The 55,079-nt window shown below is 68.0% G+C and carries 56 protein-coding genes (2 of these 56 only partly in view); 30 read left to right on the top strand and 26 right to left on the bottom strand.

Translation table 11 applies throughout. The features are described 5' to 3' along the window. On the top strand, positions 1-36 hold the 3' portion of the coding sequence (gene holA, locus ACW178_RS02730) for a DNA polymerase III subunit delta (protein WP_287105461.1). The gene continues 1,017 nt to the left of window position 1, outside the view; 36 of the gene's 1,053 nt are visible here — the last part of the coding sequence; the start codon falls outside the window, past its left edge; it ends in the stop codon at positions 34-36. A 16-nt stretch (positions 37-52) separates the two neighbouring features. Here holA and ACW178_RS02725 read toward each other — a convergent pair whose 3' ends face one another. The 11 genes from ACW178_RS02725 to hemE all read right to left on the bottom strand — a co-directional run bounded on the left by ACW178_RS02725 (position 53) and on the right by hemE (position 10,470). Continuing rightward, a complete protein-coding gene (locus ACW178_RS02725) occupies positions 53-256 on the bottom strand; it encodes a hypothetical protein (RefSeq protein ID WP_152949262.1) in 204 nt (67 codons plus the stop codon). 26 nt (positions 257-282) lie between these two features. After that, positions 283-1,164, bottom strand: coding sequence for a ParB/RepB/Spo0J family partition protein (locus tag ACW178_RS02720; RefSeq protein ID WP_287105463.1), 882 nt, complete (start codon positions 1,162-1,164; stop codon positions 283-285). Positions 1,165-1,208: 44 nt separating this feature from the next. After that, positions 1,209-2,006 (bottom strand): ParA family protein, encoded by a 798-nt coding sequence (locus ACW178_RS02715; RefSeq protein WP_054766787.1) that lies wholly within the window; start codon positions 2,004-2,006, stop codon positions 1,209-1,211. A gap of 4 nt (positions 2,007-2,010) precedes the next feature. Further along, the gene (gene rsmG, locus ACW178_RS02710) at positions 2,011-2,628 is read right to left on the bottom strand and encodes a 16S rRNA (guanine(527)-N(7))-methyltransferase RsmG (protein ID WP_492024833.1); all 618 of its coding nucleotides are present in this window, start codon (positions 2,626-2,628) and stop codon (positions 2,011-2,013) included. A 14-nt stretch (positions 2,629-2,642) separates the two neighbouring features. Further along, the gene (gene mnmG / locus ACW178_RS02705; protein WP_492024832.1) at positions 2,643-4,523 is read right to left on the bottom strand and encodes a tRNA uridine-5-carboxymethylaminomethyl(34) synthesis enzyme MnmG; all 1,881 of its coding nucleotides are present in this window, start codon (positions 4,521-4,523) and stop codon (positions 2,643-2,645) included. A 114-nt stretch (positions 4,524-4,637) separates the two neighbouring features. Beyond that, on the bottom strand, positions 4,638-5,951 hold the full coding sequence (mnmE, locus tag ACW178_RS02700; protein ID WP_492024831.1) for a tRNA uridine-5-carboxymethylaminomethyl(34) synthesis GTPase MnmE: 1,314 nt from the start codon (positions 5,949-5,951) through the stop codon (positions 4,638-4,640). Between the two features lie 39 nt (positions 5,952-5,990). Further along, positions 5,991-6,215, bottom strand: a complete 225-nt coding sequence (locus ACW178_RS02695; protein WP_152949258.1) for a DUF6489 family protein — start codon at positions 6,213-6,215, stop codon at positions 5,991-5,993. A 43-nt stretch (positions 6,216-6,258) separates the two neighbouring features. Further along, positions 6,259-7,677, bottom strand: a complete 1,419-nt coding sequence (gene rho, locus ACW178_RS02690; protein WP_054764413.1) for a transcription termination factor Rho — start codon at positions 7,675-7,677, stop codon at positions 6,259-6,261. A 200-nt stretch (positions 7,678-7,877) separates the two neighbouring features. Beyond that, positions 7,878-8,345 carry a CopD family protein gene (locus ACW178_RS02685; protein ID WP_054764412.1) on the bottom strand — a complete coding sequence of 156 codons (468 nt, stop codon included), beginning with the start codon at positions 8,343-8,345 and terminating at the stop codon, positions 7,878-7,880. Further along, a complete protein-coding gene (gene hemH / locus ACW178_RS02680; protein ID WP_054764411.1) occupies positions 8,342-9,403 on the bottom strand; it encodes a ferrochelatase in 1,062 nt (353 codons plus the stop codon). The genes ACW178_RS02685 and hemH overlap by 4 nt, the downstream gene beginning before the upstream one ends. Then, positions 9,400-10,470: a uroporphyrinogen decarboxylase gene (gene hemE / locus ACW178_RS02675; RefSeq protein ID WP_287103843.1), complete on the bottom strand. Its 1,071-nt coding sequence runs from the start codon at positions 10,468-10,470 to the stop codon at positions 9,400-9,402. The genes hemH and hemE overlap by 4 nt, the downstream gene beginning before the upstream one ends. A gap of 460 nt (positions 10,471-10,930) precedes the next feature. On the opposite strand from hemE, the gene ACW178_RS02670 reads away from it, so the two are divergent. From ACW178_RS02670 to dnaQ, 5 genes are read left to right on the top strand one after another with little or no spacing between them, the layout of a single operon-like run. Continuing rightward, complete coding sequence (locus tag ACW178_RS02670) at positions 10,931-11,815, top strand: pyruvate, water dikinase regulatory protein (protein ID WP_409613041.1); 885 nt, start codon at positions 10,931-10,933, stop codon at positions 11,813-11,815. Positions 11,816-11,862: 47 nt separating this feature from the next. After that, positions 11,863-12,408 (top strand): Maf family protein, encoded by a 546-nt coding sequence (locus ACW178_RS02665; RefSeq protein WP_492025042.1) that lies wholly within the window; start codon positions 11,863-11,865, stop codon positions 12,406-12,408. After that, positions 12,405-13,235, top strand: a complete 831-nt coding sequence (locus ACW178_RS02660) for a shikimate dehydrogenase family protein (protein ID WP_191558327.1) — start codon at positions 12,405-12,407, stop codon at positions 13,233-13,235. Before ACW178_RS02665 ends, ACW178_RS02660 begins: the two co-directional genes overlap by 4 nt. After that, entirely contained in the window at positions 13,232-13,882 is a 651-nt protein-coding gene (coaE, locus tag ACW178_RS02655) for a dephospho-CoA kinase (protein WP_182714506.1), read from the top strand. The genes ACW178_RS02660 and coaE overlap by 4 nt, the downstream gene beginning before the upstream one ends. 6 nt (positions 13,883-13,888) lie before the next feature. Further along, positions 13,889-14,617, top strand: coding sequence for a DNA polymerase III subunit epsilon (gene dnaQ, locus ACW178_RS02650; RefSeq protein WP_054764405.1), 729 nt, complete (start codon positions 13,889-13,891; stop codon positions 14,615-14,617). Positions 14,618-14,692: 75 nt separating this feature from the next. Here dnaQ and secB read toward each other — a convergent pair whose 3' ends face one another. Then, positions 14,693-15,205 carry a protein-export chaperone SecB gene (gene secB / locus ACW178_RS02645; RefSeq protein WP_152949250.1) on the bottom strand — a complete coding sequence of 171 codons (513 nt, stop codon included), beginning with the start codon at positions 15,203-15,205 and terminating at the stop codon, positions 14,693-14,695. 188 nt (positions 15,206-15,393) lie between these two features. Between secB and timA the strand changes: the two genes are divergently transcribed. Beyond that, complete coding sequence (gene timA, locus ACW178_RS02640) at positions 15,394-16,035, top strand: TIM44-related membrane protein TimA (protein WP_191558328.1); 642 nt, start codon at positions 15,394-15,396, stop codon at positions 16,033-16,035. Further along, positions 16,035-17,159 carry an MltA domain-containing protein gene (locus ACW178_RS02635; protein WP_191558329.1) on the top strand — a complete coding sequence of 375 codons (1,125 nt, stop codon included), beginning with the start codon at positions 16,035-16,037 and terminating at the stop codon, positions 17,157-17,159. Before timA ends, ACW178_RS02635 begins: the two co-directional genes overlap by 1 nt. Positions 17,160-17,675: 516 nt before the next feature. Here the strand turns inward: ACW178_RS02635 and ACW178_RS02630 are convergent. The 3 genes from ACW178_RS02630 to ACW178_RS02620 form a co-directional block, all read right to left on the bottom strand. Continuing rightward, positions 17,676-18,143 carry a universal stress protein gene (locus ACW178_RS02630; RefSeq protein ID WP_152949247.1) on the bottom strand — a complete coding sequence of 156 codons (468 nt, stop codon included), beginning with the start codon at positions 18,141-18,143 and terminating at the stop codon, positions 17,676-17,678. Between the two features lie 78 nt (positions 18,144-18,221). Next, entirely contained in the window at positions 18,222-23,078 is a 4,857-nt protein-coding gene (locus ACW178_RS02625) for an NAD-glutamate dehydrogenase (RefSeq protein ID WP_191558330.1), read from the bottom strand. Between the two features lie 354 nt (positions 23,079-23,432). Beyond that, positions 23,433-24,557, bottom strand: a complete 1,125-nt coding sequence (locus ACW178_RS02620; protein ID WP_054764399.1) for an AI-2E family transporter — start codon at positions 24,555-24,557, stop codon at positions 23,433-23,435. 110 nt (positions 24,558-24,667) lie between these two features. On the opposite strand from ACW178_RS02620, the gene ACW178_RS02615 reads away from it, so the two are divergent. The 12 genes from ACW178_RS02615 (at position 24,668) to ACW178_RS02560 (ending at position 34,744) form a co-directional block, all read left to right on the top strand. Continuing rightward, the gene (locus tag ACW178_RS02615; protein WP_492024830.1) at positions 24,668-26,197 is read left to right on the top strand and encodes a helicase HerA-like domain-containing protein; all 1,530 of its coding nucleotides are present in this window, start codon (positions 24,668-24,670) and stop codon (positions 26,195-26,197) included. 180 nt (positions 26,198-26,377) lie between these two features. After that, entirely contained in the window at positions 26,378-26,938 is a 561-nt protein-coding gene (locus ACW178_RS02610; protein WP_191558332.1) for a NifU family protein, read from the top strand. Between the two features lie 58 nt (positions 26,939-26,996). After that, positions 26,997-27,578 carry a helix-turn-helix domain-containing protein gene (locus tag ACW178_RS02605; RefSeq protein WP_191558333.1) on the top strand — a complete coding sequence of 194 codons (582 nt, stop codon included), beginning with the start codon at positions 26,997-26,999 and terminating at the stop codon, positions 27,576-27,578. A gap of 45 nt (positions 27,579-27,623) precedes the next feature. After that, complete coding sequence (locus ACW178_RS02600; RefSeq protein ID WP_054764395.1) at positions 27,624-28,031, top strand: helix-turn-helix domain-containing protein; 408 nt, start codon at positions 27,624-27,626, stop codon at positions 28,029-28,031. 82 nt (positions 28,032-28,113) lie between these two features. Continuing rightward, positions 28,114-28,794, top strand: a complete 681-nt coding sequence (tsaB, locus tag ACW178_RS02595; RefSeq protein WP_054764394.1) for a tRNA (adenosine(37)-N6)-threonylcarbamoyltransferase complex dimerization subunit type 1 TsaB — start codon at positions 28,114-28,116, stop codon at positions 28,792-28,794. Then, on the top strand, positions 28,791-29,234 hold the full coding sequence (gene rimI / locus ACW178_RS02590; RefSeq protein WP_191558334.1) for a ribosomal protein S18-alanine N-acetyltransferase: 444 nt from the start codon (positions 28,791-28,793) through the stop codon (positions 29,232-29,234). Before tsaB ends, rimI begins: the two co-directional genes overlap by 4 nt. A gap of 27 nt (positions 29,235-29,261) precedes the next feature. Further along, entirely contained in the window at positions 29,262-29,747 is a 486-nt protein-coding gene (locus ACW178_RS02585; protein WP_492024829.1) for a Fur family transcriptional regulator, read from the top strand. A gap of 44 nt (positions 29,748-29,791) precedes the next feature. Then, entirely contained in the window at positions 29,792-31,207 is a 1,416-nt protein-coding gene (miaB, locus tag ACW178_RS02580; RefSeq protein WP_191558335.1) for a tRNA (N6-isopentenyl adenosine(37)-C2)-methylthiotransferase MiaB, read from the top strand. After that, the gene (locus ACW178_RS02575) at positions 31,207-32,193 is read left to right on the top strand and encodes a PhoH family protein (protein ID WP_152949237.1); all 987 of its coding nucleotides are present in this window, start codon (positions 31,207-31,209) and stop codon (positions 32,191-32,193) included. The genes miaB and ACW178_RS02575 overlap by 1 nt, the downstream gene beginning before the upstream one ends. Then, on the top strand, positions 32,190-32,651 hold the full coding sequence (gene ybeY, locus ACW178_RS02570) for an rRNA maturation RNase YbeY (protein ID WP_191558336.1): 462 nt from the start codon (positions 32,190-32,192) through the stop codon (positions 32,649-32,651). The genes ACW178_RS02575 and ybeY overlap by 4 nt, the downstream gene beginning before the upstream one ends. Positions 32,652-32,655: 4 nt before the next feature. After that, positions 32,656-34,308, top strand: coding sequence for an apolipoprotein N-acyltransferase (gene lnt / locus ACW178_RS02565; RefSeq protein WP_287103610.1), 1,653 nt, complete (start codon positions 32,656-32,658; stop codon positions 34,306-34,308). A 22-nt stretch (positions 34,309-34,330) separates the two neighbouring features. Continuing rightward, the gene (locus ACW178_RS02560; protein ID WP_287103611.1) at positions 34,331-34,744 is read left to right on the top strand and encodes a helix-turn-helix domain-containing protein; all 414 of its coding nucleotides are present in this window, start codon (positions 34,331-34,333) and stop codon (positions 34,742-34,744) included. A 6-nt stretch (positions 34,745-34,750) separates the two neighbouring features. Here ACW178_RS02560 and greA read toward each other — a convergent pair whose 3' ends face one another. After that, entirely contained in the window at positions 34,751-35,230 is a 480-nt protein-coding gene (greA, locus tag ACW178_RS02555; RefSeq protein WP_287103612.1) for a transcription elongation factor GreA, read from the bottom strand. A gap of 63 nt (positions 35,231-35,293) precedes the next feature. On the opposite strand from greA, the gene ACW178_RS02550 reads away from it, so the two are divergent. Next, positions 35,294-36,520 (top strand): BaiN/RdsA family NAD(P)/FAD-dependent oxidoreductase, encoded by a 1,227-nt coding sequence (locus ACW178_RS02550; protein ID WP_287103614.1) that lies wholly within the window; start codon positions 35,294-35,296, stop codon positions 36,518-36,520. Between the two features lie 14 nt (positions 36,521-36,534). On the opposite strand, the gene ACW178_RS02545 is transcribed toward ACW178_RS02550, so the two are convergent. After that, the gene (locus ACW178_RS02545; protein WP_492024828.1) at positions 36,535-38,907 is read right to left on the bottom strand and encodes a sensor histidine kinase; all 2,373 of its coding nucleotides are present in this window, start codon (positions 38,905-38,907) and stop codon (positions 36,535-36,537) included. 128 nt (positions 38,908-39,035) lie between these two features. Between ACW178_RS02545 and ACW178_RS02540 the strand changes: the two genes are divergently transcribed. Continuing rightward, positions 39,036-39,446: a metallopeptidase family protein gene (locus ACW178_RS02540; RefSeq protein ID WP_152949231.1), complete on the top strand. Its 411-nt coding sequence runs from the start codon at positions 39,036-39,038 to the stop codon at positions 39,444-39,446. Positions 39,447-39,450: 4 nt separating this feature from the next. Here the strand turns inward: ACW178_RS02540 and ACW178_RS02535 are convergent, their stop codons facing one another. Then, positions 39,451-40,146 (bottom strand): MarC family protein, encoded by a 696-nt coding sequence (locus ACW178_RS02535; RefSeq protein ID WP_054766783.1) that lies wholly within the window; start codon positions 40,144-40,146, stop codon positions 39,451-39,453. Positions 40,147-40,234: 88 nt separating this feature from the next. Here ACW178_RS02535 and pyrF point away from each other — a divergent pair, with 88 nt between their 5' ends. Continuing rightward, positions 40,235-40,966, top strand: coding sequence for an orotidine-5'-phosphate decarboxylase (pyrF, locus tag ACW178_RS02530; protein WP_492024827.1), 732 nt, complete (start codon positions 40,235-40,237; stop codon positions 40,964-40,966). On the opposite strand, the gene ACW178_RS02525 is transcribed toward pyrF, so the two are convergent. Both ACW178_RS02525 and ACW178_RS02520 read right to left on the bottom strand, forming a co-directional pair. Then, on the bottom strand, positions 40,967-41,797 hold the full coding sequence (locus ACW178_RS02525; RefSeq protein WP_492024826.1) for a hypothetical protein: 831 nt from the start codon (positions 41,795-41,797) through the stop codon (positions 40,967-40,969). A gap of 60 nt (positions 41,798-41,857) precedes the next feature. Beyond that, positions 41,858-42,115, bottom strand: coding sequence for a DUF1674 domain-containing protein (locus tag ACW178_RS02520; RefSeq protein ID WP_353782133.1), 258 nt, complete (start codon positions 42,113-42,115; stop codon positions 41,858-41,860). A 93-nt stretch (positions 42,116-42,208) separates the two neighbouring features. On the opposite strand from ACW178_RS02520, the gene htpX reads away from it, so the two are divergent. After that, a complete protein-coding gene (gene htpX / locus ACW178_RS02515; RefSeq protein ID WP_182713781.1) occupies positions 42,209-43,195 on the top strand; it encodes a zinc metalloprotease HtpX in 987 nt (328 codons plus the stop codon). 79 nt (positions 43,196-43,274) lie between these two features. Continuing rightward, on the top strand, positions 43,275-44,879 hold the full coding sequence (locus ACW178_RS02510; protein WP_054764380.1) for a M20/M25/M40 family metallo-hydrolase: 1,605 nt from the start codon (positions 43,275-43,277) through the stop codon (positions 44,877-44,879). A 191-nt stretch (positions 44,880-45,070) separates the two neighbouring features. Here the strand turns inward: ACW178_RS02510 and ACW178_RS02505 are convergent, their stop codons facing one another. Continuing rightward, positions 45,071-46,246, bottom strand: coding sequence for an acetyl-CoA C-acetyltransferase (locus ACW178_RS02505; RefSeq protein WP_054764379.1), 1,176 nt, complete (start codon positions 46,244-46,246; stop codon positions 45,071-45,073). 157 nt (positions 46,247-46,403) lie between these two features. On the opposite strand from ACW178_RS02505, the gene trhA reads away from it, so the two are divergent. From trhA to ACW178_RS02490, 3 genes are all read left to right on the top strand, one after another. Further along, positions 46,404-47,117, top strand: coding sequence for a PAQR family membrane homeostasis protein TrhA (trhA, locus tag ACW178_RS02500; protein WP_287104028.1), 714 nt, complete (start codon positions 46,404-46,406; stop codon positions 47,115-47,117). A gap of 86 nt (positions 47,118-47,203) precedes the next feature. Beyond that, positions 47,204-47,821 carry a polyhydroxyalkanoate synthesis repressor PhaR gene (phaR, locus tag ACW178_RS02495; RefSeq protein ID WP_287104030.1) on the top strand — a complete coding sequence of 206 codons (618 nt, stop codon included), beginning with the start codon at positions 47,204-47,206 and terminating at the stop codon, positions 47,819-47,821. Beyond that, positions 47,818-48,180: a hypothetical protein gene (locus ACW178_RS02490; RefSeq protein WP_054764376.1), complete on the top strand. Its 363-nt coding sequence runs from the start codon at positions 47,818-47,820 to the stop codon at positions 48,178-48,180. The genes phaR and ACW178_RS02490 overlap by 4 nt, the downstream gene beginning before the upstream one ends. Positions 48,181-48,359: 179 nt before the next feature. Here the strand turns inward: ACW178_RS02490 and ACW178_RS02485 are convergent, their stop codons facing one another. The 3 genes from ACW178_RS02485 to ACW178_RS02475 all read right to left on the bottom strand — a co-directional run bounded on the left by ACW178_RS02485 (position 48,360) and on the right by ACW178_RS02475 (position 51,464). Continuing rightward, entirely contained in the window at positions 48,360-48,782 is a 423-nt protein-coding gene (locus tag ACW178_RS02485; protein WP_054764375.1) for a hypothetical protein, read from the bottom strand. Positions 48,783-48,849: 67 nt separating this feature from the next. Further along, positions 48,850-49,764, bottom strand: coding sequence for a hydroxymethylglutaryl-CoA lyase (locus ACW178_RS02480; protein WP_287104032.1), 915 nt, complete (start codon positions 49,762-49,764; stop codon positions 48,850-48,852). Then, positions 49,761-51,464, bottom strand: coding sequence for an ArnT family glycosyltransferase (locus ACW178_RS02475; protein ID WP_492024825.1), 1,704 nt, complete (start codon positions 51,462-51,464; stop codon positions 49,761-49,763). Before ACW178_RS02475 ends, ACW178_RS02480 begins: the two co-directional genes overlap by 4 nt. 75 nt (positions 51,465-51,539) lie before the next feature. On the opposite strand from ACW178_RS02475, the gene ACW178_RS02470 reads away from it, so the two are divergent. Continuing rightward, complete coding sequence (locus tag ACW178_RS02470; protein WP_054764372.1) at positions 51,540-52,280, top strand: glycosyltransferase family 2 protein; 741 nt, start codon at positions 51,540-51,542, stop codon at positions 52,278-52,280. 99 nt (positions 52,281-52,379) lie between these two features. Here ACW178_RS02470 and groL read toward each other — a convergent pair whose 3' ends face one another. Both groL and groES read right to left on the bottom strand, forming a co-directional pair. Continuing rightward, entirely contained in the window at positions 52,380-54,026 is a 1,647-nt protein-coding gene (gene groL / locus ACW178_RS02465; protein ID WP_054764371.1) for a chaperonin GroEL, read from the bottom strand. A gap of 137 nt (positions 54,027-54,163) precedes the next feature. Then, on the bottom strand, positions 54,164-54,451 hold the full coding sequence (gene groES, locus ACW178_RS02460) for a co-chaperone GroES (protein WP_152949225.1): 288 nt from the start codon (positions 54,449-54,451) through the stop codon (positions 54,164-54,166). 275 nt (positions 54,452-54,726) lie between these two features. On the opposite strand from groES, the gene ACW178_RS02455 reads away from it, so the two are divergent. After that, positions 54,727-55,079, top strand: partial view of a YMGG-like glycine zipper-containing protein gene (locus ACW178_RS02455; protein WP_152949224.1) — the 5' portion only. The gene runs 73 nt beyond the window's last position; the window shows 353 of its 426 coding nt (coding positions 1-353); it begins with the start codon at positions 54,727-54,729; the stop codon falls past the right edge of the window.

Here is a 55,079-nt window from a genome sequence, read left to right as displayed (position 1 = left end):
GAGATCGCCGGACGGGCTAAGCGTCTGGGGCTTTGAGCGGGGCTGCTGCGGCTCAGCCTCGCTTTGACGCCTTGCGGAAGGCGGGCTTGGCCAGGGCCATGTTGCGGGCGGCCACGCTGCGCTCGTCGCCGGCGGACGGAGCGCCGGCTGGACCGGCGAAACCCTGGCCCGCTCCGCCCTGCCGGCGCGCCTTTTTGGCGGCCAGCGCCTGTTTCAGATTTTCGGCGGCGGTTGGCGGCGGAACATTATCGGTCATTCCACCTGTCTAGCACATCGCGGGGCTCAGCCGCGCATCAATCGACGGCACAGGTCGTCGAGCTGTTCCAGGGAGCCGTAGCGAATGGTCAGCTCGCCCTTGCCTGCGCGGTCGTTCAACTGAACGGACAGGCCCAGGGCGTCGGCCAAATCCTGTTGCAGGGCGGCGACGTCGGCCGTTCCTTCCTCGCTGGGCGCAGGCTTGGCCTTAACCGGTTTGGGGGCCTCGGCGGCGCGGCGAGCCAGGGCCTCGACCTGGCGAACGTTCAGCCCCTCATTATAGGCCTGCTCGGCCAGGGCGCCGGCGTTGGGCGCCGTCACCAGGGCGCGGGCATGGCCGGCCGTCAACTTGCCGTTCCGTACGTACCACAGCACTTCTTCAGGCAGTTGCAGCAGACGCAGGGTGTTGGCCACATGGCTGCGGCTCTTGCCGACGATGCCGGCGACCTGATCCTGGGTGCGGCCGAACCGCTCCATCAGCATCCGATAGGCGTCGGCTTCTTCCAGCGGATTCAGATCGGCGCGCTGGACGTTCTCGATGATGGCGACTTCGTAAACCTCGACGTCATCCATTTCATGGACGACGATCGGCACCTCCGTCAGCCGGGCCGCCTGGGAAGCGCGCCAGCGGCGCTCACCGGCGATAATCTGCCAGACCCCCTCCTCCTTGGGATGGGTGCGGACCAGAATCGGCTGAAGCACCCCCTTGTCACGGATGGAGGCCGTCAATTCATCCAGCTGTTCCTGGGTGAAGATTTTCCGCGGCTGATCGGGATTGGGCTTCAAACTCTCGATCGGCACGCGCTGCACGCCCGAAGGCATGGCGGCGTTGGGCGCCGTCGGCGCCTCGATGTTCTCGCCCATCAGGGCCGACAGGCCGCGGCCCAGACCTCTTTGTCGTTCAGCCAAAATACTGTTCCGTTTCTTCTTCTAATCAGGCGTGTAGCGGCCGTTCAGGCGGCCAGCTTCTGGCGCTGGCGTTCGCGCTTCACCACTTCCTTGGCCAGGCGCAGATAGGCCTGACTGCCGGCGCATTTGAGATCATAGATCAGGGCGGGCTTTCCGAACGACGGCGCCTCGGCGACCCGAACATTTCTCGGGATGACGCTGTCGTAGACCTTGTCGCCAAAATGGGCGCGCACGTCATTGGCGACCTGGCCCGACAGGGCGCTCCGCCGATCGAACATCGTCAGCACCAGCCCCTGGATTTCGAGAGACGGGTTCAGGCTCTGTTTGACCATGTCGATGGTCCGCATCAGCTGGCTGAGGCCTTCAAGGGCGAAGAATTCGCATTGGAGCGGCACAAGAACCGCATCCGCTGCCGCCATGGCGTTCAGGGTCAGCAGGTTCAGCGACGGCGGACAGTCGATCAGCACATAGTCATACGCGGTAGGGCCGTCGTCATGCTGCCGAAGAGCGTCCCTCAAGCGATAGGATCGCCGATCCGCCTGGCTCAACTCGATCTCGACCCCAGACATGTCCGCATCGGCAGGGACGATCCAGAGCCCCGGAACAGTGGTTTGGACGGCGGCGTCTTCGATAGAGCGCTGATCCACCACCACATCATAGATGGTGACCCGTCGTGTTTCACGTGGAACGCCCAAACCGGTCGAGGCATTGCCCTGGGGGTCCATGTCGACGATCAGCACCCGCTTTCCGATAGCGGCCAGGGCGGTTCCCAGATTGATCGCCGTCGTGGTCTTGCCCACGCCGCCCTTCTGGTTGGAGACGGCGAGAACACGGGCAGGCAGTTTGTTAGTGCTTGGAACGGGCACGACGAACACTCCGGACGGTCACGATGCGGCCGCGCGGGTCGCTTTGCGACGGGGCCAGTTCAGCCTCGAAATGCCAGGATTTACGGGCCTCGATCAACTCGGATTCGACCCTTTCCCCCTTGAGGAACAGACCTTGTGCACCCCTTTCAAAGTAGGGCTGTGCATAACCCAGCAGCCGCTCCATCGGGGCCACGGCGCGAGCGGTCACCACGTCGCATTTTATGGTCTGATCCTCCGCCCGGCCGTTGATCACCGTGGCGGGCAAGGCGAGAGCATCGACCGCCTCCTGCAGAAACCGGCAGCGTTTTCCCAGGCTGTCGATCAACCAGACTCGGGCGTCCGATCGCCCCTTCAGCAAGATCGCCAGGACCACGCCGGGAAAACCCGCGCCGGCGCCGAGATCTGCCCAACTGCGCGCCGTAGGGGCCATTTGCAGCAGTTGCGCGCTGTCCCAGGCATGGCGGTTCCAAAAATCCGGCAGGCTGTCCGGCCCAACGAGATTCATCACCGCGTTCGCCTCGCCCAACCGCAGGCGAAAGGCCTCCAGATCGGCCATCTGCTCATCTGAAGCGCCGGCCTTGCTCTGGAAGGCAGCCATCTCCCCTTCCAGCATCAGGCGACCGCCTCGACCTTGGGCGACTTTTTGACATGGGCCAGCAGGGCCGTCAGGGCGCCCGGCGTCATGCCCTCGATACGCCCCGCCTGGCCGAGGGTGCGGGGCCTGATGCGGCTGAGCTTCTCGCGCACCTCATTGGACAGGCTGCCGACGCCGCCATAGTCGAGATCGGCTGGCAGGATCAGATCCTCCTCGGAGCGCAGGGCCTGGGCGTCGATCGCCTGGCGATCGAGATAGTTGGCGTATCCGGCGTCGATTTCGATCTGCTCGCGGACTTCAGGCTTCCAGTCCGCGATGGCCGGGATGGTCGGCATGAACTGTTGCAGGGTGACGCCCGGAAAGGCGAGCAGTTCACGCATGGAGCGGCGACGGCCGTCGGCGTTCACGGGAATGCCCAGGGCATTGGCCTCTTTCGGCGTGAAAAGCGTTTCACGTGAAACACGGCTCGCCAAGGCCAAGGCTCCGGCCTTGTCCGAAAAGCGCGCCGCCCTGTCGGAGCCGACGATCCCCAGCTTCATCGCCAGCGGCGTCAGCCGCTGATCCGCATTGTCGGCCCGCAGCGTCAGACGGTATTCGGCCCGGCTGGTGAACATTCGATAGGGTTCGGTGACGCCGCGCGTCACCAGGTCATCGACCATGACGCCGATATAGGCTTGGTCCCGACCCAGGATCACTGGATCTTGGCCCGCCGCCGCCCGAGCGGCGTTCAGCCCGGCCATCAAGCCCTGAGCCGCCGCCTCCTCATATCCGGTCGTCCCATTGATCTGGCCGGCCAGATAGAGACCGGGTCGTTTCTTGACCTCAAGAGCGGCCGTCAATTCGCGCGGATCGACATAGTCGTATTCAATCGCATAGCCGTAACGGAAGACCTCAACAGTCTCCAAACCGGGGATGGTCCGCAGGAAGGCCTTCTGGGTGGCTTCGGATACGGAGGTTGAAATCCCGTTGGGATAGACGGTCGGGTCATCCAGGCCTTCCGGTTCGAGGAAGATCTGATGGCTGGTCTTGTCGGCGAACCGCACGACCTTGTCCTCAATCGAGGGGCAGTAGCGGGGGCCGCGCCCGGACAGACGCCCTCCATAGACTGCGCTCTCACCCAGGTTCTCGGCGATCAGGCGATGGGTCTGTTCGGTCGTGTGGGTCACGCCACAGGCGATCTGGGGAACCGTGATCCGATCCGTCAGAAAGGAGAAGGCGCTGGGGATCTCGTCGGCCTCCTGCATCTCCAGCCGGTCCCAGGCGATTGTCCGCCCATCCAGCCGCGCCGGCGTGCCGGTCTTCAACCGGCCCATGGTCAGGCCGGCGGCGTGCAGATCAACGGCCAGACCCGTCGACGGCGCCTCGCCGTGCCGGCCTGCCGGAATACGCTCATCGCCCCGATGAATGACGCCGTTCAGGAAGGTGCCGGTCGTCAGGACGACAGCAGCGGCTCGAATCCTCTCCCCTGCCCCGGTAATCACGCCCGTGACGCGGTCGCCGTCCAAGATCAGCCGCTCCGCCGTGCCGGCCATCAGCGTCAGGTTCGCCGTCTGGGCCAGCTCCGCCTGCATGGCTTCCCGATACAGGCGTCGGTCGATCTGGCTGCGTGGTCCCCGAACGGCGGCGCCCTTGGACCGGTTCAGCAGTCGGAATTGGATGCCCGAGGCGTCCGCCAGACGGCCCATGATCCCGTCCATGGCGTCGATCTCACGCACGAGATGCCCCTTGCCCAGGCCGCCGATGGCGGGGTTGCAGGACATTTCACCGATGGTCTCCAACTTCTGGGTCAGAAGCAGGGTTCGGGCCCCCGCGCGTGCAGAGGCGGCGGCGGCTTCACAGCCGGCGTGGCCGCCGCCGATGACGACGACGTCGAACGAATTGTCGCTTGTGGGGATCATGGGCGCCACATAGGCCAAAAAGCCGGATTTCGCCAGAGGCGAGCGCGCGCAACGGCCACGACAGGGTTCGCTGAACGTAGTCCTACTTAAGGCGTTTCACGTGAAACATCGGTATTACTTGCCGATGCAGAAGGTCGAGAACACCTCGCCCAACACCTCTTCGACCCCGATCTCGCCGGTGACGCGTGAAAGGGCTTGAGCGGCGCGGCGCAGATCGTCGCCCGCCATTTCGGGAGAGACCTCCAGCGCCGCCAGGCCCGTCCGTACGTCCGCCAGAGCCTCGCTCAGCCGCAGCCGATGACGTTCGCGCGTGATCGCTGGGAAGTCCGCCCCCGACAGATCCCGCTCCAATCGCGCGGCGATCCAGTCATGAAGCTCACCCAGGCCTGCGCCGGTATGACTACTTACGGCGATCTGATCCCAGCCTTGGGAGCGGATATCGGCCGATCCCAGGTCGCTCTTATTGGCCACGATCAGATCACCCGGCCGAACATAGCCGGCGGCCACGCCTTCCACGTCGCCGGGCGCTCGAACCCATAGCCTCAGATCCGCCCCCTCTGCGCGCGCGCGCGCGCGCCGCACCCCTTCCGCCTCCACCGGGTCGTCGCTGTCTCTCAATCCGGCCGTGTCCGACAGGGTGACGGCATAGCCGCCGATCACCAGTTCGGCGTCCAGAACATCGCGCGTCGTTCCGGCGATCGGCGTGACGATCGCCGCCTCGCGCTGGATCAGGGCGTTGAACAGCGACGACTTACCGGCGTTGGTCTCACCAATCAGCACGATGCGATAGCCGTCCCGAACGCGCTCTCCTCGCGCCCCGTCCTCGACGGCGCGGTGCAGATCGCGCGCCAGCTGCTCGAGCACAGGCCCCGCCGTCCGCGCCAGATTGTCCGGCACCTCCTCGTCGGGAAAGTCGATCTCGGCCTCGACCAGGGCCAGGGCCTTCAGCAAGTCGCGACGGAAACCGGCGTAGGTCTCGCTGAGCTTCCCGTCCAGCTGACCCAGAGCCTGTCTCGCCTGGGCCGCCGTCTCAGCATCAATCAGATCGGCCACTGCCTCCGCCTGGGCCAAATCCATCCGGCCGTTCTGAAAGGCGCGGCGGGTGAACTCACCCGGCTCGGCGGGCCGCAGTCCCAAGGCGATCAGGGCGCGACTAGCCGCCTCGACCACCGCACGGCCGCCGTGCAGATGAAGCTCGGCAGCGTCCTCGCCCGTATAGGAATGGGGTGCGACGAACCGAAGGACCAGGGCCTGATCAATGGCGACGCCATCATGATTCAGCTCCCGGACCGAGGCCAGCCGCGGCTTCAGCCCCCCCGCGCCCAGGGCTTTCAGCGTCGGCGCGACGGTCGGCCCCGAAAGACGCAAGACGGCGATGGCGCCTCGGCCGGGCGGGGTGGCGAGGGCGAAGATAGTGTCCTGGGTCATGGTCTCAGGGGCTTCTCCAACTGCGGAGAAACCTGTGGCTCACTTCACCGCCGCTTCCATCAACCGCCGAAACTGATCCTGCGCCTGAAGGCCGAAACTGGTCCAGGTCTTCAGCAGTTCGTCCGGCTGCATGGCGGCGACATTGGCTTCCATCCGCTTGGTCATCTCGGCCACCATGGCCTCATTCAGCGGGGCGACGTCAGGCAGTCCCAGAAAGGCGCGCGCCTCCGCCGGAGTGCAATCGATCTCGATTTGAACCTTCATGCCGCCGTGCCTCCTGTTTCACGTGAAACCATCAGATGACGGATCAGGTGTTCATCGACTGGAAGAAGTCCGCGTTGTTCTTCGACTGACGCAGCTTGTCGAGCAGGAATTCGATCGCGTCCTGCGGACCCATCGGATTCAGGATGCGGCGCAGCACATAGGTCTTGGCCAGCTGGTCCTTCGGCGTGATCAGGTCTTCCTTGCGGGTGCCGGACTTCAACACGTCGATGGCGGGGAAGATGCGCTTGTCGGCCACCTTGCGGTCCAGCACGATTTCCGAGTTGCCGGTGCCCTTGAACTCTTCGAAGATCACCTCGTCCATCCGGCTGCCGGTGTCGATCAGGGCCGTAGCGATGATGGTCAGAGACCCGCCCTGCTCCACATTCCGCGCCGCGCCGAAGAAGCGCTTGGGCCGTTGCAGGGCGTTGGCGTCGACGCCGCCGGTCAGAACCTTGCCCGACGACGGGACGGTGGCGTTATAGGCCCGGCCCAGGCGGGTGATGGAGTCCAGCAGGATCACGACGTCCTTCTTGTGCTCGACCAGACGCTTGGCCTTTTCGATCACCATCTCGGCGACGGCGACGTGGCGCGTGGCCGGCTCGTCGAAGGTGGAGGCCACGACCTCGCCCTTGACGGTCCGCTGCATGTCCGTGACCTCTTCCGGCCGTTCGTCGATCAGCAGGACGATCAGGAAGACCTCCGGGTGGTTCCGCTCGATCGACTTGGCGATGTTCTGCAGCATCACCGTCTTGCCGACTCGCGGCGGCGCCACGATCAGGCAGCGCTGGCCCTTGCCCAGGGGGGCGACGATGTCGATGACCCGACCCGAACGGTCCTTCAGGGTCGGATCCTGGATTTCCATGTGCAGCCGCTCCTCGGGATAGAGGGGCGTCAGGTTGTCGAACAGGACCTTGGTCTTCACCATCTCGGGGTCTTCGAGATTGATGGTGTCGACCTTCAGCAGGGCGAAATAGCGCTCGCCCTCGCGCGGCGCCCGCACGGCGCCATGGACCGTATCGCCCGAGCGCAGGCCGAAGCGGCGGATCTGGGACGGCGACACATAGACGTCGTCCGGGCCGGGCAGATAGTTGGCGTCCGGGCTGCGCAGGAAGCCGAACCCGTCGGGAAGGATTTCCAACACGCCGTCGGCGATGATCTCGACCTCTTCCTCAGCCAGGGCCTTCAGGATGGCGAAGAGCAGATCCTGTTTGCGCAGGTTGGAGGCGTTCTCGACCTCCAGCTGTTCGGCGAAGGCGACCAGGTCGGCCGGGGTCTTCTCATTCAACTCGGCCAGGGTGATCCGGCCGTTCGGCACCACGGGCTCGCCGTCCTCATCCTCGTCCGCCGTAGTGTCCACGCCCGAGTCTGCGCCCGCCGCCTCGCCGGCCTCATGCGCGGCGCCGTGATGGGTCGGGGCTTCGGCCTCGATTTCGGTCTCGGGAGTGTCGGTGACGTCGGTCATGATACAGGCTCGCGGACGCGCGCACGGAACCGCACGGCGTCAGGTCTCTGGAAATGTCTGGCCTTTCGGCCGAAGGGGGGCACGACGGTCTCCCGCTGGTCGAACCGGCGGGCGTCGCGAAAAGAGAGGGACCGCTGGACGGACCGAACGGTTCACCACCAGCGGAACCACAGGCGAGAGGTCAGGTCAAGCGGAGCCGCTCACCCGAACGTCCACTCCGTGGTGACCGACAGCACCATGATGATGGCCAGGACGAACGGGACCTCGTTCGTCATCCGCCAGAACTTGCCGGAATATTTCGACGTCCCCGCCGCGATCTTCTTGCGCTGCGCCGCCAGGAAGCCGTGCCAGCCGCTCAACAGCAGGACGCCGATCAGTTTGGCCACCATCCACGGCTCGGCCAGAAGCGCCGCCCCCCGCGCCGAGACGTCGATATGGATCAGCCACAGGCCGAAGCCCCAAGCCAGGATCATGGCCGGGTTCAGGATGATGCGCAGCAGCCGCGTCTGCCACAGCCTCAGCAGGGCCTGCATCTCGCCGCGCAGGGGCTCGGGCTTGGCGTTCTGCTCGACGTCATAAGCATAGAGCCGCGGCAGGAACAGCAGACCCGCCATCCAGGCGATCACCGCCAGTATGTGCAGGCCCCGGGCCAGATCGTACAGGTTCACGCTGCGCTCCTTTCGTTACGACAGGGACAGGCCTTCCAGTCCGTCTGACAGCCCAGACCGAAGGGAGCGACCCCCGTGCGGCCCAGGGCGTCGATCGTCGCCGCCGCCAGGGCCTCGATGAACACGGGCGCAGTGCCGACCGCCGGCGCGCGCAGATAGGGCCTGACCCCCTTATCATGGGCCAGTTCGCCGTATTCGATGTCCAGCTCGACCAGGGTCTCGATGTGTTCGGAGACAAAGGCGATGGGGGTGATGACCACCCCGACCCCGTCGCGGCCGGCCTGTTCGATCGCCTCAGGCGTGGACGGCCCCAGCCATTTCATCGGTCCGACGCGGCTCTGGTAGCAGAGGGCATGGTCGATGGGGCCCCGGTCGCGCTCGATGGCGGCGACCACGGCGGCGACGGTCGTCTCGACCTGTTCCTGATAGGGGTCGCCCTTGCCGCTGACCAACTTCTCCGGGATGCCGTGGGCCGAGAACAGCACCCGCACCGGTCCGTCGCCCGCCTCATCCAGTTTGGATGCGATCGCCTGGGCCTGGGCCTCGACCCAGCCGTCGGCGCGAGGATAACAGCAGACCGTCCGGCTGACGCCCGACCCGGCATAGGTCTCGTTCCAGATCTTCAGCGAGGACTGGGTCGTCGTCGTCGAGAACTGCGGATAGAGGGGCAGCAGCACCACCTCGTCGGGCGCGAAGGCCGCCACCTCGACCGCCGTCTGATCGGTCAGCGGCCGCCAGTAGCGCATGGCGATAAAGACCCGGACCTCGTCCCCGGCCAACCGGGCGTTCAGCACCGCCTCCAGGGCCTCAGCCTGCAGCCGGGTTCCAGGCAGCAGGGGCGACCCGCCTCCCATCAAGGCGTAGTTGGCCTGGGCGCTCGCCTCGCGCCGGCTGGAGATCAGCTTCGCCAGGGGCGTTCGCACGATCCCCGGCAGGCCGATGATGGCCGGATCATTGAACAGGTTGAACAGGAAGGGCTTCACCGAAGCCTGATCGTCGGGTCCGCCCAGATTGAACAGCACCACCGCGATGCGGCGGCCCGGCAAGGGTTGGGTCATTGGGCGCCGATCCTTTTCAGAACCTGTTCGACATGGTCGATGGGCACGTCGGGCAATATGCCATGACCCAGGTTGAACACCCACGGCCCCTGGCCCCATGCCTCCATCAGCTGATCCACCCGGCGGTCCAACAGTTCGCCCCCGGCCCGCAGCAGCAGGGGGTCCAGGGCACCCTGGATCGGCTTGATCTGCTGCACCCGTCTGCCGACTTCCAGCGGACAGGCGGTGTCCAGGGCGACCGCATCGACCTCGACCGCCTGGGCATACCGCTCCGCCAGGGCTGCAGAGCCCCGTGGGAAGCCGATCAGGGGCACGGTGACGCCCAACTCCCGCGTGCGCTTCACAAGCGCCTGGTGGGGATTCAGGACCAGCCTTTCGAACAGATCGTCGGGCAGGCCCTCGGCCCAGCTCTCGAAGATCTTCAGCACCTGGGCGCCAGAGTCGGCCTGCATCTTCAGATACCGGGCCGTCGCCTCGACCAGGACCTCCAGCGTCTCATCCACCCGCCTGGGATCGGCATAGGCGTAGGTCCGCGCCGCCGCCCGCTCGCCCTTGCCGATGGTCCGGGCTTCGCCGTCCAGCATATAGGTGGCCACGGTCCAGGGCGCGCCGGCGAAACCGATCAGGGCCCGCTCCGGCTCGAGCGCCGCGCGCACGATCGACAGGGTTTCGCCCACGGCGGACAGATGCTCGCCTGCGCCTGCGGCCAACTCCATCATCCGGCCCGGAATGGGCATGGCGCCTAAACGCGGTCCCTCCCCCGTCTCGAACCACACGTCCTGACCCAGGGCCTGGGGGATCAGCAGGATGTCGGCGAATACGATGGCCGCATCGAAGCCGAACCGACGCATCGGCTGGAGCGTCGCCTCGGCGGCCATTTCCGGGTTCAGGCAAAAACTGATGAAATCCGGCGCCTCGGCCCTCAGTCGGCGATACTCGGGCAGATACCGTCCCGCCTGGCGCATGAACCAGACCGGCGGTCGATCCAGCGTCTCTCCTCGGAGAGCCCGGATCATCATCGGCGCCTCTTGGGGCGTCTGAACGGCGTTCTGGGTCGGATCGGTCATGCCGGACGATTAAGGTCACAGCCCCCCGCTCTCAATCCCTAATCAAGTTAAGAATTAAAAGATTCGTAGTGGCAGGTAGGGCGGTGGAACGGCGGGGATGAATGCGGCGGCTGTGGCGGAACAAAAGCGGATATCCACGCGCCTCCAGGCGCCGTCGGGGATGCGGAACAGGATTATACGGCCGGTGGACAATCCCTAATGAAACCTTAACGGCAAAGGCTTTGCGGGGCGTTCGGCCTGTGAACGAGGTAAACCGGCGTTAACCCTTCATTAGGATTTTCCACAAAGAGGCGGAAAACGGTTTTCCGCCTTGGGATGAACCGGGGCCGGAGGGTTTTCGTCGTCCACCCTCATCCCCGCTCGCCGCCGTCGCCGTCTGGGTCTAAGGAGAGAAACGCCCGGACGGTCCCCAGCCATCCCCAGGGCGCGACCCGTCCTTCAACAGAGAGACGATCCCCGAATGAGTCCTGCGCGACCCGCCGCCGCCCGCCCCGGCCCTGCCCGCCTGGCCACCTATTTTCACGTGCATCTGGTGTCGGACTCGACCGGCGAGACCCTGAACGCGATGGCCAAGGCGGTGACGGCGCGGTTCGACGGCGTCATTCCGATCGAACATATCTACGCCCTGGTCCGCTCGGAAAAGCAGATGGACCGGGTTCTGCAGGAGGTGGAGGCCGCGCCGGGGGTGGTGCTGCATACCCTGGTCGACCGCCAGCTGCGCGAACAGTTGGAGGAGGGATGTCGCCGGCTGGAAATGCCCCAGATCGGCGCCCTTGACCCCCTCGTCGGGGCCATGTCCCGCTATCTCGGCGCGGCGGCCCTCTCGACCCGCGTAGGGGCGCAGCATGCTCTGGATCACGACTATTTCAATCGGATCGCCGCGCTCGATTTCGCCATGGCCTATGACGACGGTCAGGGTACTCTGGAGCAGTTGGAGGGCGCCGACGTCGTGCTGTGCGGCGTCAGCCGAACGTCCAAGACTCCGACCTGCATCTATCTGGCCCATCGCGGCATCCGCGCCGCCAACGTGCCCCTGGTGCCGGGCCAGGAGGACGGAGAGCGCCTGACCCAGCTGAAGAATCCCCTGGTCATCGGCCTGACCGTCTCGCCCGACCGGCTGGTCCAGATCCGCCGCAACCGGATCGAAAACCTGAACGCCAACCAGTCGTCCACCTATACGGACCAGGACGCGGTTCGAGAGGAGACGATCAAGGCCAAGCGCGCCTTCGCTCGGCGGGGTTGGCCCACCATCGACGTCACCCGGCGTTCGGTGGAGGAGACGGCGGCCGCCATCACCAATCTGCTCAGCGAGCACCGCACCCACAAGATCGGAACCAGCTGGTGACGGCCGAGACCCTGATTCTGGCGTCCAAGAGCGCCGCCCGCCGCACCATGCTGGAAAACGCCGGCGTGGCTTTCGACATCCGCATCGCTGATGTGGATGAGGAGGCGATCAAGGCCGTCTCGACCGATCTGGACCCGGCCGCCCTCGCGGTGCGTCTGGCTGAGGCCAAGGCCCTGGCGGTCTCGCGCGACGATTCAACCGCCTGGGTTCTGGGCGCGGACCAGACCCTGGCCTTCGCCGGGGGGCTGGTCTCCAAGGCCCAATCGCTCGAGGCCGCCCGCGCGCGGCTGGAATCCATGCGCGGCCGCACCCACCATCTCCATTCCGGCGCCGCCCTGGCGATAAAGGGCGAGATCGTCTGGTCGGGCGTGGACACGGTCGAGATGCGGATGCGCGACTTCTCCGACGCCTTTCTGGACGCCTATCTGGCCGCAGAGGGCGAGGCCCTGCTGGCCTGTGTCGGCTCCTATCGGCTGGAGGGACTGGGCGCCCAGCTGTTCGAGGCGGTGGACGGCGACTATTTCACCGTCCTGGGCCTGCCCCTGTGGCCGGTCCTGACTGAGCTGCGTCGCGTCGGGGTCCTGTCCGCATGAGCCGTCATCGCATTACCGGCGCCGCCCTGGTCGCCGGCATCGCCGGCAAGCCGGTGGCCCATTCCCTGAGCCCCGTCATCCACAACGCCTGGCTGGCGGCCGGGGACATCGACGGCGCCTATGTCCCCTTCGCCCCCGCCGATGCGGCGGGGTTCGAGGCCCTGGTCGCCGCCGGCCGGGCCGGTCTGATCCAGGGCCTGAACGTCACCGCCCCGTTCAAGGAACAGGCCTTCGCCCTGGCCGACCAGGCCACGGCGGCGGCCCGGCTGACCGCCTCCGCCAATATTCTGACCTTCGACGGCGACCGGGTCTCGGCCGACAGTTCGGACGGCGTCGGCCTGATGCTGGGCCTGAAGGAGCAGGCGCCGGATCTGGCGCTGAAGGGCCGCCCGGTCGTCCTGCTGGGCGCGGGCGGCGCGGCGCGGGCCGGGGCCGGCGCCCTGGTCGAGGCGGGCGCCGAGGTTCGGATCGTCAACCGCTCGCGCGACCGGGCCGAGGCCCTGGCGGCCGATCTCGGCGCCTCGGTCCGCGTCATGGCCGCGTCTGAGGCCCTGGACGGCGCCGCCCTGGTCATCAACGCCCTCAGCGTCCAGCCGGATTTCGATTTCGACGCCGTCGCCCCCGGCACGGTGATGATGGACATGACCTACAAGCCCCTGACCACCCCCTTCCTGGCGGCGGCGCGGGTGCGGGGCCTGCCGACGGTCGACGGCCTGGCCATGCTGATCGGCCAGGCGGCGCCCTCGTTCCGGGCCCTGTTCCGCCGACCGCCCCCGCCGCTGGATCTGCGCGCCCTGCTGACCGCCCATATGGATCAGACGGCATGATCCTGCTCGGCCTGACGGGTTCCATCGGCATGGGCAAGTCGACGACGACCGCAATGTTCGCCGACCTGGGCGCCGTGGTCTGGAACGCCGATGACGCCGTGCACCGCCTCTACGCCCCCGGCGGCGCGGCGGTCGAGCCGGTCGGCGCGGCCTTTCCCGGCGTGGTCGTGGACGGCGCCGTGGACCGCGTCCGCCTGGCCGAGGCCCTGGGGCGGGACGAAACCGCCTTCCGGCGGCTGGAAGCCATCGTCCATCCCCTGGTGGCCCAGGGCCGGGCGGGCGATCTGGCGGCGGCCAGGGCCATGGGGGTAAGGCTGGCGGTCCTGGACATTCCTCTGCTGTTTGAAACCGGCGGCGACGCCCATGTCGACGCCGTGGTCGTGGTCACCGCCGATCCGGAGGTCCAGGCCGAACGGGTTCTGGCCCGCCCCGGCATGACCCGCGACCGGTTCGAGGCCGTTCTGGCCCGCCAGCTGCCCGACGCGGAAAAACGCGCCCGCGCCGACTTCGTTATCGACACCGGCCACGGTCTGGAGCCTGCCCGAGCCGAGGTCGCCGCCGTGGTTCAGACCGTGCTGGATCCGGCGTGGATATCTCCGCGTCGCCGCGCGGGGGCTCTTTCACCGTCTGACGAACGGGGCCATTAAGGCGCGATGGCGCGCGAGATCGTTCTGGACACCGAAACCACCGGCTTCGACCCCAAGACGGGCGACCGGCTGATCGAGGTCGGCTGTATCGAACTGCTGGATCTGCTGCCGACGGGCCGCACCTTCCACCGGTTCGTCAATCCCGAGCGGCTGATCCCGCCGGACGCGATCCGCGTCCACGGCATCACTGACGAGAAGGTCAAGGACGCCCCCAAATTCCACGAGATCGTCGACGATCTGATCGAATTCATCGGCGACGCCCCGATGATCGCCCACAACGCCGCCTTCGACCGCAACTTCATCGACTTCGAATATGCGCGCTGCGGCCGGCCGATCACCGGCGAGGCGCGCTGGATCGACACCCTGAAACTGGCCCAGACCCGGTTCCCGGGCATGCCCAACTCGCTGGACGCCCTGTGCAAGCGCTTCAAGGTGTCCCTGGTCGAGCGGACCCTGCACGGCGCCCTGATCGACGCCCGTCTGCTGGCCGAGGTCTATCTGGAGCTGCGCGGCGGCAAGGAGCGGGTGCTGGACCTGTCGTCGACCCCGGCGGCGAGCCGCGGCGCGACCGGCGCTGTTCAAGCGGCTGCTTACGGCCCCCGCCCCCGCCCCCTGGCTCCGCGTTCGACGCCGGAGGAGCAGGCGGACCATCTAGCCTTCCTGGCCGAGACCCTGAAGGACCGGTCGCTCTGGGCGGCCTACGGCGTCGGGGCCGACGAAGAGGCGGCGGCCTGATTCCACGCGCCTCGGCCGAAACGAAAAAGGCGGCCCCTCTGAGGACCGCCCTTCCCTCGTCAATTTGGGTTCGGCTCAGGCCTGGCCGGTCTCGACCGGCTGCTGGGCGATCTGCTGCTGGCGCGCGATATAGATGGCGGCGAAGTCGATCGGGTCCAGCATGAAGGGCGGATAGAAGCCGCCGTCGGCCGTGGCGCGGGCGATGATTTCGCGGGCGAACGGGAAGAGATAACGGGGGCATTCGATCAGCAGCAAGGGCTCAATGTCCTGCTCCTGGACGTTCGCCAGCTGGAACAGACCGCCATAGACCAGTTCGACGTGGAAGACGGCCTGGTTCTCGTGGGTCGCCTTGACCGACAGCTTCAGGTCCAGTTCGAACAGACCGTCGGGGCGGCCTTGGGCCGACATTTCGACGCCCAGGTCGATCGCCGGCTTGCCGTCGATACGCAGGGATTCCGGGGCGCGCGGGTTTTCGAACGAAAAGTCCCGCACATACTGGGCCAGGATGCGGAAGCCGGGGCCTGCGGGTTGACCCTGCTGAGGCTGGGCCGGTGCGGGGGTGTCGGCGGGCGGAGCGGCGTCGGTCATGGGCGTGTTCGATTGCGAAAAAGGGCCGATAGGGCCGGAATAAGGCGCCGCGACTAACACGTCGGGGCGGCCGGCCGCAATGTCGCACCTGCGCCGGGGGGCGCGCCGCGCCTTGCTTCCTCCTATATCAGCCCCTAATCGTCTCCCTCGCGCCTTCTCATTCGCGCGCCGACATTCAGGAAGTCCCCTTGCCGGTCCAGTTCCAGATCGTGATCTTCGCCGTCATCGCGGCCTTCGTCCTGTTCCAGCTCTACAATGTGCTGGGCAAGAAGGTGGGGCGACAGCCGCAGGAGGACGCCAAGACCTTGGCCACGCCCAGCCCGACTGCCCCCGAGGCCTCGAAGACGCCGGCCCTGGACGCCGCCCTTCTGGCGTCGATCGCGGGTTTGAAGGCGCGCGATCCCGCCTTCGATCCGCACCGGTTCCTGGAAGGGGCGCGTCAAGCGTATGAGACCATCGTGCGCGGCTACGCCGCCGGCGATCGCGCCGCCTTGAAGCCCCTTCTGACGCCGACCGTCATGGCCTCGTTCGAGGCCGGCATCGCGGCGCGGGAAACCCGGGGCGAGACGGAGACGGTCGAATTCCTCTTCCCGCCCCGCGCCGATCTTGAAGGCGCCACGGTCCAGGGCGACAAGGCCGTGGCCAAGGTCCGTTTCCTGGCCGAACTGCGCAGCCGCGTGACCAAGGCCTCGGGCGAGACCGCCGATTTCGTGACCGGCGAGCCCCTGGTCGAGGAACGCCGTACCGCCGAACACTGGACCTTCGAACGCAGCCTGGGCGCCGCCGATCCCAACTGGGTCCTGGCCCGCGTCGAGCCGGCCAGCGCCTGATGTCGGCCTCGCGCCGGCTCGGCCGGCGGACGGCGCGTCTGTGGCCCCTGCTGGCGGTGGCCGCCTGCTCCACGGGGCCGGCGATCACCCCGCCACTTCCTCAGACGCCGCCGGCGTCCCGGCCCTCGGAGACTGAGTCGGGTCCCCGCCCCTATCTGCCCACGCCCAGCCCCGCCGACGGCGTCAGCCCGGCGGTGCTGCCCGGCTGGAACGACGAGGATCATCTGGCGGCCTTTCGCGCCTATGTCGGCGGCTGCGCCGCCGCGCGGGATGCGGCCGGCCGCGCCGTCTGCAGCCGCGCTCAGGCCATGGCGGCCGCTCCCGTCACTCCGTCCGACGCGCGGGCCTTTTTCGAAGCCCGTTTCAGCGCGGTCCCGGCTCAGACCTCAGACGGGCGTCCCGGCCTTTTGACCGCCTATTTCGCTCCGGAATATTCGGCCCGCCGCGCCCCGGACGCGGAGTTTTCGGCGCCCGTCCTGCCCAAGCCGGCCGATCCCCGCGCCGCCGGCGACCGGGCGGCCATCGAGGCCGACGCCCGCCCCGACCAGGCCCTGGCCTGGATGCGGGCCGAGGACCTCTTCTTCCTCCAGATCCAGGGCTCCGGCTATCTGACCTTCGAGGACGGAACCCGCGCCCGCGCGGCCTACGCCGGCGACAACGGCCGTCCCTTCGTCGGCATCGCCCGGCCGATGGCGCGCCAAGGCCTGCTGCCGGAGAACGGCACGTCCGGAGAGGCGATCCGCGCCTGGCTGGCCGACCATCGCGGACCCGAGGCCCAGGCCGTCATGGCCCTGAACCCCCGCTACATCTTCTTCCGGCTGGACCCCGACGACGACGGCCATCCCGCCGGGGCGGCGGGCCTGCCCCTGATCGAGCGCCGGGCGGTGGCGGTCGATCCGTCCCAGTGGCGCTACGGGGACCTGGTTTGGCTGGAGGCGGACGGCGGAAATCTTCGCGGCGCCACGACCTCCTATCGCGGTCTGGCCATGGCCCTGGATACGGGCTCTGCCATTCGCGGCCCGGTGCGGGCCGACCTCTATATGGGTCGTGGAGACGCCGCCGGCGCCGAGGCCGGGACGGTGCGCCATCCCCTGCATATGTGGCGGCTGATCCCCAAGGGCTGAGGACGCCGCGCTTCGGCCTGGGCGGTCCGTCGGGTCGAAAAAAAGGTGTCCGATGTGTCCGATCTGTCCGACGGCCTTTGATTTCCATGAAGAAACTGTCGGACACCGACCGGACTGTCCGGTGTCGGACGCGCTCTGCCCTCTTGGCGATGTCAAAGACCGGGGCGCCATTATAGGCGCGGCTGAAGGGGCGCCGGGCAGATCCTCGATCGGATCTGCAAGCCTCTGAATTGGCGCGGCCTTAAGTCGGAAATCGCGCCGAGCCGCTCTTCCCGCGTCAGAGGGCCTTAATGCGGCGACCGGGTTCATCACGGCGAGCACGGCGCATTCACAGCGGTCACGACGCCATCAGTACGCGCCGTGTTCGCCGTGACCTCGTCGTGCCCCGTTGTGATGAACCCACCCTCAATCGGCGTTCCGCCGCCAGACGGTTTCCCTTCCGCTGACGCGGGAAGGAAGACCGACACTCAATGGAATAGAGTCTTCAACGTCCGAGGCGCTTCTCCTAGATTGGCGCTAGGCTAGGTCCTCGATCTCCGCCTCGGTCAGTTCGCCGGGGACGATGGTGACGGGCAGTTTGCGGCCCCCTACATGGGCGCCCTGTTTCAATATGGCGGAGACCAGGGGGCCGGGGCCGCGTGAGCCTGATCCCGCCGCCAGGACCAGGATCTTGATGTCCGGATCGTCGCCCACGACCTTCTTGATCGCCGCCTGGGGCTCGCCCTTCTCGATCAGGAAGACCGGCGGCGCGCCCGATCGCTCCATCGCCTCCTCGCCCAGCCGGTTCAGCAGGGCCTCGGCCTCTTCGCGCTGCTGCCGCTCGATCTCCTCGCGCGCGCCGGACCAGTGGGCGTCGCTGTGGGACGCCAGGACACGCAGCATGACCACCCGCCCGCCGGTGGATTTGGCCCGCCGGCAGGCGAAGCGCAGGGCGGCTTCGAACTCAGGACTGTCGTCGACGACGACCAGGAACTTTCTCGGCATGACGGCCTCCCCAGCCGGTTTTCCCTGACGGAGGAGGCCGGGATGCGGCCCCCTCGTCAAGTCTCGGCCGCAGCCGGTTCAGCCCTTGCCGGCCGCAGAGGCCAGGTCGCGAATGGTGGCGTTGGCGATCGTCAGCTTGGCGAAGGTCCAGCCTGCGCCCGACTGTTCGATCTCGTCCACCGAGGCGCGAACCCCCTCGACCACCGCCAGTTTCGAGCCGATCCACGCGTCGACGGCCCCCTCGGCGGCGTCTTCGCTGATCCCCACCGAAGCGTCCGACGCCCGCGCCACGGCGCGCGTCAGCGTCGCCTGTTCGGTCATCAGATCCTCGATCAGGCGGCGAACGGCCAGGCGATCGAAATGATCGACCGACGGGATCGAGCCGGCGGCCGCGCGCAGCCGGTCGAAATCGAAGGCGGCGCCCACCTGGTGGTAGAGCCGGGCCATGGCGGCGACCGGCCAGCCCGTCTCCTGAGCGATGTCGCCGATGTCGGCGGCGGCGACCAGGGGCCGCATCACGCCGATCCGCCGGGTCAGATCCTCCGGCGCCCCGTGGTCGGCGAAGGTCTTGACCCGTTCGTCCAGTCGTCCCTGTTCGAAACGGGACAGGACCGGCGCGCCCTCGGCCTGGAGCGCGTCGGCGACGGGGCGATAGCGGTCGATCAGCGCCTGGACCGAAGCGCCGTTCTTGGCGCGGCGCGCCAGCCAGAAGGTCTGGCGGCGCAGGACCACGGCGATCTCACGATAGAGGGCCGTCTGCGCCTCGGCGGAAATCTTGAGATCCAGGTTCGAGACGGCGTCCCAGGCCTCATCCAGCCGGAAGATGCGCCGCGCCGCCTCGAAGGCGATGATCAGGGCGGTGGTGTCGCATTCCGCCGAGCCGCGCAGGCGGTCCGGGAAGGTCGGGCCGCACATATTGACCACTTCGTTCGACAGGACCGTGGCGATGATCTCGCGCCGCAGACGGTGGCTCTTCATCTGCGGTTCGAACCGGGCCAGGGCGTCGGGGAAGTAGCGCACCAGAATCTGCTCGAAGAAGGGATCCTCGGGCGCCTGGGACGCCACGATCTCTTCGGACAGTTCCAGCTTGGCGTAGGCGGTCAGGACCGCCAGCTCGGGCCGCGCCAGAGGAATCCCCGAGGCCATCATCTCCTTGATGCGGGCGTCGGAGGGCAGGCCCTCGACCTTGCGGTCCAGCTTGCCGCGCGCCGACAGGCTCTGCATGAACCGCTGCTGGGCGTCCAGGGCGCCGGCCCCTTCCGCCTGTTGCAGGGTCAGGGCCAGGGTCTGGTCGTAGTTGTGGGCCAGAACCTTGCGCCCGACCTCTTCGGTCATGGAGGCGAGCAGCGGGGTCCGCTCCTCGGCCGGAAGGACGCCGTTGGTCACGGCCGAGCCGACCAGGATCTTGATGTTGACCTCATGGTCCGAGGTGTCCACGCCCGCCGAATTGTCGATGGCGTCGGTGTTGATGCGCCCGCCGTTCTGACCGAAGACGATCCGCCCGGCCTGGGTGAAGCCCAGATTGGCCCCCTCGCCCACCACCTTGACCCTGAGTTCGTCGGCGTTGATCCGCAGGGCGTCGGTGCCCTTGTCCCCCACCTGGGCGTCGGTCTCGGCGGCGGACTTCACATAGGTGCCGATCCCGCCCAGATACAGCAGCTCGGCCGGCGCCTTCAGTATGGCGCGGATCAGGCTGACCGGGTCCAGCGCGTCCTCGGCGATGTCCAGAACCGCCTTGATCTCAGGCGTCAGCTGGATCGACTTGGCCGAGCGGGAGAAGACGCCGCCGCCGGCCGAGATCAGGCCCTTGTCATAGTCCTGCCAGGACGAGCGCGGCAGGTCGAACAGGCGTTTGCGCTCCGCCCAGCTGACTTCGGGGTTCGGATCCGGGTCGATGAAGATGTCGCGATGGTCGAAGGCGGCGACCAGCTTGGTCGCCTTCGACAGCAGGGCCCCGTTGCCGAAGACGTCGCCGGACATGTCGCCGACGCCGACCATTGTGAAAGGCTCGGTCTGGATGTCCTTGCCCAGTTCGCGGAAGTGGCGCTTCACCGCCTCCCAGGCGCCGCGGGCGGTGATGCCCATGGCCTTGTGGTCATAGCCGATCGAACCGCCGCTGGCGAAGGCGTCGCCCAGCCAGAAGCCGTAGGACGCCGAGACGCCGTTGGCGATGTCCGAGAAGGTCGCCGTGCCCTTGTCGGCCGCGACGACCAGATAGGGATCGTCCTGCTCCCAGGCGACCACATGGGCCGGACGGGTCACCGCGCCGTCGGCGGCGATGTTGTCGGTGATGTCCAGAAGGCCCGACAGGAAGGTGCGATAGGCGCGGATGGCCTCGCCCTGAACAGCCTCTCGGTCCGTCGTGCGGGGCAGTTGCTTCGGATAGAAGCCGCCCTTGGAGCCGACCGGCACGATGACGGCGTTCTTGACCTGCTGCGCCTTGACCAGGCCCAGGACCTCGGTGCGGAAGTCGTCGCGACGGTCCGACCAGCGCAGGCCGCCCCGCGCGACCGGGCCGAAGCGCAGGTGCACGCCCTCGACGTGCGGCGCCCAGACGAAGATTTCGCGATAGGGCTTGGGCAGGGGCAGGTCTTCCAGCTCGCTGGAGGCGATCTTGATCGAGATGTGCCGCTTGGGCAGGCCGTCAGCGTCCTGCTGGAAGTAGTTGGTGCGCTTGATCGCGCCGATCAGGGCGGCGATGCGACGCAGGGCGCGGTCGTGGTCCAGGCTCTTCACCGCCTGGAGAAGGGCGGTGATCTGGGCCGTCAGGGCGTCGACGGTCTCCTGGCGGGTCTCCACGGCGGCGCCGTTCGGCTCGAACTTGGCCTTGAACAGGGCCAGCAGGGCGCGCGACACCTCGGGATATTCGCGCAGGGCCTCTTCCTGCACGGCCTGGGACGGGTCCAGACCCGTCTGCTGACGATAACGGGCCAGGGTGCGGATCAGGGCGGCCTCGCGCCATTCCATCCCAAGTTCGATCACCAGTCGGTTGAAGCCGTCGCTCTCGGTCAGGCCGCTCCAGACGGCGGCGAAGGCGCGCTCGAACGGCCCCTTGACGTCCGCGAAGACCAGATCCTCGCCGCGCGGATCCTCCATCAGGAATTCATGGACGTGAATCTCTTCCTCGCCCATCGGCCGGATGGAATAGCCGTATTCCTCCAGCGTCTTCAGGCCCATGTCCGTCATGATCGGCAGGACGTCGGACAAGGGGACGGAGGGGCCGCGACGATAAAGCTTGAAACGGAACTGAAGCGGACTGTCGTCGAGATTGCGGAAGGCCCGGACCGCCACGGGCTCGCCGGCGCCGACCTGGCCGGTGGCGTTCAGCCGATCCATCTCACGCAGATCGACCGCCGCCTCATCGGCGTCATAGCGGTCGCGATAGGCGGCCCCGAAGGCGCGAGCCCAGCGTGCGCTGAGCGGGCCGACCTCGACATCAGCCACCTCGGCCCGCCGCAGGGCGGCTTCGAACCGTTCGATCCAGCTGCGACCGGCCTCGGCCACATCCTGTTCCAGCTGGGCTGCATCGGGAACCGGATGTTCGCCGGGCGTCACGCCGATGATGAAATGCACCCGAACCAGGGGCGCTTCCGAAAGCTGGGGATACCAGGCGGAGACGCGTCCGCCCCAGGCGCGGGCGACGATCTGGCCGATCCGTTCGCGCACCGAGGCGTCGAACTTCTCGCGCGGAATGAAACACAGGACCGAGACGAAGCGGTCGAACGGATCCTGGCGCGTGAACAGGCGGATGCGCGGCCGGTCGTAGAGGTGCAGAATGCCCAGGGCGATGGACAGCAGCTCGTCCTCGCTGATCTGGAACAGCTCATCGCGCGGATAGTTGTCGAGGATGTTCTTCAGCCGCTTTTCATTGTGGCTGCCCGGCGCCTTGTCGGCGCGCGACAGGACGTTGGCCACCTTGCGGCGGATCAGCGGGGTCTCGGTCGCCAGACGGTCATAGGCCTCGGAGGTGAACAGGCCCACGAACCGGGTTTCGCCGGTCGCCTTGCCGTCCGGCCCGTACCGCTTGACCCCGACATAATCCATATAGGCCCGGCGGTGGACCCGCGAACGGGCGTTGGCCTTGGCCACGGTGACGGGGTCGCTGAAGTCCAGCTGGCGGCGCATCTGGCGCGTCAGGACGGCCGGTTCGGAGGCGCGGCGCAGAACGGTGCGTTCCGGATCGGCCAGAATGCCCAGGCCGGCGCCCGACTGGCTCAGGGGGGCCTCGGCCTCATAGTCGCCGTCGGCCCCGCGCGGATAGTCGTAGTCGCGTGCGCCCAGGAAGACGAAATGGTCGCTCTTCAGCCATTTCAGGAAGGCGATGTTTTCTTCCAGTATGGCCGGATCGACCGCGGGCGGAGTGGTTTCCAACCTCTGCACGGCCTGGCGCATCAGGGCGGCCATCGCCTCGTGGTCCTCGACCGCGGCGTGGACGTCGCTCAGGCTCTGGGCCAGGCCCTCGCCCAGGGCGTCGCGGCGTTCCTGGGGCACGGGATCGATGACCAGGATGATGACCGACAGTCGGCGTCCGTCCAGCGCGACGACGGGGTGGAAGAGGGCGCGCACAGAGACCCCGGCCTCGGCCAGGACGCCCATGACGCTGTCCACCAGGAAGGGGGCGTCGTTCTGGACGATGCGGACCAGGTCATAGTCCAGGGCCTGGCCGTCGGCGCCCGACAACGGCCCCACGGTGATCAGCGGCGGGGAGCCGGCCGGATAGTCGCCGGCGGCGCGCCAGGAGGCGGCGAGCAGGGCGGCCAGATCCTCGCCGTCCAGCTCCGGCGTTTCGTCGGCGGCGTAGTCCTCGTGCGCCTGAGCCAGGAAGGAGCGCTCCGCCTCGCCCGGGCTGGTTCCCAGAATCCGCGCGAATGAAGCTTCCAGCAGGGCCGGGGTGATCGGCTGAACCGTTGCAGAGCGCGGATCGAGGGCGGTCATGGACTTCCAGTCTCGGGCGACGCGGCCGGGGCCGCTGGGGGCTGGCGCGACGCAGCGCCACACCGCTGACTAGGCCAGGACTGATCGCTCGGGAAGCCCCTGAGGGGCGAAGATTCTCATGAACAGCGTTCAGGTTGGAAGGGTTGTGCGGCGCCGCAAACGAGAAGGCCGCCGAGTGGGGGAACTCGGCGGCCTGCGCGGACCGACGCATGGGGAGGGGAGGGGCGTCGGCCTCGCTCGGCCGCGGTCGGAGGGGGGATGGCCGCGGCGTTGACGATCAGATGGGCGGTCCGGGGCGGGTTTCAAGAGGCCGGCGTCACAGGTTTCTCTGCGGCCTGACGCCGCACGGCGGCCTCAGGCTTCGTCAGCGTCGTCCTTGGAGAATGAGCCCCGCCTGTGATGCGCCGTCTTGTGTTCGTCCGCATAGGGCTCGCCGTCGCCCGACAGCAGGACGGCCATCCAGCGCGAACCCTTGAACTCGGCCAGGATCGCCATGGCCATCACGGCCAGCGGGGTCGACAGGAACATGCCGACCACGCCCCACAGCTTGCCCCAGAAGGCCAGGGCCAGCAGGACCACCACCGGGTCGATGTTCTGGTTGTCGCCCTGCATGCGCGGCTGGACCAGATTGCCGACGATGAACAGAATGGTCTGAAGCCCCACCAGCAGGATCAGCGCCGGCCAGTAGCTGGGGAATTGCACCAGGGCGAACAGGGGCGGGGCCAGACCCGCCACAGCCCCGCCCAGAACCGGGATGAAGCCGACGATGAAGATGACGAAGGTCCAGAACTCCGCGTTCTGAAGCCCGACGGCCCGCATCAATATCCAGGCTGCCGCGCAGATCAGGGCCCCGGTCACGGTCTGGACCCACAGATAGCCCTCGACCCCGCCGCGGACGCGGTTGAACACCGCGATCGCTTCGTCGCGCTGATGCCTGTGGGGGAACATGGCGATGATCTTGCGCCGGAAGCCGATCTGCGAGGCCAGAAGAAAACCGAGATAGACCAGGACGAAGAAGGCGCCCGAGGCGATGCCCTGCACCTGAAAGGCCACGGAGGTCAGATAGCCGCGCAGATCGACGCCGTTGATCAGGTCCTGGGCCGTGGGCGGATTGTTCAGCCGGATCAGGGCGTAGACGTCGCGGATGATCTGGTCGATGCGCGGCCCGATGTTCTGCGACACGCCCGACGCCTCGCCGAAGAATCCGGCGGCGCCGTTCACTATGATGGCGATGGAGGCGAAGAAGGCCAGGACCACCAGCAGCAGGGCCGCTGTCCCCGCCCAGCGGTCGTTCAAAGGAGTGCGCGCCGCCACGGACCGCTTGACCCCGTCTATCATGATCAACAGGAAAACGGCCATGGCCAGGGGCGTCAGTATGTCGCGCAGCCAGTAGAGGGCCGCACCGGCCGCGACGGTGGCGATCAAGACCAGGGCGTTTCGCGAAACGGCCGAAGACTGCATGGTGATGGGGCTCTTCATGGCCACCCTTGTCGGTGGGGCGAAGAACGCCGTCAACCGGCCTTGAAGGCGGCGGTTCCGACCCGCTCGCGACTGCGCTAGACCTTCGTCCCGCTTCTGGAGACCTTTCGATGTCCGACACCCCCGCCGGTCTTTTCCTTGGCCAGTCCGACGAAGGCCAGGACCAGGCCCTTCTGTTCCATCGGGCGAACCGCCACGGCGTGGTCGCCGGGGCGACGGGAACCGGCAAGACGGTGACGCTGCAGATCCTGGCCCAGGGCTTTTCGGACGCGGGCGTCCCGGTCTTCTGCGCCGATGTGAAGGGCGACCTGTCGGGGATTTCCCAGATCGGGACGCCGAACGAAAAGCTGCTGGCCCGCGCCGCCGACATGGGCCTGGCCCTGACCCCGTCCGCGGCGCCCACGGTGTTCTGGGATCTTTATGGTCAAAAGGGCCATCCGATCCGCACGACGGTCTCCGAGATCGGCCCGGTGCTTATGGCGCGGATGCTGGACCTGAACGAGGTCCAGGAGGGCGTGCTGACGGTGGTCTTCCACGTCGCCGATCAGGAGGGGCTGCTCTTGTTGGACATCGACGATCTGCGCAGCCTTCTGGCCTATGTCGGGGAGAACGCCGAGCGGATCGGACGCGAGGTCGGCCATGTCGCCCCAGCCTCGATCGCCGCCGTTCAACGGGCGATTCTTCAGCTGGAACAGCAGGGGGGCGCGGCCTTCTTCGGCGAGCCGGCCCTGAAGCTGGAGGACGTCATCCGCGTCGGCCTGGACGGACGGGGCCAGGTCAATGTGCTGGATTCCACCCGGCTGATGAACAGTCCGCGTCTGTATGCGGCCTTCCTGCTGTGGCTGCTGTCGGAACTGTTCGAACAGCTGCCGGAGGTCGGAGACCCGGAGAAGCCGCGTCTGGTCTTCTTCTTCGACGAGGCCCACCTGTTGTTCAACGACGCGCCGCGCGCCCTGCTGGAAAAGGTCGAACAGGTGGTGCGGCTGATCCGGTCCAAGGGGGTCGGCGTCTATTTCGTCACCCAGAATCCGGCCGATATTCCCGACAGCGTCCTTTCGCAGCTGGGCAATCGCATCCAGCACGCCCTGCGCGCCTATACGCCGTCCGAACAGAAGGGGCTGAAGGCTGCGGCCCAGAGTTTCCGCCCCAACCCCTACTTCGACACGGCCGAAGCCATCCAGGCCCTGGGCGTCGGTGAGGCCCTGGTCTCGGTTCTGGACGACAAGGGCGCGCCCACGGTCGTGGCCCGCACCAGGATCCGGCCGCCCGCCTCGCGGCTGGGGCCGGCGACCGAGGCCGAACGCGCCGCCGTAATCGCCGCCAGCCCGGTCCAGGGCCGGTATGAGCCGGTCCTGGACCGCGAATCCGCTGAAGAAGTGCTCGCCGCCCGCCACGCCGCCGTCGAACGGGAGGCCGAGGTCCAGGCGGATCTCAAGGCCCAAGGCCGGGTCAAGGGGGGAGCAGGGGCCGCCCAGGACCATGACGGGGACGATGTCCGACCGGCGCCGGCGCGGCGCAAGCGAACATCCAATCGGCAGACCCCGATGGAGGCCCTGACCAAGTCCGTGCTGCGCACGGCCGGATCGACCCTGACCCGCGAACTGCTGCGCGGCGTTCTGGGAAGCCTGCGTCGGCGCTAGAGCCTGATCCGTTGAGGAGGAACCGCTACGCGGTTCCGCTGAAACGGTGAATCAGGCTCCAGATTGAAGCGAGAGCCTGATTCACGCGTCTGTCGGAACCGCCTCGCGGTTCCGTCCGAAACGATCAGGCTCAAGCGTTTAAGACTTGCAAGCCGTCGGCGTCGTGCGCATCTCCGGCCCATGTTCATCCAGACCGAGCCCACGCCCAATCCCAATGCGTTGAAGTTCCTGCCCGGCCGGGAGGTCTCGCCGTCGGCTACGCTGGAATACCGGACGATCGACGAGGCGACCGCCTCGCCGCTCGCCGAAGCCCTGTTCGAGCTGGAGGGGGTGGAGGCCGTCCTGTTCGGCGCCGACCATATTTCCGTCGTCCGCAGCGTTTCCGGGCCGGACTGGTCCGAGATGAAGGCGCCGATCCTGGGCGTCATCATGGACCATTTCGTCTCGGGCGCGCCCCTGACGCGCGGTCAGACGGGCGAAGCCGATCAGAACGTCGAGGCCGACAGCGAGATCGTCGCCGAGATCAAGGCCCTGCTGGACAGCCGCATCCGCCCGGCGGTGGCCCAGGACGGCGGCGACATCCTGTTCGATTCCTTCGACGAGGCCACCGGCGTCCTGTCCTTGCGGATGCGCGGCGCCTGTTCGGGTTGTCCGTCGTCCTCCGCCACCCTGAAGGCGGGGGTCGAACAGATGATGCGCCACTATGTGCCTGAGGTGACGCGGGTCGAGCAGACGATCTAGGGCGATCCCGCTTTAAATTATCGCCAGACGTGCAAGGAGGCGCCATCTTTAACTTCTGATGGCGCGCTTCGTCCCTGATCCTCACGTTCTCCGTCTCGGCGAGGCCCTCGCCGCCCTGCGTCGCCAACGCGGCCTGTCCCAGGCCGAGGCGGGCGCTCGACTGGAGATGACCAGCCAGGGTTGGGGCCTGTACGAGGCCGGTCGTCGGCCGGGCCTGTTTCGGCCGGATGTCCAGAGGCGTTTGACCGGCGCTCTGGACTCCACGCCCGAGGCCCTGGCTCTGCTGGCGGCCGGCGGTCCGGACGCGGCGCCGGCCGGTCCTGCGGCCGGTCTCGAAGCGCGGGGTCGCGCCTTCTCCGGCGCGTCCATTCCCCAGACCCATCGGCTTGAAGTGGCCGACGACGCCCTGTCGCCCTGGGCGGATCGCGGCGTCGTTCTGGAATATCGGCCAGGTCGCCCGCGACCGGGGCAGGGCTGCGTAATCCTGACGACCGACGGTCAGCGGCTGGCGCGCATTTTTGATCGCTCGGCCGCCGACGGCCTGCATGTGCGGGGCGCTGGCGGTCTGGAAGGGAAGGAAGTCATCGACCCCAGCCGGGTGGCGCAGCTCTGCTTGGTCACGGCGCGCCACGAGCCATGAAACGAAAAGGTTGCATACCCGGACAGGTTGCGCCATCTTCGAGCCATGAACAGCCGACCCGCCGCTCCCCGTCGGAACGCCCGCTCAGTCGAGGCTGTGGACCTGCATGTGGGGGCGCGGATCGCCGCTCGGCGTCAGGCCCTGGGCCTGTCTCAGACGGCGCTGGGCGAGATGGTGGGGGTCAGCTGCCAGCAGGTGCAGAAGTACGAAGGCGGGCAGAACCGGATATCGGCCGCCCGGCTGCACAATCTGGCGATCGCCCTGTCCATGCCGATCAGCGCCTTCTTTCCGGCGCGGGCGGAGGCCGGCGAGCCGACCGACCTCTCGATCATGCGAACCCTCGCCGCCACGCCGGAAGGCCTGGCCATGGCCGCCGGCTTCGCCGCCATTGAGGACCGTTCCGTAAGACAGGCCCTGACGCAGCTGGTCGAGGTTCTGTCGCGCGCGGCCTGACGCACGGTCTGAGCGGCGGCTGAGGGCGGGTTGAGGCCGCAAAGCGATTTCCCATCCGCCTGTCAGCCTCTAGAAGGCCGGCATGAGACTCTTGGTCATTGATACGGCGCTGGGCGCCTGTACGGCGGCGGTTTTTGAGGACGACCGGCCCCTGTCGGTGCGGTTCGAACCGATGGCCAAGGGCCACCAGGAACGGCTGGGCGGTCTGGTGCGCGACGTCATGACCGAGGCGGGGGGCGGTTTCGATCGTCTTGATCGGATCGGCGTCACGGTCGGGCCGGGCTCCTTCACTGGTTTGAGAGTGGGCCTGGCCTTCGCCCAGGGTCTGGGCGCCGCCCTGGGGCGGCCGGTCGTGGGGGTGTCCACGCTGGACGCCCTGGCTGATCCCCTGGCGACGGCGGGCGTCCCGGTCGCGGCCCTGATCGACGCCCGGCGGGGTCAGGTCTACGCCAAATTCTTCTCGGACGGCCGGACCCTCGGCCCGGAAGAGGCCCTGCCCTTGGAGGCGGCCGCCGACCGCATCGCCGCTCTTGGGACGAAGGTTCAGGCGGTCGGCAGCGGGGCCGGTCTTCTGAGCGAAGCCTATCCTGAGCTGAGCCTGGCCTCGGCCGATCCCGTCGTCGCCCCCGCGCCGACGGCCCTGGCTCGGCTGACCCGGTCAGTCGATCCCGCCGCCCATCCGCCCCGGCCCCTGTATCTGCGCGCGCCCGATGCGGCGCCGCCTACCCGTCTGCCGGGACAGCCCCGCCAGACCGCGCCATGACGCGTCCCGATCCCGCCGCCCTGGCCGAGGTGCATGCCCAAGCCTTTCCGGCGCCCTGGAGCCGGGACGAGTTCGCCGCCCTGCTGGCCCAGCCCGGCGTCTTAGCGGTGGTCGAACCGGACGGCTTCATCCTGATCCGGGTCGTGCTGGATGAGGCCGAGATCCTGACCCTGGCGGTGCGGCCTGAGGCGCGGCGGGCCGGCCTAGGCGGGAGACTGGTCGGTCAGGCGTCCGTCGCCGCCGCCAAGGCCGGGGCCGTGCGCCTGTTTCTGGAGGTGGCCGAGGACAATGCGGCCGCCCGCGCCCTTTACGACCGCGCCGGCTTCCGCCCGATCGGGCGACGCAAGGCCTATTATGCGCGGCCCGACGGCGGTCGAACCGACGCCCTGGTGCTGGGACGCGATCTTGCGATGAATCCGGACACGGCGCCGCTTCCCTGAAGCGGCCTGAGCCCCTATTCTAGGCCTATGGACCGGATTGAAAAACTCTGCGCCGACCGCGGCATGCGTATGACCGAACAGCGCCGGGTGATCGCCCGGGTGCTCTCCTCGGCGGAAGACCACCCCGATGTGGAGGAGCTGTATCGCCGCGCCTCCTCGATCGATCCGCATATTTCGATCGCCACCGTCTATCGCACCGTGCGCCTGTTCGAAGAGGCGGGCGTGGTCGAGAAGCACGACTTCGGCGACGGCCGCAGCCGCTATGAAGAGGCCGGCGACGACCATCACGATCACTTGATCGACACTAAGACCGGCGAGGTGATCGAATTCTTCGACGCCGAGATCGAAAAGCTGAAGTCCGAGATCGCCGAACGGCTGGGGTTCGAACTGATCGGCCACAAACTGGAGCTTTACGGCGTGCCGATCGACGGCGCCGAACCGTCCAAGCGTGAAGGGCTCATCTTCAAACGCCATGCCGCGCGCGTGGCGTCCGAAGACGTGGATGCGGGCTGAAACCCGGTCTTGTTCTCGCCGGTTCGGGCGATCATAAGCCCGACATGACCGAGACCCTGGTTCCCAAAGCCGAGGCCGCGCAGAACACGCCGTCCAAGCGGCTGTTCATCAAGACCTACGGCTGTCAGATGAATGTCTATGACAGCGAGCGCATGGCCGATGTGCTGCGGCCGCTGGGCTATGCCGTGACGGAGGAGGTCGAGGCGGCCGACTTCGTCATCCTGAACACCTGCCATATCCGCGAGAAGGCGGCCGAGAAGATCTATTCCGAGCTCGGCAAGATCCGCGAACTGCGCGACCTCAAGCGCCAGACGGGCGGCGACATGACCATCGCCGTCGCCGGCTGCGTCGCCCAGGCCGAGGGCGAGGAGATCATCAAACGCCAACCGGCGGTCGACATCGTCGTCGGCCCCCAGGCCTATCACCAGCTGCCCGAGCTTCTGACCCGCACGGCGCGGGCTCGGGGCGAACGGATCGGCGCCGACTTCGCGCCTGACGACAAGTTCGACGCCCTGCCGGCCGCCCGTTTCAGCGAGGGGCCGACCGCCTTCCTGACGGTGCAGGAAGGCTGCGACAAGTTCTGCACCTTCTGCGTGGTGCCCTATACGCGGGGCGCAGAATGGTCGCGGCCCCTGGCCTCAGTGCTGGAAGAGGCGCGACAGCTGGCCGGTCGCGGCGTGCGCGAGGTCACCCTGCTGGGCCAGAACGTCAACGCCTATGACGGCGAGCGGCCGGATGGGCGCAAGTCCAGCCTGGCCGAACTGGCCTACGCCCTGGCGGAGATCCCCGGCCTGGACCGGATCCGCTATACGACCAGCCATCCCAACGACATGTCGGACGACCTGATCGCCGCCCACGGCGATCTGGACGCCCTGATGCCCTATCTCCACCTGCCGGTTCAGGCGGGCTCGGACCGCATCCTGCGGCTGATGAACCGCAAGCACGGCCGTCAGACCTACCTCGATCTGATCGCCCGCATCCGCGAAGCCCGGCCCGACATGGCGCTGTCGGGCGACTTCATCGTCGGCTTCCCCGGAGAGACGGATCGCGAGTTCGAGGAGACGCTCGATCTGGTGCGCCAGGTCCGATACGCCTCGGCCTTCGCCTTCATGTATTCGCCTCGTCCCGGCACCCCAGCCGCCGGCATGGGCCGTCAGATCGAGCCCGAGGTCGCCAAGGAACGGCTGCACCGGCTGATTGACCTAGTGACAGAACAGCAGACGGCCTTCAACCAGGCCCAGGCGGGCCGGACCCTGAATGTCCTGTTCGACCGCAAGGGCCGCCATCCCGATCGCCGCCAGGCCATCGGTCGCTCGCCCTATCTCCAGTCGGTCCATGTCGACGACGCGGATCATCTGATCGGCCAGATCGTTCCGGTCGAAATCATTTCCGGTCAGCAGAACAGTCTGACGGGCCGGCTTGTCGCCCCAGGGGCGGCGGAAAAGGAAAAGGCGGCCTAGTGGCGAGAGAGTCCGAGTTCGTTCCCCTGAATGACGCCGAACTGAGGGCGGTGATCGGACCCAACAGCCGTCACGTCGCCCTGATCGAGGACGCCTTCAAGGTTCTGGTCGAGGCGCCGGGCGGCGGGGTCTCCGTCAATGGAGGTACGCGCGACCGGGCCGACGCCCGCCGCGTCATTGAGGATCTGGCCAAGCGCGCCGCCTTGGGGGCCGAGGTCACAGAGGCTGATGTGCGCGCCGCCCTGGGTCAGGCGCGGGGCGGCAAGGGCGCGCCGGGTCTGGCGGCGGCGGGCGTCTCCCTGCCCGGCGGCAAGCGCGGCGCCATCGTGCCCAAGACCAAGGCCCAGGCCGCCTATGTCGACATGCTGGGCCGGTGCGAGCTCAGCTTCGGGGTCGGCCCGGCCGGCACGGGCAAGACCTTCCTGGCGGCCGCCTACGGCGCCTCCCTGCTGCGGCGCGGCCAGGTGGACCGGCTGGTCATCACCCGCCCGGCGGTCGAGGCGGGCGAGAAGCTGGGCTTTCTGCCCGGCGACCTGAACGAAAAGGTCGATCCCTATCTGGCCCCAATCTGGGAGGCGCTGAACGACATTCTCGGCGCCGAGGACGTGCAGCGCCGCCGCGACAAGGGCGAGATCGAGGCCGCCCCCATCGCCTTCATGCGCGGCCGCACCCTCAGCCACGCCTTCGTCATCGTCGACGAGGCCCAGAACACCTCGCGTCTGCAGATGAAGATGGTCCTGACCCGTCTCGGCGAGGGGGCGCGGATGGTGGTGACGGGCGACCCGTCCCAGATCGATCTGCTGAACCCGCGCGATTCCGGCCTGGCCCATGCCCTGCGGATCCTGGACGGGGTCCAGGGCGTCGGCATCCTGAGGTTCGCGGCCGAGGACGTGGTGCGCCACGCCATGGTCGAGCGGATCGTGCGCGCCTATGACGCCGACGCCGCCCGGTCCCGTCCGACCCCGGACCTTGAAGACGCCGAATGATCGACATCGAAATCGAGGCCGAGGCCTGGACCGCCGCCCTGCCGGATGTCGCAGCCGCAGCGGAACGGGCCGCAGCGGCGGCCCTGGGCGCCGTGGCGGGCGACATCGTCGTCCTGCTGACCGACGACGAGGCGGTGCGGGATCTGAACGCCCGGTTCCGAGACAAGGACAGGCCGACCAATGTCCTGTCCTTTCCTGCGCCCGAGAACGCCGCGCCGCATCTGGGCGACATCGTCCTGGCCTATGGCGTCTGCGCGACCGAGGCGGAAGTTCAGGGCAAGAGCCTGTCGGACCATCTGAGCCATCTGGTCGTCCATGGGGTGCTGCACCTGTTGGGCCGCGATCACGAGGATGAGGCCGAGGCCGAGGCGATGGAGGCCGAGGAGCGCGAGATCCTGGCCGAACTGGGCGTCGCCGACCCCTATGCCGCCGATGTCTCTGTAGATGGGCAGGACTGACCCTATGTTTCCCGACGCCGCGCTCGACCGTTTCGCCGCCCGCGTTCGCGCCCTTCCCGAGAAACGTCGCGCCTGGACCTGGCGTCTGATCCGCATCGGTCTGGCCTTGTCGGCCGGGGCGGGGACGGCCCTGGCCCATCCGCCGTTCGGGGTGCTGGTCGGCCTTCTGGGCTATCCGCTGCTGATGATCCTGTCGGAACGGTCGGACACCCCGCGCGGCGCCTTCTGGATGGGCTGGCTGGCGGGCTTCGCCTATTTCTTCATCGGCTGCTGGTGGGTGGCCGAGGCCTTCTTCGTCAATCCGGAACAGGCCTGGATGGCGCCCTTCGCCGCCAGCCTGCTGCCGGCCGGCCTAGGCCTGTTCTGGGGCGTCGCCTGCGCCCTCTATCGCCGGTTCGCACCCATAGGCGTCGTTCGGGTCCTGTTGTTCGCCGCCCTGTTCTGCGCCGCCGAATGGCTGCGCGGCCATGTGCTGACCGGCTTTCCCTGGAACCCGGCTGGGGCGACCTGGCGGGCGGGCGGCGGCATGTCGCAGTTCGCCTCGGTGGTCGGAGTCTATGGACTGAGCTTGATCACGGTGGCCTCGACCGCCGCCCTGGCGCCCCTGGTCGGACCCGGCGCAGCGCGCGGCCGCCTGATCTCGGCGGGGTCCGGCCTTCTGGTTCTGGCCGCCGTCGGCCTCTTCGGCGCCGTGCGGCTGGCCCAGGCCGAGTTGCGGGTCACCGACACCGTGGTTCGCCTGGTCCAGGCCGACGTTAAACAGGAAACCAAGTGGTCGCCCGAGGCCTATCGCTCCATCGTCGATCGCTACGTCGCCCTGACGGGACAGCCGGCCGCCCGAACGCCCGACGTGGTGGTCTGGCCTGAGGGCGCCCTGCCGGCCTCGGCCAATGACGTCTTCGCCTCGGCGGATGCGGCCGCCATCGCCGTCGCCGTGCGGCCGGGGCAAACCTTGATGATGGGGCTGGCGCGGGGCGAACCTGATCCAACGGCCCCAGAGGGCGCCCGCTATTACAACAGCCTGTTCGCCCTGGTGGACGAAGCCGGGCCGGGCCTGCGGATCGCCGCCGTCTATGACAAGCATCGGCTGGTGCCGTTCGGCGAATATCTGCCGCTGGGTTCGATCATGACGGCCGTCGGGCTTCGCAGCCTGGTTCACATGCCGAGCGATTTCTCCGCCGGGCCCATTCCTGCGCCCATCCGCGTTCCGGGCGTTCCGCCGGTCCAGCCGCTGATCTGTTATGAAAGCCTTTATCCCGGCTTCACGCCGGGGGCGGCCGGGCGTCCCGACTGGATCGTCAACGCCTCGAACGACGCCTGGTTCGGCGCGACCTCGGGGCCGCGCCAGCATCTGAACCTGGCCAGCTATCGCGCGATCGAGACCGGCCTGCCGATCGCCCGCGCCACGCCCACCGGAATTTCGGCCATGATCGACCCCTGGGGCCGGATCGTTCAGAATCAAAGGCTTGATCCCGGCGTCGCCGGGGTGGTCGATGCGCCCTTGCCGCGCCCGACGGCGGTGACCCCCTACGGCCGATGGGGCGACGCGTTCTTTTTCGCGGGTCTTCTGGCCGCCCTGGCGATTTCCCTTTTCGCCGGCCGCCGTCCCGGCTTGTGGCCGTTGACCTCTCCCACTAGGCTTCGCCTTAGGGGCTGACAGCGGGACGAGGGGAATCGGGATGGCGCGCGAAAAACTCGAGGAGCCCCATCCCGTCGATATCCACGTCGGCCGCCGCGTTCAGGAGAAGCGTCTGGGCCTGGGTTTGACCCAAAGCGCCCTGGCGCGCGCCTTGGGCGTCAGTTTCCAGCAGGTTCAGAAGTACGAGAAGGGCACGAACCGCGTCTCGGCCTCGAAACTGTTCGAAATGGCCGACTTCATGAAGGTGGAGATTCCCTACTTCTTTTCGGGCTTTCGCGTGGCCCAGGCCAGCGTGGGCGAGGAGGAGGCGCCCGCCTTCGACCACGAGCCCCGGATGACCAAACACAGTGTCGAAATCGCCCGTCTGGCGCCGCATCTGCCCCTGCGAAATCAGAAGCTGATCCTGGACATGATCCGCGAGATGCTGGGAGACGCCGCCGAAAAGCCGAGCTGAAGGCGGTCAGCCGACGGCCGTGATCTCCACCGTCCGGCCCGCCACCACCACCTCGTCGCCGATGCGCCGGCCCAGAACGGCGCGGGCCAGCGGCGACACATGGCTGACCGAACCCTTCGCGGGATCGGCCTCGTCCTCGCCGACGATGCGCCAGGTCTGGGATCGCCCGTCGTCGCGCTCGATGCGGACCGAACCGCCGAAACGAACGCGCCCGTCGGCCTCGCCCGGCTCCACCAGCTGGGCCGATGCCCTGCGGGCCGACCAGTAGCGCAGATCACGGGTGGCGCGGGCCATGGCGGTCCGATCGCTTTCGATCGACCCCTTGATCTGGGCGGCGGCGTAGGCGGCGCGCGCGGAGGCCAGTTCGGCCTCGATTTGGGCCAGGCCTTCGGCCGTGACCAGGTTGGGGTGGGGCGAGATCGGCCGGTCCGCCAGGTCGGCGGCGGTGGCTTCCAGATCTTCTTCTCGGGTGAAGGCGACGCTCATCGGCCGAACATAACCATCCCGCCCCCTATAGCCAGCGTCGCGGTGAGCGGGCAAAGCGGGGCGATGACCCACTCCGACCGCCAAGCCGAGCCCGCCATCCATGTGATCGGCGCCGGACCGGCCGGCCTGACGGCCGCCGAGCACCTGGCCCAGGCCGGATTGAAGGTGGTGGTGCATGAACAGACGCCGTCTCCGGCGCGAAAACTGCTGATGGCCGGGCGCGGCGGTCTGAACCTGACCCATTCGGAGCCGATGGAGCGCTTTCTGAGCCGGTACGGTCCGGCGGCTGAAACAGCGAGGGCCTGGATCGCCGACTTCGGGCCGGATGATCTGATCGCCTGGGTCGAGGGCCTGGGCCAGCCGACCTTCGTCGGTTCCAGCGGGCGCGTCTTCCCGCGCGCCATGAAGGCCTCGCCCCTGCTCCGTGCCTGGCTGGCGCGGCTGGAAGGGCTGGGCGTCGAAATCCGCACGCGGTCGCGCTGGATCGGCTGGTCGGGGCCGGATCTGGTGTTCGAAACGCCTGACGGCGAGCGGCGAGTGCGGCCTGACGCCGTCGTCCTGGCCCTGGGCGGCGCCAGCTGGCCGCGTCTGGGGTCGGACGGCGACTGGAAGCCGTGGCTGGAGGCCCAAGGGGTGGCCGTCGCCCCCTTCCGCCCCGCCAACGTCGGCTTTGACGTGGATTGGTCCGCCGCCTTTCGCGCGCGGTTCGCCGGGCGGCCCCTGAAGCCCGTCTCGGTCCGCCTGAGGGATCGAACGGTGCCGGGCGAGGTCATGGTCACGCGCTATGGACTGGAAGGCGGGGCGATCTACGCCCTGTCCGCGGCCCTGCGTGAGGCGATCGAGGCCGACGGTCAGGTCGAAATCCACCTTGATCTGAAGCCCGGCCTGACGGTCGAACAGCTGGCGGAGCGCCTGGCGCGGCCGCGGGCCAAGGCCAGTCTGGCCACCCACCTGCGCAAGACGGCGAAACTGGACCCTCTAGCCGTCGCCCTCCTGCGCGAGACCGGCCCCCTGCCGGCCGATCCTTTCAGCCTGGCGCAGCGCATCAAGGCCGCGCCCGTGCGGTTGACGGGGTTCCAAGGGCTGGAGCGGGCCATCTCCACGGCGGGCGGGGTGGCGCTGGAGGCGGTGGACGCCCGCTCGATGTTGATCGCCAGGCCGGGCGTCTTCGTCGCGGGCGAGATGCTGGACTGGGAGGCGCCGACCGGCGGCTATCTGCTTCAGGCCAGTTTCGCCTCAGGCGTCGCGGCCGCGCGCGGCCTGCTCGACTGGTTGGGGTCGAAGGGCTGAGAGACGGCTCCGGCTCAGTCGGCCGCCTCTACGGCTTGCGGCCGATCCAGCTGCAGTTCGGGCGGGGCGGCGGTGGTGGCCGCGCCCAGCGGCAGATGAAGGATGAAGGCGGCGCCCTTTCCGGGTTCGCTTTCCACCTCGGCCCAGCCGCCGTGCAGTTCGACCAGGGCCTTGACCAGGGCCAGGCCGACGCCCGGTCCGCCCCGCTCGCGCCGGACGAAGCGATCGAACACATGGGCCTGCAGATGATAGGGGATGCCGCGCCCCGTATCGGAGACGGTCAGCCGTACCTCCGACGCGCCGGCCTCGGCCGTCAGGGTGACGGCCCCGCCTTCGGAAACGGCGCGGGCGGCGTTTTCCAGCAGATGATCCAGGGCCTGGCCGATCCGGTGCTCGTCGGCCCGAATGGGGCTGAGATCGGCGGCGCAGGCGACGGTCAGGACGGCGCCGCGCCCCTCGACCTTGGGCCGGACCTTTTCGGCCGCCTCGTTCAGCAGGTCGCAGACCCGGACGTCGCCCAGCGACAGCTCCATCTCGCCGGCGTCGATCTGGGCCATGTCCAGAACGTCGTCGATCGAGCGGGCCAGCTGGACGGCGGCGACGCGGATGGCGCCCGCATGCTGGCGGCTGCGCTCGGGCAGATCGCCCATCGTCTCCAGCAGTTCGGAATAGCCGACGATCGTCGTCAAAGGCGTGCGGAGTTCATAGGAGACATTGCCCACGAACTCGCGCTTCAAGGCCTGGCTTTCCGCCAGGGCCTGTTCGCGCTGAACCAGGGCCTGTTCCAGGCCCCGACGGGCCGTCACGTCGGAAAAGGCGACCAGGGTGGCGCCGTCCGGCAGGGGGCGGGTCTGCCAGGCGGCGATGCGGCCGTCGATCGTGCGCCCCTCGCCCGAGATGGCGATGCGGCTTTCGGGGTCCGGATCGGCGACGCGGGCCTTCAATCCCAGCCACAGGGCCGGATCGGGCAGGACGGCCTTGCACAGTTCGGCCAGGGCGTCGAAGTCGATCGAGGCGGCGATCCGATCGCCGGGCAGACGCCAGAAGCTTTCGAAGGCTTCATTGTGCAGCCGCAGCCGTCCGTCCGAGCCGAAGACGGCGACGGCGTCGTTCAGCTTGTCGAGCGTCGCCCTCTGCACCTGGATCTGGGCGTTGAACCGGCTGCGCAGATTCAGTTCGTCGGTGATGTCCGAGAAGATCAGCAATATGCCGCCCAGCGGATGGGGCTGGCGCACGACCCGGAGCGTCCGCCCGTCGGGCAGGGACCAGCTGTCGTCCGGCGCGGCCTGGGACGCGCCGTAGAATTCCAGTTCGCGGGCCTTCCATCCGGCGTAGTCCACGACCTCCGGCAGGCGGCGGCGCTGGCGCAGCCGGTCCAGCAGCTCGGCATGGGTCGGCCGTTCGTCCAGCCAGGCGGGGTCCAGGTCGAACAGGGTCTGGAAGGCGGTGTTGTGAAAGGCCAGGCGTTTGGAGGGGCCGAAGATGGCGACCGCATCGGCGAGGTGGTTCAGCGTCTCGTCGTGGGCGTCGACGTGGCGGCGCAGGGTGTCGCGGGTCTCTTCGGCCTCCGTCACCTCGATGGCGAAGGCGGTCACGGCGCCGCCGGCCGCCGGTTCGGCGATGATCCGCCAGGCCCGGCGATGGCCGCCGCCGGTCGTCCAGCGGAACCCTTCCTGACGCAGCCCCAGCCGGCCCGCCTCGGCGATCAGGGCGTCGGCCCCGCGGTCGAACGACAGGCCCTTGTCCAGCACCTCATCCACCGACTGGGCGCCGAGCTCGCTCAACCAGGCGCGGTTGGCCCAGGCCAGTCGTCCGGCGCCGTCCACGATCCAGGTCGGAATCGGCGAGGCGTCGCCCAGCAGAGACAGGCCGCTCTCGGTCGCATCGGCTCCGGTCAGGACCACGCGGGACGCCGGCGACAGGCGCAGCCAGGCGACCCCGCCGGCGACCCGGCCTTCGACGCGCCAAGGCTCGATGTCGCCGAGGTCGATCAGGCTCTCGAACGCCTTTCCGGCCTCGACCAGGGCCTCGATCGAAACCGCATGGCTCAACCTCAGCCGCGTCAGTATGGCCTGGCCCGCCTCGCCCTGATCCATGCCCGACCCCACGGCGGCGTCCGAGGCGGTCAGTCGGGCGATCAGTTCGGCGGGGCCGATGGGCGCGCCGCTCGCCTCGCCTTCGGCCGTCAAGGCCAGGCTCACGTCGTCGAAGGCGCGCAACATGCTGTCGTGGCGGCTTAGATCGGCCTGGGCGGCGTCACGGTCCCGCTCGGCGGCGGCGACGGCGGCGCTCAGACGCGCGCGCAGCCGCAAGGCCCAGGCGCTGACGCCCAAGGCCAGTCCGGCTGCGCCTGCAGTGGCGACATAGGCGATGTCGGCCTCGGCCATTCTTGTCCTTGAGTCCCGCGCCCTGATTCGCCTTTACCATACCTCAATGCAGCACGAAAAAGTCAGACCCTCCGATCGCGTCATCGCGCCCCGTTGCGCGCCCCGCCGACCGGGGCGATAGCGGACGGATGACAGAGCCCGCTCCCGACCTTTTCGCCCCCTCCCTGGACGATTTCGCGCGTCTGGCCCGTCAGGCCTTCGACGCCCTGCCGGCCGAGTTCAGGGCGGCGGCGGGGGAGGTGGTGTTCCGCATCGACGACTTCGCCGACGAACAGACCCTGGCCGAGATGGAGATCGAAGACCCCTTCGAACTGACCGGCCTCTATTACGGTGTGGACATCGGGCGGCGCGACAGCCTGGGGCCGGCGCCCGAGCCCTCGCGGATCTTCCTGTATCGCCGCCCCATACTGGACGAATGGTGCGAGCGCGGCGACGTGGGCCTGGCCGAGCTGATCGCCCATGTCCTGATCCACGAGATCGGCCACCATTTCGGCCTGTCCGACGACGACATCCACGCCATCGAGGACGCCGCCGACTGAAGCTTCAGGAGGCGGCGGGATAGGGGGTGGTCACGGCGCCGGAGATCATGCCAGGGATGGCTTCGCCCAGGCCCAGCAGGATGAACTGGATGGCCAGGGCGCACAGGATCAGGCCCAGCACCTTGACGATGATGGCCATGCCGACTTCGCCCAGCACCCGGCTCAGATAGCCGGTGAGGGCGAAACAGATGCAGGAGACGACGCAGGCGGCGGCGATGGCGACGACCGAGCCCGCCATGCCGGCGTAACCCAGTTGAGCGGCCTCGCCCGCATTGATGATCACGGCCGAGATGGCGCCCGGACCGATCATCAGCGGGATGGCGAAGGGCACGACCAGACGCTGGAACCGCCGGCGGGCGTAGCCGCGCACATCCTTGCTGTCGCTCAAGGCGTCCTTGTCGGCGAACATCGCCAGAAAGTCCCCGCGCGCCATGTCCAGCCCCAGGAACAGCAGCAAAATGCCCCCGGCGATGCGGAAGGCCGCCAGGGAAATGCCGAAGAACTGCAGCAGGCCCAGGCCCGTGAACAGGAAGAAGCTGAGGAACAGCATGGCGAACAGGCAGATCAGGGCCGAGACCGAGATCCGCTGACGCAGGGTGGCCCCGGCGGTCGCGGCGGCGAAGATCGGCAGATTGCCGATCGGGTCCAACAGGGCGAACAGGGTCACGAACAGGTTGACACCCAGATCGACCGCGTTCATCGCCTCGCCTCGCTCTTGAAATTCAACACGCCGGCCGCGCCGACGCACCTTCAGCGTCCCGGCATAGCCGCTCAGCGCGAGTCCGTCGATGACCCAGGTCCAAGCCGTCGCCCCCAATCGCGGTCCCGACGAACGGATCATCTGCGCCCTGGACGTGCCGACGGTCGCAGAGGCCGCCGCCCTGGTCGGGCGGGTTCAGGATGCGGCGGGCTTCTACAAGATCGGACTGCAGCTGTTCGCCGTCGGCGGCATGGAGCTGGCGCGCGACCTGAAGGCCGAGGGCCGCAAGGTGTTTCTGGACTGGAAGCTGCACGACATCGGCGCGACGGTCGAAAAGGCGGCGGCGAATCTGGCGGCCTCGGGTTGCGACCTCCTGACCGTCCACGCCCGGCCCCAGGTCATGGCGGCGGCGGCGCGGGGCGTGGCCGGATCAGGGCTCAAGGTTTTGGGCGTGACCGTTCTGACCAGCCTGACGGCCGAGGATCTGGCGGCGGACGACCACAGTCTGTCGCCGGCCGAACTGGTGGAGCTGCGTGTGCGGCAGGCGCTTGAGGCGGGGATCGACGGGGTGGTCTCCAGCCCGCAGGAGGCGGCCCGGGTGCGCGAGATCGCACAGGCCGCCGGCCGGCCCGACTTTCTGATCGTGACGCCCGGCGTTCGGCCTGCGGGGTCGGCCCTGGACGATCAGGCCCGCGCCGCCACGCCCGAGGCTGCGCTTCAGGCCGGCGCCACCCATCTGGTGATCGGCCGGCCGATCACGGCGGCGGCCGATCCCCGCGCCGCCGCCCTGGCCGTCGTCGAAAGCATCGCCCTGATCTGATCAGCCGCGCTCGCCCGGTTCCTGGGCGTAGTACTGGCGGGGCGGGGCTTGCGGCGGAACATTGCCGGGCGGCGGCAGGTCGCCGTAATAGTCCGTCGGCGGCGGAGGGGGAGGCGGCGGCAGGGGTTCAGGCTCCCCGTAGATCGGCGGGTATTCGACATAGGGCGTCGGCGCCGGAACGGACCCTTCCTCCCTATAATAGCCGCCCGCCTCATAGGCCCGCTCTTCATAGGCGCGCTCTTCGTAGACGTGCGCCTCATAGGCGTCTCGGCGGCTCAGGTCGCGCCGATCCTCGTAGCGCATCTCGCGGTCGTGACCGGGATACGGCGGGCGGCAGCCGCAGTCGATCGGCGGGTGAGGCCGATAGGGGCGCCAGCCGATATAGTCGCGACCGAAGCCATAGACCGGATAGCCGACAGGGGCGCTGACGGGCGCAGGCCCCACGAAGACCACCGCCGGGGCGGACGCATAGTTCCCGCCGACGGCGCCGCCCTCGGCATAGCCGCCGCCGACATAAACGACCCCGCCCCCGCCTCCGCCTCCGCCGTGACGGCTGAAGCTGTACGACTGGGAATAGGCGCGGGCGTTGATCGCCGAATAGGCCGAAGCCCCGGCGTAGGCCGAGGCGTTGGCCCCCGCATTCGCATTCACGTTCACATTGACGTTGCTGTTGTGGCCGCCGCCGTAATGACCCCCGCCGGGGTGTCCGCCCCGATGCCCGCCGCCGCAGCCTCCACAGCCGCCGTGAGCGCCGGAAGGACCGCCCGCCAGAGCGGGTGCGGCGGAAAGCAGGAGGACCGCAGACGCGGCGGCGATGATGGGCTGTGTCATTGCGGGACAGACTCCTTGACCTAAGTCTTGTCTCGGCAATTGTCGCGCCGTCGTCGCCCGTCAGAAATCGACGGCCAGGCCCTTTTTCTCCCAATCGCCGTAGCGGGTCGGTTCAGGCCCCGTCGGACCGCCGTATTCGGTTGCGGCCGCCGCGGCCTCCCGGGTCGTGCGACGTTCAGCCGCCTCGAGCAGGGCGCGTCGGGCGACGTCGCTCAGCGGTCTTTCGGGCGTGGCGTGGGGGATTTCGGCGTTGAAAGTCGGGGCGTCCTTCTCGTCCGCCGTCGCTTCGGCCGGGTCGGGGGTGGGATGTTCGGTCACAGGTCGGCTCCCTTGAGGACGGCGGCTCATGGCCTCAAATAGTCGATCAAAGCCGCGACGCCACAAAAAGCCGCCGACGGTCCCGGAACGACGATGAACCATCTGAAGACCTTCATTCTTCTGGCCGCCCTCACCGCCCTTTTCGCGGGGCTCGGCTATCTGATCGGCGGCGCGACCGGCATGGCGATCGCCCTGGTCTTCGCCGGCGGCATGAATCTGTTCAGCTATTGGAACGCCGACAAGATCGTCATGAAGATGTACCGGGCCCAGCCGGTCGATGAGCAGCATCCCAATGCGGTGGTCCGCAACTATGTCGCCGACGTGCGCCAGATGGCGCGCGACGCCGGCCTGCCCCAGCCCCAGGTCGCCATCATCCCCAGCGACCAGCCCAACGCCTTCGCCACCGGCCGGAACCCTGAACGCGCCGCCGTCTGCGCCACCACCGGTCTTCTGGACATGCTGACCCGCGACGAGGTGCGCGGCGTGATGGCGCACGAGTTGGCCCATGTGAAGAACCGCGACACCCTGATCATGACGGTGACGGCCACCATCGCCGGGGCCATCGCCGCCCTGGCCAATTTCGCCCTGTTCTTCCAGGGCGGCGACGACCGCGAGCGGCCCGGCGGCCTTATCGGAACCCTGGCCCTGATGATCCTGGCGCCCATGGCGGCCGGCCTGGTGCAGATGGCGATCTCGCGCAGCCGCGAATATGAGGCCGATCGCGTCGGGGCGGAGATCGCCAATGACCCTCACGCCCTGGCCTCCGCCCTGCAGAAGATCGAGGCCTACGCCAAGCGGATCCACAATCCGACGGCCGAGCGCAATCCCGCCTCCGGACAGCTGTTCATCATCAACCCCCTGGCCGGGCGCGGGGCGGACAATCTGTTCTCGACCCACCCGGCGACCGGAAATCGCGTTCGGGCTCTGGTGGAACTGGGCGCGAAGATGGGGATGCGGCCGCGCCAGGCGGCGCCCGCGTCCGCCCCGGCGGTTCCGATCTCGGCGGTCCCCGCGACGCATCGGCGCCTGACGACAGGCGTGCCCGCCACGCCGGCCGAACCGCGCGGTCCCTGGGGTTGAGCGTCGCGCCGGGCCTTTTGGATTTGCACTTCAGTCGAGGATTCCGTCAGATAGCAAACTAAGCCAATCAGGGGGTCCTATGTCGCGTCTGCTCGCCTTCGTTTCCGCCGCCGCTCTTCTGGCCACGCCGGTCGCGGCCCAGTCCGTCAACCGGACCACCGTCAACGGCATCATCGACCAGGGGCTGAACCACAGCCAGGTGATGCAGACGGCCGCCTATCTGACGGACCGGATCGGCGGGCGAATGACCAATTCGCCGCAGATGCGGGAGGCGGAACGCTGGACCCAGCAGCAGTTCCGCGACTGGGGCCTGTCGAACGTCCGGGCCGAGGGGTTCGAGTTCGGGCGGGGCTGGTCCATCGTCCGCTCCAGCGCCCGCATGACGGCGCCGCGACCGCTGGACCTGAGGGCCATTCCGGTGGCCTGGACGCCTTCGACCAACGGGGTGATCAGCGGCGGCGTCATCGTGGCGCCGATCTCCAAGGTCGAGGATTTCGACAAATGGCGGGGCAAGCTGTCGGGCAAGATCGTCATGCTGTCCCAGCCCGGCACGGGGTCCGAACCGACCGAGCCGGCCTTCAAACGCTGGACCAGCGCCGAGCTGGCCGAGCGCAACACCTATGTCCAACCCCAGTATTCGCCCGCTGCGATCGAGCGTCAGCTGAAGACGGCCGATTTCGCGGCGCGGCTCGACGCCTTCCTGGTCGAACAGGGCGCCCTGGCCTGGGTGAGGATTTCCCAGCGGGACGGCGGCCTGCTGCACGGCACGGGCTATACTTATCAGGTCGGCGCGACGCCCAAGCTGGCGGGCATGGAGCTGGCGGCTGAGGACTATCGTCGTCTGGCCCGACTGGCCCTGACCGATACGCCGCCCACGCTGGAACTGATGAGCGAGGTCCAGTTCCATGACGAGGACGTCAACGCCTACAACATCCTGGCCGACATCCCCGGCAGCGGGGGAACCAGCGAATACGTCATGGCGGGCGCCCATCTGGACAGCTGGGTCGCTTCGGACGGAGCGGTGGACAACGCCGCCGGCAGCGCAGTGGTCATGGAGGCCGCACGCATCCTTAAGACCCTGAACGTGAGGCCCAAACGCACCATCCGTTTCGCCCTATGGAGCGGCGAGGAACAGGGCATCCTGGGCTCTTTGGCCTATGTCGACAGGCATCTGGCCACTCGCGCGCCCTCGAACGATCCAGCGTTGGCGAACCTGCCGAACAACCGAACCTGGCGCAGCCGCTGGCCGATCGAGCCGCGCGAAGGCTATCGGGATCTGGTCGCCTATTTCAACCTGGACAACGGCTCGGGCAAGATTCGGGGCATCAACGCCGAGGGCAATGTGGCCGCAGTCCCGATCTTCCAGGAATGGCTTGCGCCCTTCGCCAGCATGGGGGCGACCACCGTGTCCCTGCGCCCTTCGGGCGGCACCGACCACGTCTATATGCAGACGGTCGGCGTGCCGGGGTATCAGTTCATTCAGGATCCGCTCGACTATTCCAGCCGCCTGCACCACACCAGTATCGACAGCTATGACCACCTGAAGCCGGAGGACATGCGTCAGGCGGCGATTATCCTGGCCAGCTTCCTGCTGAACGCGGCCAACCGCGACGAGCCCCTGCCGCGCATGCCCCTGCCGACCGAGCCGACGCCGACCGATCCCTTCGAATATCCGGCGGACTGAAGTTGGACTCCCTCTCCCGGCGGGAGAGGGCTTGAGCACACGGCGGCGGAGCCGTCGTCTTTGTGCGATCCGAAGGGCGGCGCGAAGCAGCCGAAGGGTGAGGGTTCGGTGGGTGCGACTTGGCGCACCGCCTGTCCCTCATCCGTCCGCTTCGCGGCCACCTTCTCCCAAAGGGAGAAGGAAGTTTCAGGTCACCCCCGCTCCACGCACATCGCCACGCCCATTCCCCCGCCGATGCACAGGGTGGCGAGGCCCTTCTTCGCGCCGGACCGCTTCATCTCGAACAGAAGCGTGGTCAGGATGCGCGCGCCCGAGGCGCCGATGGGGTGGCCGATGGCGATGGCGCCGCCGTTGACGTTGACCTTGGCCGGGTCGAGGCCCAGCTCCTTGACCACGCACAGGCTCTGGGCGGCGAAGGCCTCGTTGGATTCGATCAGGTCCAAATCCGCGACCGTCCAACCCGCCTTTTCCAGCGCCTTCTTCGAGGCGGGGATCGGCCCCGTGCCCATGATCGACGGATCGACCCCGGCGGTGGCGGAGGCGGCGATGCGGGCCAGGGGCTCAAGCCCCCGCGCCTTAGCCTCTTCGGCGCTCATCAGCACCAGGGCGGCGGCGCCGTCGTTCAAGCCCGAGGCGTTGGCGGCCGTGACGCTGCCGTCCTTGGCGAAGGCGGGCCGCAGCTTCTGCATCAGCTCCAGGGTGGCGCCGTGGCGGATGTATTCGTCCTGGTCCACGACCACGTCGCCCTTCTTGCCGGGGATGACCACCGGGGCGATCTCCTCGGCGAATCTGCCGGCCTTCTGCGCCGCCTCGGCCTTGTGCTGGCTGGCCAGGGCGAACTCGTCCTGGGCCTCGCGGGTGATGCCCCATTTGTCGGCGATGTTCTCGGCGGTCTGGCCCATGTGATAGCCGTTGAAGGCGTCCCACAGCCCGTCCTTGATCATGGTGTCGATCAGGGCGACGTCGCCCATCTTGTGGCCCGTGCGCAGCTGCTGGGCGTGGGGCGCCTGGCTCATGCTCTCCTGTCCGCCGGCGACCACGATCCCGGCGTCGCCCAGGGCGATCTGCTGGGCGGCGACGGCGACGGCCCGCAGGCCCGAACCGCAGATCTGGTTCAGGCTCCAGGCCGGGGCGGACTGGCGCACGCCGGCGCCGACCGCCGCCTGACGCGCCGGGCCCTGGCCGGCCGCAGCCTGAAGCACATGGCCCAGGATCACCTCGTCCACCTCATCACCCGCGACCCCGGCCCGCTCCAGCGCCGCCTTGATGGCGATCTCGCCCAGCTTGGAGGCGGGCAAGGACGACAGGGCGCCGAGGAACGACCCGACGGGGGTGCGGGCGGCGGAGACGATGACGACCTCGGTCATGGGATTTCACTCTCTGCGGAATTATCGAGTGGCTCTTTTGCCGCATATGGGCGGCTTCGTCACCTGTCGGAGGAAACACCGCCTCGGATTCAGTCCTTCGTCATCCTGACGGCGCATTGTGTCGGAACGATAGGGACGATCTTGGATTTGATTGGCCATGCTGGGAACGCTGAAACGCCTTGTCACCCATGTCTGCACGCCGGACGAGCTGGACATGATCGAGCACTATCAGACCCGGGCCGAAAGGCTGGCGGACCTCTGGGTCCATGCGGTGGGTCTGATGCTGGCGGCCGTCGGCGGCGTCGTTCTGGCGGGCTTGGCAGGGGTCTATACGGGGGTCGGAGGCGTTCTGGCCACGGCCATCTACGCCCTGTGCCTGATCGGCATGCTGACCGCCTCGACCCTGTACAACTGGACCAACCCCTGCGCGGCCCGTCCGGTGCTTCGTCGCCTGGACGAGGCGGCCATCTTTCTGATGATCGCCGGCAGCTACACCCCCTTCACCACCCAGAGGTTCGAAGGCCTCTGGTCGATCGGCTTCACCGCCCTGATCTGGACCCTGGCCTTCGTCGGCGCGGGGGTGAAGCTGTTCGCGCCGCGCATTTCGGACCGGTTCTGGAGCGCGGTCTATGTCGTTTTCGGCTGGCTGGCCGTCGCGGCTCTGAAGCCGATGGTGGAGACGGTCCACCCCGTCGCCCTGGCCCTGCTGGTTCTGGGCGGGTTGATCTATACGGCGGGGGTTCTGGTCTTCATCAGCCCCCAGGTGCGGTTCCGCCGCGCCATCTGGCACGGTTTCGTCGTCACCGGGGCGACGGTGCATTGGACGGCCGTCCTGGTCGGCGTCGTCCTGGCTCCGGCCATGAGCCACTGAGGCCTTCCGTCGCCCTTGAGATCAGCCTCTAGCGCTTCGCGCCGCAACGGACGATAGTGGTGCGTTGCAAAATCGCGAGAACAAGCGTGGCTGACGAAAACACCAAGGGCGGAAAGACCGGCGAAGGCGATCAGGTCGTCATCAAGAAGTATGCGAACCGGCGTCTCTACAATACGCGCAGCAGCACTTATGTGACCTTGGACGACCTTGCGGCCATGGTGCGCGAAGGGACCGAGTTCGTGGTCTATGACGCCAAGACCAACGACGACCTGACGCGCCAGATCCTGACGCAGATCATCTTCGAAGAGGAAAGCCGGGGCGAGGCCCTGCTGCCGGTCCAGTTCCTGCGTCAGCTGATCGGCTTCTACGGCGGCTCGATGCAGGGCGTTCTGCCCTCCTATCTGGAAATGTCCCTGACCAATTTCAGCCGTCAGCAGGAGCAGTTCGCCAGTCAGATGAGCCGGGCCTTCGGCGCCGGCGCCGGCGCGACCCTGATCGAGGAGGCGGCCAAGACCAATATGGCCGTGTTCGAACGGGCGATGCAGATGTTCCCCGGCTTCGGCTATGGCCGAAGCGAGCCGGCCGCCCCGCCGGCGGCGGAAACCAAGGCGGCCGCAGACAGCGACGCCCTGGAGGAGATGCGCCGCCAGATGGACGAAATGCGCGCCCAGATCGACCGTCTCGCCGAGTCCAAGCCGAAATGACCGATCGGATCCAGGCGGTCAGCGGACCTGAGCGCGTGGATCGCCGCGAAGGTGAAAGGCGCGAGCGCGAACGGCGCGCTCAGCAGGCGGCGGCCAAGGCCCTGGTCCCGGCGCCGCTGACCGAGGCTGAGGCCGAGGCTGCAACGGGGTCCTCGGCAAGACCTGCCGTCCATACGGCCGGCGAACCCGGCGCGGCGGCCTTTGTGGCCCAGCAGATGGGCCAGAAGGGGCAAAGGCGCGGCCTGAAGGGCGGTCCTCCGGTTCTGAACGCCGCGCGCGCCGCCTATTTGGGGGCTGAGTATTCGGGCGAGGCCGAGCGACGGCCGCCGGTCGGGCGCGCGTCCAAGACCGACGTCTGATCGGGCGTTAGGCGTCGGGCGGCACGGAACTTGCTGAAGGCGTATCGAAACGCCTCCGCCAGGACACGCCATGCCCGCCGCCCTCAGCCTCGCCGCCAAGGTCTTCGACGTCGCCGTCGTGGCGCTGATCTTCACCGCCTTTTCCTAAATCGTCTTTTCGCCGCCCCGCGCACCGGCCGTCAGTTGGCTAGGTCGAAATCCTTGCGCGACGCGATGATGGTCACGATGAAGCCGGCCAGCACGTCCAGCAGGATCATCACCACGATCAGAAAGAAGGTCGAGGTGGCGAAGCCGCGGATCAGCAGGAATTCGACCAGGACGATGATGAACAGGACCATCGACAGGGCGTGATTGACGATGGCCACCCTCTGGCTCGACGTCGATTTCACCAGTTCGAAGAACAGCAGGATCAGGCCGACGAACAGGATCAGGTCGCCCGAGCCCACATTCCACTGGGCCCCTGACGCCATGGGAATGGAGAACAGCGGATCACGCAGCAGGGCGTCGGCCTGGCTCATGCCGCCGTTTCCGTCTGCGCCGAACAGCACGACGATATTGTAGAGGACCACCGGGATCAGCAGCAGGGGTATGGCGATCAGCATGGCGGCTCCTCTCCCCGGCGCAACGGCTGCGCTTCTTAAGTCTGATTAACCCTATTGCGTCCGTTCGTCACCTGCGGGGAAAGCCGCCTGCCCGGCTAAGGGCGGACGGGGCGGGGCGGCCGAGCACCGCACCGATCCAGCGCGCCGTTTCGATCAGGGCGTCCAGATCATAGCCGGTCTGAAAACCCGCGCGCTCCAGCATATAGACCAGATCTTCGGTGGCGATGTTTCCGGTGGCGCCGGGCGCGAAGGGACAGCCGCCGATGCCGCCGACCGAGGCGTCCAACACGTCCACCCCCGCCTCCACCCCGGCATAGGCGTTCGCCAGCCCCGTATTGCGCGTGTCGTGGAAGTGCAGGCGAAGGCGCGCATCCGGCGCCGCCCGGCGGGCGGCCTCGACCTTGCGCGTGACCGCCCAGGGATCGCCGGCTCCGATGGTGTCGGCGAGGGCGATCTCACCGACGCCCAGGGCGCCGATCGCCCCGACCAGGTCGCCCACCTGCTGAACGGAGACCTCGCCGTCGAACGGACAGCCCCAGACGCATGACAGGGTCGCCGACAGAGACGGGACGGCGTCGGACGTCTGGCTGTTGTGACGGCGGGCGACGATCTCGCCCAGCATCGACAGCTGGTCCTTGACGGCCAGGCCCTGGTTCTTCAGGCCGAAGCCGTCGGTGGCGGAAAGCGAGACATTGACCTCGTCCACGGCCGTGGTCAGGGCGCGATCATAGCCTCGGCCGTTCAGCACCAGACCGATGCGGCTGCGTCCGGCTTCGTGAGGCAGGGCCGCCATCACCGTTTCCGCCCCGGCCATCTGCGGCACATATTTAGGATGGACGAAGGAGACGGCCTCGATCCGCCGGGCTCCGGCCGCCTCCAGCCGCCGCACCAGCTCGGCGCGGACGGCGGGGTCCAGCACGGCCTTTTCGTTTTGAAGCCCGTCACGGGGCCCGACCTCGACGATCTGGATGAGGCGGCTCATCGCGTCGCCGCCGTCGCGGGGGCGGCTTGCGTCGCAGGCTCCGCCGTGCGGGGCGGAGGCGCATAGACGGTCAGGCTCACCTCGTCTCCGGCGGAATAGTTGTAGCCCCGCACCACGCCGACCGCCCGGCCCGCCACACCCAGCCGCCCGGCGGCGGCGCGGAAGGCGTCGGCGTCTCGCCCTTCGACGATGGCCGGCCGCCCTTCGGCCAGGGCGCGGGCGGCGCCTTGGGCGTCCGTCAGATCCGTGTCCCGACCGGTCAGGAAGACGAAGCTGGGCTCATGGAAGCCGGTGATGGCGACCGGTCCGGGCGTGCGGCCCTGGCGGGGATGCAGGTCGGCCGCCTCCAGGGTCTTTTCCAGCCGAGGTGCGATGGCCAGGGGACGCAGCTGCCGGATCGTGCCCGACAGGGCGGCGTGGGCCACGATCCCAAAGGCCAGGGAGGCGACGAGCGCCGCCGCCGGCGCCCGGTTCAACAGCAGGAAGCCGCCGACAGCCGCCGCCGCCAGGGTCGATCCGACCGTCAGAGCCGCCCAGGTCTGGGCCGTCGAGGTGCCGTAGACGGTCAAGCCATAGACGGTGATCGCGCAGATCAGGACGGCGGCGAACACCGCCAGGACCGCGCCGGTGATCCGCGAGACCTTGCCGATCGGCCGGGCCAGGGCGGCGGCGGCCAAAAGGGCCAGGGCGCCGAAGGTCGGCAGGGTGTAGTGCCACAGCTTGGTCGGGGCCAGTTCGAACATCAGCCAGCCGGGAACCAGCCAGCAGACCAGGAAGCGGATGGCCGGTTCGGCCCGACGGGACCAGCCGGTCGCGACCGCGGCAGGCAGCAGCAGGGTCGAGGGGAAGAACAGCAGGGGCGCGAGAAGCACATACATTCCCGGGAAGCCGGAATGGCTTTCATGGGCCCCGGCGATCTTGGGCGCCAGGTCGCCGCCGATGGCTTCGCGCCAGAAGCCCCCGTCGGTGGCTATGGTGATGGCGATCGCCCAGGGGCCGACCATCAGGGCCACCAGCGGCAGGCCCCAGCCCCAGCCCAGCCGGCCCAGCCAGCGGACGTCCCGGTCCCAGATCGACAGGGCCAGGATCGCCAGGGCCACGACCAGAAGGCCGATCGGCCCCTTGATCAGGATCGACAGCCCCAAGCCCAGCCAGAACAGAAGCTTGTGGGGCCGGATCGGTCGTTCCCCGGCTCGGGTCGCCATATAGATTCGCGCCAGGGCGGCCATGGCCAGGGTGGTGGCGCCGCACAGCATGGCGTCCGTCTTGGCGATCCCGGCCTCGGTGGACAGAAGGAAGGTCGCCCCCATGATCGCGCCGCCGAAGAAGCCGACGCGCGCGCCCAGCAGGGCCGAACCCGCCCAGGCGACAGCCCAGGCGGCCAGCATGGCCCCCAGGAGAGAGGGGATCCGATAGGGGGCGATCTCGCGATCCTCGGGGTCCGAGGTCAGGGCGACGGCGGCGGCCTGCAGCCAATAGATGCCGACCGGCTTCTTCCAGCGCGGCTCGTCCTGGAAGCGGATGTCCACATAGTCGCCGCTCTCCAGCATCTGGACGGTGGCCTGGGCGAAGCGGCTTTCGTCCCGATCCAGCGGCGGCAGGAGCAGCAGGCCCGGCAGGCCGGCGACCAGCGTCAACAGGGCCGCCAGCAGGGGGCCTCTCCAGCCGGCGATGCGGCGATCCAGATCGAAGCTCTTCATGAGAGACTCCTTACACGGGGACCGGGCCGGCGTCAGCCGTCTCCCCTAAGCCGTCGATCTCGTCTATGGAGCGGCATGACCGCCCAAATCGCTCCTGACGCGCCCCAGATCTCCGTCGTGGTTCCCGTTCACGACGAGGCCGGCGCCGCCGTGCCCCTGGCGCGTGAAATCGCGGCCGCCTTCGCCGGCCGGTCCTATGAAATGATCTTCGTCGACGACGCCTCCAGGGACGCGACCTTGGCCGAGCTGAAGGCGGCCATGGCCGAACTGCCGACCTTGCGGGTTCTGGCCCACGGAACCAATGCGGGCCAGAGCCGGGCGGTGCGCACCGGGGTGCTGGCGGCGCGGGGATCGGTGGTGGTGACGATGGACGGCGACGGTCAGAACCCGCCGGCCGATGCGCCCCGGCTGGTGGACGCCCTGCTTGCGGCCCCCGCAGACGTCGGTCTGATCGGCGGGCGACGGGCCAAGCGCCAGGACAGCGCCGCCAAACGCCAGGCCTCGGTCTGGGCGAACCGCATCCGTCGTCGGCTGCTGGGCGACGACGCCGACGACACCGGCTGCGGGCTGAAGGCCTTTCGCCGCGACGTCTTCCTGCGGCTTCCCTATTTCGATCACATCCACCGCTATCTGCCGGCCCTGATGATCCGCGAGGGTTACCGAAACCAGTATCTGGACGTCGATCACCGCCACCGCGAAACCGGCCGGTCGAAATACACCAACTGGGGCCGGCTGAAGGTCGCCTTCGCCGATCTCTTGGGCGTCATGTGGCTGAAGAGCCGGTCGCGCCGGCCGGGGGCGATCTCCGAATTCTGAGCGCGATAATCCAGACGCTCACAGAACGGGCGCGACAATAGAAAAGGGCGGGACCTCGCGGTCCCGCCCTTCTGCATTTCAGCGTCGGAAGGCTTGGACTTAGAAGTCCATGCCACCCATGCCGCCCATGCCGCCCATGTCAGGAGCGGCGGCGCCGCCCGACTTCTTGGGGGCGTCGGCGACGGCGGCTTCCGTGGTGATCAGGATGCCGGCCACCGAAGCGGCGTCTTGCAGGGCCGTGCGGACGACCTTGGCGGGGTCGATGACGCCCATCTTGACCAGGTCGCCGTACTCTTCCGTCTGGGCGTTGAAGCCGAAGGAGGCGTCGTTGTTCTCCAGCACCTTGCCGACCACGATCGAGCCTTCGACGCCGGCGTTTTCGGCGATCTGACGGATCGGGGCCTGCAGGGCGCGACGGATGATGGCGATGCCGGCGTTCTGGTCGGCGTTGTCGCCCTTGACGTCGGCCAGGATCTTGGAGGCCTTCAACAGGGCGATGCCGCCGCCGGGAACGATGCCTTCGTCAGCCGCAGCGCGGGTGGCGTTCAGGGCGTCGTCGACGCGGTCCTTCTTTTCCTTCACTTCGACTTCGGTCGAGCCGCCGACGCGGAGAACCGCGACGCCGCCGGCCAGCTTGGCCAGACGTTCCTGCAGCTTTTCCTTGTCGTAGTCGGAGGTGGTGTCTTCGATCTGGCGCTTGATCTGGGCCACGCGGGCTTCGATGTCGGCCTTCTCACCCACGCCTTCGACGATGGTGGTGTCGTCCTTGGTGATCGAGACCTTCTTGGCCTTGCCGAGCATGTCGAGCGTGACGCTCTCCAGCTTGATGCCCAGGTCTTCCGAGATGACTTGGCCGCCCGTCAGGATGGCGATGTCTTCCAGCATGGCCTTGCGGCGGTCGCCGAAGCCCGGCGCCTTGACGGCGGCGACGCGCAGGCCGCCGCGCAGCTTGTTGACCACCAGGGTGGCCAGGGCTTCGCCTTCGATGTCCTCGGCGATGATCAGCAGCGGACGGCCCGACTGCACCACGGCTTCCAGGATCGGCAGCATGGCCTGCAGCGAGGTCAGCTTCTTCTCGAACAGCAGGATCAGCGGCTCTTCGAGAACGGCCTCCATCTTGTCGGCGTTGGTGATGAAGTAGGGGCTCAGATAGCCGCGGTCGAACTGCATGCCTTCGACGACGTCGACGGTGGTGTCGGCGGTCTTGGCTTCCTCGACGGTGATCACGCCTTCATTGCCGACCTTGGCCATGGCCTGGGCGATCAGCTCGCCGATTTCGGAGTCGCCGTTGGCCGAAATGGTGCCGACCTGGGCGATTTCCGAGTTGTTGGAAACGGGCTTGGAGTTGGTCTTGACCTCTTCCAGGACCAGGCCGACGGCCTTGTCGATGCCGCGCTTCAGATCCATCGGGTTCATGCCGGCGGCGACGGCCTTCAGGCCCTCTTGCACGATGGCTTGAGCCAGAACGGTCGCGGTGGTGGTGCCGTCGCCCGCCTTGTCGTTCGTCTTCGAAGCGACTTCGCGGATCATCTGGGCGCCCATGTTCTCGAAGGCGTCTTCCAGCTCGATTTCCTTGGCGACCGAGACGCCGTCCTTGGTCGAGCGCGGGGCGCCGAAGGACTTCTGGATCACGACGTTGCGACCCTTCGGACCCAGGGTCACCTTGACGGCGTTGGCGAGGACGTTGACGCCGCGCAGCATCTTGTCGCGCGCGTCGGTGTTGAACTGTACGATTTTAGCGGCCATGCGGGCAGCTCCTTTTGTGTGAGTGGCGAGTGGTTAGTGGCGAGTGGCGAGGATCTGAGATTGGGGCGACGGCGGCGGTTTCGTCCGGAAACCTGCTCGCCACTCGCCACTGATCACTCGCCACTGAGGGCTGAGCCTTAGCTCAGCACTCCAAGCACGTCCGACTCTTTCATGATGATCAGGTCTTCGCCGTCGATCTTCACTTCCGTGCCCGACCACTTGCCGAACAGGATGCGGTCGCCGGTCTTCAGCTCCAGGGCGTTGACCTTGCCCGAGTCGTCGCGGGCGCCGGGGCCGACGGCGACGACTTCGCCTTCCTGGGGCTTTTCCTTGGCGGTGTCGGGGATGATGATCCCGCCCTTGGTCTTGGATTCTTCTTCAACGCGCTTGACCAGCACGCGGTCGCCGAGCGGACGAAACGCCATCGGTTGTCTCCCTTGATCCCCCAAATGGGGCGATTTGAACAATGGGTCAGCCTCTCCGCGACCGCCGTTTTAGCAGCCGACCACGGAGAGTGCTAACGCGAGCGGGAGTTAGTCAGAGGGCGGCGGGGCGTCAAGCGCCGCCGCGTGTGAAACTTCCGCGACGGATGAACGCGCGATGAACCACGGCCTCCGAACCCGTTCAAACGGCGCGCGCTAAAACCACCTCAACGCTCGCGATCCCCGGAAGACGCGAGGCGATTCAGAGGAGACGGACCATGTCCAAGCTGTTGAAAATCACCGCCGCCGTTGTCGCCCCCGCCGCCGCCCTGGCCTTGACCGCCGCCCCGGCTTCGGCCCAGTCGCGTGACCGCGACGACACCGCCCGCAACGCCCTGATCGGCGCCGCCGTCGGCGGACTGGCGGGCGCCGTCTACGGCAATGGCGACGGAACCTATATTGCGGGCGGCGCCTTGGCCGGCGCGGCCTTGGGCGCGGTAGCCTCGTCCAATCGCGGATCGGACTGCGGCTATTATCGCGGCGGCCAATGCTACCGGAACCAGGGCCACTGGGAACGCGAGCACGGCATCAACAGCCGCGACCCGCGCTGGGAGCAGCGCCGTGATTATCG

This window comes from Brevundimonas sp. AVps4, from assembly GCF_058681525.1.
This window is presented reverse-complemented; position numbering and strand designations above follow the sequence as displayed.

Bases quoted from the DNA above. Each gene is read 5' to 3' on its own strand.
- miaB (WP_191558335.1), top strand. From the start codon at position 29,792: ATGACCGAGACCCTGGTTCCCAAAGCCGAGGCCGCGCAGAACACGCCG.
- groES (WP_152949225.1), bottom strand. From the start codon at position 54,451: ATGGCGTTTCGTCCGCTCGGCGACCGCGTGCTGGTCAAGCGCGTTGAA.
- lnt (WP_287103610.1), top strand. From the start codon at position 32,656: ATGTTTCCCGACGCCGCGCTCGACCGTTTCGCCGCCCGCGTTCGCGCC.
- ACW178_RS02560 (WP_287103611.1), top strand. From the start codon at position 34,331: ATGGCGCGCGAAAAACTCGAGGAGCCCCATCCCGTCGATATCCACGTC.
- dnaQ (WP_054764405.1), top strand. From the start codon at position 13,889: ATGGCGCGCGAGATCGTTCTGGACACCGAAACCACCGGCTTCGACCCC.
- greA (WP_287103612.1), bottom strand. From the start codon at position 35,230: ATGAGCGTCGCCTTCACCCGAGAAGAAGATCTGGAAGCCACCGCCGCC.
- rsmG (WP_492024833.1), bottom strand. From the start codon at position 2,628: ATGGCTGCCTTCCAGAGCAAGGCCGGCGCTTCAGATGAGCAGATGGCC.
- rimI (WP_191558334.1), top strand. From the start codon at position 28,791: ATGACGCGTCCCGATCCCGCCGCCCTGGCCGAGGTGCATGCCCAAGCC.
- ACW178_RS02525 (WP_492024826.1), bottom strand. From the start codon at position 41,797: ATGACACAGCCCATCATCGCCGCCGCGTCTGCGGTCCTCCTGCTTTCC.
- ACW178_RS02510 (WP_054764380.1), top strand. From the start codon at position 43,275: ATGTCGCGTCTGCTCGCCTTCGTTTCCGCCGCCGCTCTTCTGGCCACG.
- ACW178_RS02695 (WP_152949258.1), bottom strand. From the start codon at position 6,215: ATGAAGGTTCAAATCGAGATCGATTGCACTCCGGCGGAGGCGCGCGCC.
- htpX (WP_182713781.1), top strand. From the start codon at position 42,209: ATGAACCATCTGAAGACCTTCATTCTTCTGGCCGCCCTCACCGCCCTT.
- ACW178_RS02540 (WP_152949231.1), top strand. From the start codon at position 39,036: ATGACAGAGCCCGCTCCCGACCTTTTCGCCCCCTCCCTGGACGATTTC.
- mnmG (WP_492024832.1), bottom strand. From the start codon at position 4,523: ATGATCCCCACAAGCGACAATTCGTTCGACGTCGTCGTCATCGGCGGC.
- ACW178_RS02585 (WP_492024829.1), top strand. From the start codon at position 29,262: ATGGACCGGATTGAAAAACTCTGCGCCGACCGCGGCATGCGTATGACC.
- ACW178_RS02635 (WP_191558329.1), top strand. From the start codon at position 16,035: ATGTCGGCCTCGCGCCGGCTCGGCCGGCGGACGGCGCGTCTGTGGCCC.
- ACW178_RS02480 (WP_287104032.1), bottom strand. From the start codon at position 49,764: ATGAGCCGCCTCATCCAGATCGTCGAGGTCGGGCCCCGTGACGGGCTT.
- trhA (WP_287104028.1), top strand. From the start codon at position 46,404: ATGCTGGGAACGCTGAAACGCCTTGTCACCCATGTCTGCACGCCGGAC.
- ACW178_RS02490 (WP_054764376.1), top strand. From the start codon at position 47,818: ATGACCGATCGGATCCAGGCGGTCAGCGGACCTGAGCGCGTGGATCGC.
- ACW178_RS02535 (WP_054766783.1), bottom strand. From the start codon at position 40,146: ATGAACGCGGTCGATCTGGGTGTCAACCTGTTCGTGACCCTGTTCGCC.
- ACW178_RS02630 (WP_152949247.1), bottom strand. From the start codon at position 18,143: ATGCCGAGAAAGTTCCTGGTCGTCGTCGACGACAGTCCTGAGTTCGAA.
- ACW178_RS02470 (WP_054764372.1), top strand. From the start codon at position 51,540: ATGACCGCCCAAATCGCTCCTGACGCGCCCCAGATCTCCGTCGTGGTT.
- hemH (WP_054764411.1), bottom strand. From the start codon at position 9,403: ATGACCCAACCCTTGCCGGGCCGCCGCATCGCGGTGGTGCTGTTCAAT.
- ACW178_RS02670 (WP_409613041.1), top strand. From the start codon at position 10,931: ATGAGTCCTGCGCGACCCGCCGCCGCCCGCCCCGGCCCTGCCCGCCTG.
- ACW178_RS02550 (WP_287103614.1), top strand. From the start codon at position 35,294: ATGACCCACTCCGACCGCCAAGCCGAGCCCGCCATCCATGTGATCGGC.
- ACW178_RS02620 (WP_054764399.1), bottom strand. From the start codon at position 24,557: ATGAAGAGCCCCATCACCATGCAGTCTTCGGCCGTTTCGCGAAACGCC.
- groL (WP_054764371.1), bottom strand. From the start codon at position 54,026: ATGGCCGCTAAAATCGTACAGTTCAACACCGACGCGCGCGACAAGATG.
- ACW178_RS02615 (WP_492024830.1), top strand. From the start codon at position 24,668: ATGTCCGACACCCCCGCCGGTCTTTTCCTTGGCCAGTCCGACGAAGGC.
- pyrF (WP_492024827.1), top strand. From the start codon at position 40,235: ATGACCCAGGTCCAAGCCGTCGCCCCCAATCGCGGTCCCGACGAACGG.
- ACW178_RS02600 (WP_054764395.1), top strand. From the start codon at position 27,624: ATGAACAGCCGACCCGCCGCTCCCCGTCGGAACGCCCGCTCAGTCGAG.
- tsaB (WP_054764394.1), top strand. From the start codon at position 28,114: ATGAGACTCTTGGTCATTGATACGGCGCTGGGCGCCTGTACGGCGGCG.
- secB (WP_152949250.1), bottom strand. From the start codon at position 15,205: ATGACCGACGCCGCTCCGCCCGCCGACACCCCCGCACCGGCCCAGCCT.
- mnmE (WP_492024831.1), bottom strand. From the start codon at position 5,951: ATGACCCAGGACACTATCTTCGCCCTCGCCACCCCGCCCGGCCGAGGC.
- ACW178_RS02610 (WP_191558332.1), top strand. From the start codon at position 26,378: ATGTTCATCCAGACCGAGCCCACGCCCAATCCCAATGCGTTGAAGTTC.
- ACW178_RS02485 (WP_054764375.1), bottom strand. From the start codon at position 48,782: ATGCTGATCGCCATACCCCTGCTGCTGATCCCGGTGGTCCTCTACAAT.
- ACW178_RS02725 (WP_152949262.1), bottom strand. From the start codon at position 256: ATGACCGATAATGTTCCGCCGCCAACCGCCGCCGAAAATCTGAAACAG.
- ybeY (WP_191558336.1), top strand. From the start codon at position 32,190: ATGATCGACATCGAAATCGAGGCCGAGGCCTGGACCGCCGCCCTGCCG.
- ACW178_RS02605 (WP_191558333.1), top strand. From the start codon at position 26,997: ATGGCGCGCTTCGTCCCTGATCCTCACGTTCTCCGTCTCGGCGAGGCC.
- ACW178_RS02625 (WP_191558330.1), bottom strand. From the start codon at position 23,078: ATGACCGCCCTCGATCCGCGCTCTGCAACGGTTCAGCCGATCACCCCG.
- ACW178_RS02475 (WP_492024825.1), bottom strand. From the start codon at position 51,464: ATGAAGAGCTTCGATCTGGATCGCCGCATCGCCGGCTGGAGAGGCCCC.
- rho (WP_054764413.1), bottom strand. From the start codon at position 7,677: ATGACCGACGTCACCGACACTCCCGAGACCGAAATCGAGGCCGAAGCC.
- hemE (WP_287103843.1), bottom strand. From the start codon at position 10,470: ATGACCGATCCGACCCAGAACGCCGTTCAGACGCCCCAAGAGGCGCCG.
- coaE (WP_182714506.1), top strand. From the start codon at position 13,232: ATGATCCTGCTCGGCCTGACGGGTTCCATCGGCATGGGCAAGTCGACG.
- ACW178_RS02660 (WP_191558327.1), top strand. From the start codon at position 12,405: ATGAGCCGTCATCGCATTACCGGCGCCGCCCTGGTCGCCGGCATCGCC.
- ACW178_RS02505 (WP_054764379.1), bottom strand. From the start codon at position 46,246: ATGACCGAGGTCGTCATCGTCTCCGCCGCCCGCACCCCCGTCGGGTCG.
- ACW178_RS02545 (WP_492024828.1), bottom strand. From the start codon at position 38,907: ATGGCCGAGGCCGACATCGCCTATGTCGCCACTGCAGGCGCAGCCGGA.
- ACW178_RS02665 (WP_492025042.1), top strand. From the start codon at position 11,863: ATGCTGGAAAACGCCGGCGTGGCTTTCGACATCCGCATCGCTGATGTG.